At 45.1% G+C, this 57,671-nt stretch carries 37 protein-coding genes (1 of these 37 running past the window's edge); 21 read left to right on the top strand and 16 right to left on the bottom strand.

The features are described 5' to 3' along the window. The 7 genes from AC5EF3_RS12995 to AC5EF3_RS12965 form a co-directional block, all read left to right on the top strand. Positions 1-323, top strand: the final stretch of a protein-coding gene (locus AC5EF3_RS12995; RefSeq protein WP_493548345.1) for an endo-1,4-beta-xylanase. The gene continues 823 nt to the left of window position 1, outside the view; the window shows 323 of its 1,146 coding nt (coding positions 824-1,146); its start codon lies beyond the left edge, outside the window; it ends in the stop codon at positions 321-323. A gap of 21 nt (positions 324-344) precedes the next feature. After that, on the top strand, positions 345-1,307 hold the full coding sequence (locus AC5EF3_RS12990) for a glycoside hydrolase family 43 protein (protein WP_493548344.1): 963 nt from the start codon (positions 345-347) through the stop codon (positions 1,305-1,307). A 365-nt stretch (positions 1,308-1,672) separates the two neighbouring features. Next, the gene (locus tag AC5EF3_RS12985; RefSeq protein WP_493548343.1) at positions 1,673-4,777 is read left to right on the top strand and encodes a TonB-dependent receptor; all 3,105 of its coding nucleotides are present in this window, start codon (positions 1,673-1,675) and stop codon (positions 4,775-4,777) included. 217 nt (positions 4,778-4,994) lie between these two features. Beyond that, entirely contained in the window at positions 4,995-5,741 is a 747-nt protein-coding gene (locus AC5EF3_RS12980) for a SapC family protein (protein WP_493548342.1), read from the top strand. A 13-nt stretch (positions 5,742-5,754) separates the two neighbouring features. Continuing rightward, positions 5,755-6,798: a cupin-like domain-containing protein gene (locus tag AC5EF3_RS12975; protein ID WP_493548341.1), complete on the top strand. Its 1,044-nt coding sequence runs from the start codon at positions 5,755-5,757 to the stop codon at positions 6,796-6,798. 24 nt (positions 6,799-6,822) lie between these two features. After that, entirely contained in the window at positions 6,823-8,304 is a 1,482-nt protein-coding gene (locus AC5EF3_RS12970) for a tryptophan halogenase family protein (RefSeq protein WP_493548340.1), read from the top strand. Positions 8,305-8,349: 45 nt separating this feature from the next. Then, complete coding sequence (locus AC5EF3_RS12965) at positions 8,350-9,222, top strand: ThuA domain-containing protein (protein WP_493548339.1); 873 nt, start codon at positions 8,350-8,352, stop codon at positions 9,220-9,222. Between the two features lie 85 nt (positions 9,223-9,307). On the opposite strand, the gene AC5EF3_RS12960 is transcribed toward AC5EF3_RS12965, so the two are convergent. Beyond that, positions 9,308-12,001, bottom strand: coding sequence for a beta-glucosidase (locus AC5EF3_RS12960; protein WP_493548338.1), 2,694 nt, complete (start codon positions 11,999-12,001; stop codon positions 9,308-9,310). 480 nt (positions 12,002-12,481) lie between these two features. Here AC5EF3_RS12960 and AC5EF3_RS12955 point away from each other — a divergent pair, with 480 nt between their 5' ends. Continuing rightward, positions 12,482-14,497: a sialate O-acetylesterase gene (locus tag AC5EF3_RS12955; RefSeq protein ID WP_493548337.1), complete on the top strand. Its 2,016-nt coding sequence runs from the start codon at positions 12,482-12,484 to the stop codon at positions 14,495-14,497. 49 nt (positions 14,498-14,546) lie between these two features. Continuing rightward, positions 14,547-16,715, top strand: a complete 2,169-nt coding sequence (locus AC5EF3_RS12950) for an alpha-glucuronidase family glycosyl hydrolase (protein WP_493548385.1) — start codon at positions 14,547-14,549, stop codon at positions 16,713-16,715. 79 nt (positions 16,716-16,794) lie between these two features. On the opposite strand, the gene AC5EF3_RS12945 is transcribed toward AC5EF3_RS12950, so the two are convergent. From AC5EF3_RS12945 to manD, 6 genes are all read right to left on the bottom strand, one after another. Beyond that, the gene (locus AC5EF3_RS12945; RefSeq protein ID WP_493548336.1) at positions 16,795-18,495 is read right to left on the bottom strand and encodes a glycoside hydrolase family 43 protein; all 1,701 of its coding nucleotides are present in this window, start codon (positions 18,493-18,495) and stop codon (positions 16,795-16,797) included. A 60-nt stretch (positions 18,496-18,555) separates the two neighbouring features. After that, complete coding sequence (locus tag AC5EF3_RS12940) at positions 18,556-19,836, bottom strand: TRAP transporter large permease (RefSeq protein WP_493548335.1); 1,281 nt, start codon at positions 19,834-19,836, stop codon at positions 18,556-18,558. Continuing rightward, positions 19,827-20,333: a TRAP transporter small permease gene (locus AC5EF3_RS12935; RefSeq protein ID WP_493548334.1), complete on the bottom strand. Its 507-nt coding sequence runs from the start codon at positions 20,331-20,333 to the stop codon at positions 19,827-19,829. Before AC5EF3_RS12935 ends, AC5EF3_RS12940 begins: the two co-directional genes overlap by 10 nt. Then, positions 20,326-21,327 carry a TRAP transporter substrate-binding protein gene (locus AC5EF3_RS12930; protein ID WP_493548333.1) on the bottom strand — a complete coding sequence of 334 codons (1,002 nt, stop codon included), beginning with the start codon at positions 21,325-21,327 and terminating at the stop codon, positions 20,326-20,328. Before AC5EF3_RS12930 ends, AC5EF3_RS12935 begins: the two co-directional genes overlap by 8 nt. 70 nt (positions 21,328-21,397) lie before the next feature. Next, complete coding sequence (locus tag AC5EF3_RS12925) at positions 21,398-22,144, bottom strand: FadR/GntR family transcriptional regulator (protein ID WP_493548332.1); 747 nt, start codon at positions 22,142-22,144, stop codon at positions 21,398-21,400. A 55-nt stretch (positions 22,145-22,199) separates the two neighbouring features. Continuing rightward, positions 22,200-23,447 carry a D-mannonate dehydratase ManD gene (gene manD / locus AC5EF3_RS12920; protein ID WP_493548331.1) on the bottom strand — a complete coding sequence of 416 codons (1,248 nt, stop codon included), beginning with the start codon at positions 23,445-23,447 and terminating at the stop codon, positions 22,200-22,202. Between the two features lie 319 nt (positions 23,448-23,766). On the opposite strand from manD, the gene AC5EF3_RS12915 reads away from it, so the two are divergent. The 8 genes from AC5EF3_RS12915 (at position 23,767) to cobA (ending at position 35,837) form a co-directional block, all read left to right on the top strand. After that, the gene (locus AC5EF3_RS12915) at positions 23,767-24,693 is read left to right on the top strand and encodes a TPR end-of-group domain-containing protein (RefSeq protein WP_493548330.1); all 927 of its coding nucleotides are present in this window, start codon (positions 23,767-23,769) and stop codon (positions 24,691-24,693) included. A 430-nt stretch (positions 24,694-25,123) separates the two neighbouring features. Next, on the top strand, positions 25,124-26,545 hold the full coding sequence (locus tag AC5EF3_RS12910) for a CmpA/NrtA family ABC transporter substrate-binding protein (protein ID WP_493548329.1): 1,422 nt from the start codon (positions 25,124-25,126) through the stop codon (positions 26,543-26,545). 119 nt (positions 26,546-26,664) lie between these two features. Continuing rightward, a complete protein-coding gene (locus tag AC5EF3_RS12905) occupies positions 26,665-27,777 on the top strand; it encodes an ABC transporter permease (RefSeq protein ID WP_015828606.1) in 1,113 nt (370 codons plus the stop codon). A gap of 14 nt (positions 27,778-27,791) precedes the next feature. Continuing rightward, positions 27,792-29,513 carry an ABC transporter ATP-binding protein gene (locus AC5EF3_RS12900; protein ID WP_493548328.1) on the top strand — a complete coding sequence of 574 codons (1,722 nt, stop codon included), beginning with the start codon at positions 27,792-27,794 and terminating at the stop codon, positions 29,511-29,513. Positions 29,514-29,579: 66 nt separating this feature from the next. After that, complete coding sequence (gene nirB / locus AC5EF3_RS12895) at positions 29,580-32,024, top strand: nitrite reductase large subunit NirB (RefSeq protein WP_493548327.1); 2,445 nt, start codon at positions 29,580-29,582, stop codon at positions 32,022-32,024. Positions 32,025-32,027: 3 nt separating this feature from the next. Beyond that, positions 32,028-32,360 carry a nitrite reductase small subunit NirD gene (gene nirD, locus AC5EF3_RS12890; RefSeq protein ID WP_015828603.1) on the top strand — a complete coding sequence of 111 codons (333 nt, stop codon included), beginning with the start codon at positions 32,028-32,030 and terminating at the stop codon, positions 32,358-32,360. A 4-nt stretch (positions 32,361-32,364) separates the two neighbouring features. Then, positions 32,365-35,067 carry a nitrate reductase gene (locus tag AC5EF3_RS12885; RefSeq protein ID WP_493548326.1) on the top strand — a complete coding sequence of 901 codons (2,703 nt, stop codon included), beginning with the start codon at positions 32,365-32,367 and terminating at the stop codon, positions 35,065-35,067. Beyond that, on the top strand, positions 35,064-35,837 hold the full coding sequence (gene cobA / locus AC5EF3_RS12880) for a uroporphyrinogen-III C-methyltransferase (protein ID WP_493548325.1): 774 nt from the start codon (positions 35,064-35,066) through the stop codon (positions 35,835-35,837). The genes AC5EF3_RS12885 and cobA overlap by 4 nt, the downstream gene beginning before the upstream one ends. On the opposite strand, the gene AC5EF3_RS12875 is transcribed toward cobA, so the two are convergent. From AC5EF3_RS12875 to AC5EF3_RS12855, 5 genes are all read right to left on the bottom strand, one after another. Next, complete coding sequence (locus AC5EF3_RS12875) at positions 35,834-37,114, bottom strand: CmpA/NrtA family ABC transporter substrate-binding protein (protein WP_493548324.1); 1,281 nt, start codon at positions 37,112-37,114, stop codon at positions 35,834-35,836. The two genes, cobA and AC5EF3_RS12875, sit on opposite strands and share 4 nt — an antisense overlap. 19 nt (positions 37,115-37,133) lie before the next feature. Continuing rightward, the gene (locus AC5EF3_RS12870) at positions 37,134-37,784 is read right to left on the bottom strand and encodes an ANTAR domain-containing response regulator (protein WP_233356698.1); all 651 of its coding nucleotides are present in this window, start codon (positions 37,782-37,784) and stop codon (positions 37,134-37,136) included. Beyond that, positions 37,768-39,021 (bottom strand): alginate export family protein, encoded by a 1,254-nt coding sequence (locus AC5EF3_RS12865; RefSeq protein ID WP_493548323.1) that lies wholly within the window; start codon positions 39,019-39,021, stop codon positions 37,768-37,770. The genes AC5EF3_RS12870 and AC5EF3_RS12865 overlap by 17 nt, the downstream gene beginning before the upstream one ends. 325 nt (positions 39,022-39,346) lie before the next feature. Continuing rightward, a complete protein-coding gene (locus AC5EF3_RS12860; RefSeq protein WP_015828597.1) occupies positions 39,347-40,093 on the bottom strand; it encodes a FadR/GntR family transcriptional regulator in 747 nt (248 codons plus the stop codon). Between the two features lie 117 nt (positions 40,094-40,210). Continuing rightward, positions 40,211-43,240, bottom strand: a complete 3,030-nt coding sequence (locus AC5EF3_RS12855; RefSeq protein WP_493548322.1) for a TonB-dependent receptor — start codon at positions 43,238-43,240, stop codon at positions 40,211-40,213. A 306-nt stretch (positions 43,241-43,546) separates the two neighbouring features. Between AC5EF3_RS12855 and AC5EF3_RS12850 the strand changes: the two genes are divergently transcribed. Genes AC5EF3_RS12850 through AC5EF3_RS12835 form a run of 4 tightly spaced genes read left to right on the top strand, consistent with a single transcriptional unit; the run spans position 43,547 to position 50,101 of the window. Continuing rightward, complete coding sequence (locus tag AC5EF3_RS12850; RefSeq protein WP_493548321.1) at positions 43,547-45,757, top strand: polysaccharide lyase 6 family protein; 2,211 nt, start codon at positions 43,547-43,549, stop codon at positions 45,755-45,757. Next, on the top strand, positions 45,758-47,959 hold the full coding sequence (locus tag AC5EF3_RS12845; protein WP_493548320.1) for a heparinase II/III domain-containing protein: 2,202 nt from the start codon (positions 45,758-45,760) through the stop codon (positions 47,957-47,959). Positions 47,960-47,998: 39 nt separating this feature from the next. After that, complete coding sequence (locus AC5EF3_RS12840; protein WP_015828593.1) at positions 47,999-49,309, top strand: MFS transporter; 1,311 nt, start codon at positions 47,999-48,001, stop codon at positions 49,307-49,309. 39 nt (positions 49,310-49,348) lie between these two features. Beyond that, positions 49,349-50,101 carry an SDR family NAD(P)-dependent oxidoreductase gene (locus AC5EF3_RS12835; RefSeq protein WP_015828592.1) on the top strand — a complete coding sequence of 251 codons (753 nt, stop codon included), beginning with the start codon at positions 49,349-49,351 and terminating at the stop codon, positions 50,099-50,101. Positions 50,102-50,260: 159 nt separating this feature from the next. Here AC5EF3_RS12835 and AC5EF3_RS12830 read toward each other — a convergent pair whose 3' ends face one another. The 4 genes from AC5EF3_RS12830 to AC5EF3_RS12815 form a co-directional block, all read right to left on the bottom strand. Beyond that, complete coding sequence (locus tag AC5EF3_RS12830) at positions 50,261-53,782, bottom strand: autotransporter domain-containing protein (RefSeq protein WP_493548319.1); 3,522 nt, start codon at positions 53,780-53,782, stop codon at positions 50,261-50,263. Positions 53,783-53,885: 103 nt separating this feature from the next. Next, positions 53,886-55,391, bottom strand: a complete 1,506-nt coding sequence (locus AC5EF3_RS12825; protein ID WP_493548318.1) for a UxaA family hydrolase — start codon at positions 55,389-55,391, stop codon at positions 53,886-53,888. Continuing rightward, positions 55,388-56,806: a glucuronate isomerase gene (gene uxaC, locus AC5EF3_RS12820; protein ID WP_493548317.1), complete on the bottom strand. Its 1,419-nt coding sequence runs from the start codon at positions 56,804-56,806 to the stop codon at positions 55,388-55,390. The genes AC5EF3_RS12825 and uxaC overlap by 4 nt, the downstream gene beginning before the upstream one ends. A gap of 1 nt (position 56,807) precedes the next feature. Beyond that, the gene (locus AC5EF3_RS12815; protein WP_493548316.1) at positions 56,808-57,548 is read right to left on the bottom strand and encodes a FadR/GntR family transcriptional regulator; all 741 of its coding nucleotides are present in this window, start codon (positions 57,546-57,548) and stop codon (positions 56,808-56,810) included. Positions 57,549-57,671 lie beyond the last annotated feature (123 nt).

The following is a 57,671-nucleotide window of genomic DNA, read 5'->3' as shown; positions in this document are numbered from 1 at the left end:
ACGTTACTGTTTTACCTTGGCCGGGGACTGAGGTGGGAGCTGAAGTTTCAATGTCTGTTGAGTTTCAGGACGAATTTAATCCGTATCGCAACGGGTTAACACCGGCAGTTGAGGCGCATTTACACAAGCGTTATGTAGAAATGTTCTCTTTATTTCATAAGCACGCCGACAAAATTGACAGGGTCACTTTGTGGGGAGTTACAGACGCTAATTCATGGCGGAATGACTGGCCTATGGATGGACGGACGGATTACCCTTTGTTGTTTGATCGTGCCAACAAACCCAAACCGTTTGTTCAAGAAATCATCACTATTACAAATTGAATTGAGACTAAAGTAAGTAAAATGAGACACTTAGTACGCCATCTATATACTGCAGATCCATCGGCACATGTTTTTGATGGCCGCATCTATATTTATCCATCGCGAGATGTTGAAGGGGGAATTCCTTTCAACGACAACGGTGATCATTTTGATATGAAAGACTACCATGTTTTTTCTATGGATAGTGTCGATGGAGAGGTGATTGACCATGGTGTTGCGCTTCACGTGGATGATGTACCATGGGCTAAGCGCCAAATGTGGGCTCCTGATGCTGCGCGCAAAGACGGTAAGTATTATTTCTATTTTCCTGCCAAAGACCATGATGATGTATTTCGTATTGGCGTTGCAGTGGGAGAGCGTCCAGAGGGACCATTTATTGCGCAAGCTGAAGCGATTCAGGGGAGTACAAGTATAGATCCCGCTGTTTTCGAAGATGATGATGGCAGCCATTACATGTATTATGGTGGTATTTGGGGAGGGCAACTTCAGCGTTGGAAAACCGGTGAATATACGGAAGACGACTCTGAGCCAGCCGATGATGCGCCAGCACTTTGTCCTAAAATGGCCCGCATGCGTGAAGACATGTTGGAGTTTGATGAAACTCCCAAAGATGTTGTCATCTTAGATAAGAAAGGTGAGCCTTTAAAAGCGGGTGATCACAATCGTCGCTTCTTTGAAGCGGCTTGGGTGCATAAATTTAATGGTAAATATTATTTCTCTTATTCAACTGGGAATACGCATCTTCTTTGCTATGCGGTTGGTGATTCTCCGTATGGACCATTCACATATGGCGGCGTGATTATGACGCCTGTGGTTGGGTGGACGACGCATCACAGTATTTGTGAAGTCGAAGAGAAATGGTATCTCTTTCACCATGATAGCAAATTATCCGGCGGCGTTACGCATTTAAGAAGTATAAAAATTGCAGAGCTTAAGCATCGTTCGGATGGTACAATAGAAACACTGGACGGGATGGCGGAGTAGAATCAAGAAAATAACTGATTTTTAGTAGCTGAAGTTACTTGCAAAAAGAGGTTTTTTCAATATTCTGACAACGGTAGACAATTTTGCGTAGTGTGGCTTTTGAGTTTGTTGCTGTGTTTTGTGGATAATAACATAAATAAATACAGACACTTAAAAAAGTTACATTGAGATAATTTGTAAAGTAAACTGAGGGTTAGTCGAGAATATTGCGTTGACCACTCTTTTTTAAGGGTATAGAGACAACGTTGGACCTAATGGAGTTGGAAGTCCTTAGGTAATCGGGGGTGTGGACTAAAAAATATTCGAGTTTGCATGCTTCGAAAAATAAAAATTAAAGTCGAAGAAAAAATTCCTGGGAGGAAAAAATGAGTAGTAATAAAGTTCTACATAATTTCGGATTTGGTTTGGGCTTGTTGAGTGGTGTTTCCGCTCTGACAATAATGGCTACGATGCCTGCTGCTGCTCAAGAAGCAGCACAAGAGGCGGCTGAGGAAGAAAGCCGCACATTGGATACTATCGTCGTAACAGGTATTCGTGCATCTATGCAAAACGCGATGGACATGAAGCGTGATGCAAGTGGTGTTCTTGATGCGATTTCTGCTGAGGACATTGGTAAATTTCCAGACACCAACCTAGCTGAATCATTGCAACGAATCACAGGTGTTTCTATCGACCGTCAGAATGGTGAAGGTTCTGCAGTAACTGTTCGTGGTTTTGGTCCTGGTTTCAACCTTGTTACATTTAACGGACGTACATTACCGACGGCTGATATCGAAGCGGTTGGTTCTCGCGGCAACTATGGTATTGGTGGAGGTCGTAACTTTGACTTCTCAAACCTTGCGTCTGAAGGTGTTAGCGCACTAGAAGTTTACAAAACAGGTCAAGCTATTTTGCCAACTGGTGGTATTGGTGCAACGATCAACATTGTGACACGTAAGCCGCTAGATACAGATGGCTTTGATGCGACGGTTCAGGCTAAATTTGTCAATGATACAAGCGTTGAAGCTGGTGATTCTATAACACCTGAGCTTTCTGGTGTTATGAATTGGTCAAACGATGCTGGTACATTTGGTGTCGGTGTGTTTGGATCATACTCAAAGCGTGACTCCGGCGCGCCTACAATGCAGATTAATGACTGGATCACACGTGAAGCTGGTGCTGATGGAAGCATTGATAGCTCGTACCTGCGTGGTGATGGATCAACAGTTATTACGAATGGGCCTGAGCCTGGTCAGCTTTACGCTATCGCTCAAGACAGTCGCTATGACTTCTCCGACATCGAGCGTGAACGTATTAATGGTCAGTTAGTTTTACAATACCGTCCTATGGATGCTTTGACACTGACTGCGGACTATACTGTTGTAGCAAACGAGTCTTCTGAACTTCGCTATGAGCAAACAAACTGGTTTGCGACACCAATGGATCAGATCACATTTGCTCACGATGGGCCTGTTGCAACTGCGATTTTCATGCAGGAAAACAACAATGGTTCAAAAGATATCGGTTTTGAACAAACAGACCGTGCGACAAAAGACCAATTGCAATCTCTTGGCTTTGGTGCTGAGTGGGAACTTAACGACTCAATGAGTGTGATCTTTGATGGTCACACATCTAAAGGTAAGTCGGCCGGTAACAACCCATTGGGCCACATCGCAACATTTGTGACATTTGGTGCTCCTGTTATCCAGCAACACTCGGTTGACTACAGTTCAGGATACCCTGTGCAATCATACACAACCAACGATTCTGTACGCGGAAACGGAAACGGTGTTTTGGACTCCGGTGATCTTGGAACACAGGTTCAACGTTCTAACACGGGCCAGATGACGCACGATGTTGATGAATTTGATCTGCGTTTTGTTTGGGAAAACGACAATTCCAGCCTGACAGTTGGTGCGAACCGTCGTAACACTGAAATGAACCGCATACAGCTTACAACACAGCAAGACCTTGGTTCTTGGGGTATTGGTAACCCAGGTGATGTTGAGCAATTTGCGCCAGGCTTAGTTGAGCAATTCTGTATATCTTGTACTTTTGACGACTTGTCAGTTGGTCAAGGTGACATTGCGTTTAAATCATCACCAACGGAACTTTTCCCGCTATTCCAAGCAGCTTATGCTGGAAATGCAGTCACAACAGGATCTAATGATAACACTGTAAGTGAAGACATTACTTCTTTATTCGCTCAGTTCGGCATGGAATCTGAATTTATGACGAAGCCGGTGCGTTTGAACGCTGGTTTCCGCTATGAAGAGACAGATGTTGAAGCAAGCACTGTTCAAACTATACCAACAGGTATTATTTGGGGTTCTGATAACGATTTCCTTGTTACCAACAATGGTGGATCAGAAAACCTAGCCCAAGAAGCAAGTTATGATCACTTGTTGCCAAACTTTGACTTCTCAATTGATCTAACGGATAATTTGGTTGCACGTGCATCTTACTCTAAGACAATCGGTCGTGTGGGTTATTCACAGTTGTTTGCATCGACTACCGCAGATGCGCCCAACCGTCCAACAGCGCTTGGTGGTACTCTGACAGGTAGCTCTCAAAACCCTGGATTATTACCTCTTGAATCTGAGAACTATGATGTTTCTCTTGAGTGGTATTATGGCGATGCAAGTTATGTATCCGTTGGTTACTTCAACAAAGATGTGCAAAACTTCACTGGACAAGGTGTTGTAGAGCGTAACTTATTTGGTTTGCGTGACCCAGCATCGGGAGCAGCCGGTTCAGTTTCTGGTCAAGCTCTAGATCTGATAAATGGTATTGCAGGAGTTGACCAATCTGAAGCGAATCTCTTCACAATGTCAGCTCTGATCATTAAAAATGGTGGTGATCAAGCCGCAGCTTCTGCTGAATTCCAAGCTGCTCTTGGTACAGATGGTGCATTGGCGACAGCTCTTCCTCAGAGCTATGTTGACCAAGTAGCAACTGACTATGACATAACAAGTGCCGCAACTGATCCATTGGCAACATTTGCAGTGCAACAACCAACTCAGGACAATGATGGTAACATTCACGGTTATGAGTTTGCTGTTCAACACTTCTTTGGTGACACTGGATTTGGTCTATCTGCAAACTACACTGTTGTTGATGGTGATGTTGTTCTTGATCCTGGCGCATCTATCAATGAGAACCAATTTGCTCTTGTTGGTCTATCTGACAGTGCAAACTTCGCTGCGATATATGAAAAATATGGTTTGTCAGCGCGTTTAACATATAACTGGCGTGATACTTACCTCACACAAATCAACCAAGGTGGAGACCGTTCAGGTATCTATGCTGAGGATTATGGTCAGTTTGACATGAACGTTAGCTATGAAGTGAATGACCACCTTGGTCTATCATTTGAAGCTATCAACCTAACTGGTGAAGACCAACGTCAATATCACCGTGTCACAAACCAAGTTTATTATGCATACGAATTATCACCACGCTTCGTGGCTGGTGTTCGTTACAAATTCTAAACTTTGAAATAGATCTCTCTCTTCTTTAAAATTAAAAGGAGAGAGAGCCTGTTTGTAGGTAAATGAAGAAAGCCGTTGACCTCGTCACCGGCTTTCCATTCTTTTGCTTCTATATGATTATCTGATACGCATTAGATACTGCCAAACCAATTGCCTTTGTTGTTGAAACATGGCGAGATCAGCGCAACTATTCCATTTTGAATGTGAGTAAACCGATATGTCGAAAATTGTTCTTCTAAATAATATTGATCATCAAGATTTACGTGTTGGTGTTATGCGAGGGGCAGCCTTTGGGGATAGTGTCAACCAAGTATTGGTCGTTCCGACGGAATTTCAAGAATTGCAGCGTGAATATCCCATCTTCCTTCGTCGGGATAATAATGAGATTAAAGCAGTCGCATTGCTTGGACTAGATCCAGGTGAAAACCTTTACCTAGATGGGAATGATTGGAATGCTCGTTACATTCCAGCCATTCAGGCGAGGGGCCCTTTTTCAATAGGACTGCAGAAATCAGAACAAGCTGGTGAAGAGCAGGTTGAAGCAAAGATCAATATAGACATGGATCATCCGTCAGTGGGCAAGGATGAAGGATATCCTTTGTTTTTACCTGAAGGCGGCAATGCGCCGTATCTGGAGCATGTGAGTGCTATTTTGCGCTTGTTGCACGACGGCGTAAATCTCCAGAATGATTTCTACAATACGCTTGACGAAATGGGTTTGATTGAAGACATCGTGATGAAAGTCGATGTTAATCCGACCGTAAGTTATGACATGCCCGGTTTTTTGACTGTTGGGTTGGATAAATTGCGCAATTTGGATGGTACGAATTTGGAGAAGCTTAGCAGGTCTGGATATTTGCACCTAACCTATTTGTTGGCCTCTTCTACTAGTAATATCAATCGCTTAATCGAGATGAAAAACAGAAAGATCCAAGCGGCTGAGCTAAATACAGCAACATCGTAAAAGAGGTGGTGGATTGAGTGTATTAAGTGGCTGCCCCAAAACACAGATTGTGGAGGTTGAGAGCCTTGATGCTCTGCCGTTTCGTGAACTCGCGGCTTTAAACAGTCCAGTTATTGTAAAGAATATCGCGGGGCATTGGCCAATAGTGGAAGCGGGGAAGTGCTCTCACCATGAGGTAATGCGCTATCTTGAAGGCTTTTATTCTGGTCGACCTGTGACGCTTTACACACTCGCTCCTGAACATCAGGGCCAGCCTTTCTACGATGAAAATCTCACGCGTATGAATTATACAGCTGAAAGGGTGCCTTTACAGAAATTCTTTGATCTAGTGCGCGAGACATTTGATATTGAAGGGCTTAAAAATGGGTATTATGTAGGCTCCACAGATCAAAACCAATTTTTCCCAGGGTTAGATGCGGAAAATGGACTAAAGCTAGAAACTTATTCGCTATTTGAAATTGGTCCGGTTTTAAGCTCATTGTGGATGGGTGGACAGACAACTGCTCGCGCTCACTATGACATGTCCAACAATATCGCTTTTTGTGTTGCTGGTAAGCGGAGGTTTATTTTGTTCCCGCCCGATCAAATCCATAATTTATACCCAGGGCCGCTTGCGCCAACGCCGGGCGGTCAGGTGTTGACCATGGTTGATATTCACAAACCAGATTTTGAGAAATACCCCAAATTTGAAGAAGCGATAAAACATGCTCAGATTGCAGAGTTGGAACCGGGCGATATGCTTATGTATCCAGCGCTATGGTGGCATCAGGTCGAAGCATTGGCACAATTCAACATATTGCTAAACTATTGGTGGAATAGCGTTCCAAGCTTTGCTGATTCACCTATGAACACATTATTACATGGACTGATTAGTTTAAGGGACCGTCCACAATCCGAGAAGGATGCTTGGCGAGAGGTCTTTGATTATTATGTTTTCAAGGATGGCGGCAATTCAGCATCGCATTTACCCGAGCATGCGCGTGGCCCGCTTGGCGAGATGGATGGTCACATTGCGCGGCAATTACGGGCGCAGCTACTACAAAAATTAAACCGATAATAATAAATAAATCAGGAGGTTGAGGTGGAAAGACAGACAATCAATAGAGTAGTCATCGCAGGAGGTGGTACTGCCGGTTGGGTAACTGCTGCGTCTTTGTCTCATAATCTGGGGCCTGCTCTTGATATAACATTGGTTGAGTCTGAAGCTATCGGCACAATTGGCGTTGGGGAGGCGACAATTCCGACCCATACGTCTTTTCATGCGATGCTTGGCATTAATGAAGCTGAGTTTATGCGCGCCACGCATGCAACGTTTAAATTGGGTATCCAGTTTGAAGGGTGGAAAGACAAAGGCGAGAGCTATATTCACTCATTTGGGCAGGTTGGTAAGCACACCTGGATGGCACCATTCCATCATCTTTGGCTGCATGCCAGAGATCTGGGTATTGAGGGAGACTTTGAGGATTATTGTCTGGAGTTAAAGGCTGCAAAAGCGGATAAGTTCTATACATCCGACAAGCAGAAACCTTTAAATTACGCCTATCATCTGGATGCAGTTGCTTATGCGAAATATCTTCGCGGCTTTTCCGAGAAGAAAGGCGTTAAGCGTGTCGAAGGGAAAATCCAGAATGTGCTTCAACACGCAGAAAGCGGGAATATCAAGGCTGTAGAGCTTGAAAATGGAGCTTTAATTGAGGGTGACCTTTTCATTGATTGCACTGGATTTAATGGCCTACTGATCGAGAAAACCCTCAAAACAGGATATGATGACTGGCGTCATTGGTTGCCGATGGATAGCGCATATGCTGTGCAAACACAGAAAACGGGCCCAGCAATCCCATATACGCGTGCTATAGCGCACGAGAATGGCTGGAGATGGCGCATTCCTTTGCAACACCGCGTTGGTAATGGATTTGTTTTTACAAGTGAAAAACTATCTAATGATGATGCTCGCGAGCAATTTGAAAATGCGTTGGAAGGTGAAGCCTTAACCGAGCCACGTCTGATCCGATTTATAACTGGCCGTCGTAAGAAGGTTTGGAATAAGAATTGTGTTGCACTTGGGCTGTCATCGGGTTTTTTAGAACCTTTGGAATCCACAAGTATTCATTTATTTCAGCGCGGTGTGACCGAGTTGGTCAAGCATTTCCCTTATCATGGAATTACGCCGGCGCTTGCTGATTTATACAATGATAAAATCTCTAAAGAAGTTGAGCAGATTAGGGATTTCTTGATCCTGCATTATAAGGTCACGCAGCGCGACGATAGTGAATTCTGGCGCGAACGTCAGGCAATGGACATTCCTGATACGCTGGCAGCTAGGCTTTCGCTATTTGAAGAAAATGCTCATGCATACAATGGGTGTGATGAATTATTCTTGTTGGATTCATGGATACAAGTCATGTTTGGGCAGGGGATAGAGCCAAAAGGATACCATGCCATCGGGCAGTTATTTCCAAAAGATAGATTGGAAAATGCGCTTAAATCACAGCGCGAAAAAGTAGCTTCCACCCTAGCTCAACTTCCTTCGCATCAGGAATTTATTGATCAATATTGCAGTTAAATTCCTCACTTTCTGTGTCTTTGGTGTCGAAGTATTGGGGGTATTATGGTGAAAAAATCTCTTGTCATTGTCGCGCTAGTGTCGACTTGCTTGCAAGCGTGTTCATTGAGAGGCTCATTGCAACCAAATTCTAATATTGAGGAAGGGGGACATCAGGCGGAGGTGGTCGATTGGATGAAATCGCCTTCAATTTTGGTGTTTTCTAAAACTTTGGAATGGCGTCATGATGGCGGTATTTCCGGGGCTGATTTGTTCTTTGTCAAGCTTGCTGAAAATAAGGGATATGATCTGCTTACGACGGTAAATAGTGCTGTCTTTAATGAAGCTGATCTTGAGCGTTTTGATGTTGTTGTTTTCAATAATGTGACTGGAGATGTCCTCAGTAAAAATCAGCGTGTGGCATTTCAAAAATGGTTTGAGAAAAAAGGTCGCTGGATCGGATTACACAGTGTTGGCGACAAGAGTATTGCAAAATGGGATTGGTTTCAGACCAATTTCATTGGCACAGGATTTATCGGTCATACAATGCAGCCTCAATTTCAAGAGGCGGAGGTAGTTGTGTTGAAGCCGGATCACCCTGTTGTGCAGGGGCTGCCGCCTTCTTTTAACCTAACAGACGAGTGGTATAGTTTTGACCAAGTGCCGCCAAGTGATGAGTTTATACCGCTTTTAGGGCTTGATGAGGCAACTTATGCACCAACTAATAAAGTTGTTGAGAGATGGCCTGAAGATCTAAGAATGGGAAATAAAGCAATTGATCACCCGATTGCATGGTCATTCTGCCGAGGGGATGCAAAAGGTGTGTATTCTGCGATTGGACATAGTTATGAAAACTATGAAGAGCCGGAATATCAAAAATTTCTGGTGAATGCTTTTGATTGGGTGGCATCACCCAGTGTTGAAGCTGAGTGCAACTAGTTTGTAAAACTGGCGCGGTGCTTTCTTAAGTCGATAAACAACAAGATAGGGTAGCAAGGATTTTGCTTGCTACCCTTTTTGTTATCTAGTTGGAGTAATCAACACTTACAGATGTGTACGGCGCATCAAACCCTGGCTGTCCACCACCAATAGACAATGTAAAGCTACCATCCTCAGGGAAGGTGAGTTTTCCATTCTCGTTAAAATAGCCAATGGCATCAGGTTTCATGCTGAGTGTTACAGTTTGGCTTTCTTTAGGTGCAAGCTCAATTGCATCAAAGGCTGCAAGCTCGACACGTGGTGTAGAGACATTCGCCAACGTGTCGCGTGTGACATAAGCCTGAACAATTTCGCGACTGGCTTTGTCGCCGCTATTTGTCACTTTGACACTAACTTGTAGGTTTTCATTGGCTGCGTAGGCTGTTTCAAGTTTTAGGTCTGAATATTCAAAACTTGTATAGCTAAGACCGTGACCGAATGGATAGAGTTGTTCACCTTCATAATATTTGTAGGTTCTGTTCTGCATTGAATAATCATCAAAGGCTGGCATGCCTTCAAGTGATTTATAGAATGTCACAGGCAGACGACCAGATGGGCTAAATTCACCCCATAACAGATCAGCTATAGCTGTTCCGGATTTTTCACCCGGATAGAAAGCTTGAACAATAGCTGGGAGATTTTCATCTTCCCAGTTTAGTGCCATGGCACTACCAGAGAAGTTTACCAGCACGACAGGTTTGCCTGTTGCGTGAAGTTCTTTGAGGAGTTTTTCCTGAGGTGCAGGCAAGTTGATGTGTGTGCGGTCTCCGCCAAGGAAGCCATCAAGCTCCACACCCATTTCTTCGCCCTCAAGATTGGCATCAATACCACCGAAGAACAAAATAACTTCTGCATCTTCTGCAGCTGCAAGTGCTTCTGCTTTGTAATCGCGAGAAACATCTGTCCAGTTTAGGTAGGCATATTTGTCGAGTTGATCGCGTGGCCAGCCTGAATCAAATTTCAAGCTTTGTGTGAATTCATAAGATTCACCAGCTTTCATTTCGATGTCATCCGTGTCGGTAACTTCTTTTCCATTGATCTCAAGTGTGGACCAGCGAGATGGCTGGAACCGGTAGCTGCCGGTTTCTTCTGGCACAATAACACCGCTCCAAATCGCGCCAAATTCATCGTTTAGACCGTCGGTTGTCGGTGTGCGTAACCAGTAGTGATCAATATTTTCTTCAACAGTTTCAATGCTTGGCTCACCTGATAGGAATTTATCTTCATAATAGGCGGCTTTAACACCAGGGACTAATTCGCCAGCTTCATTTTTGTGGAAGAGAGTGTTTGATGGCACAGCCTTATAGTTTGAATAAATGTCACCTGCGATTGTTGAGCCGACGGAATAGCTTACATTTTCAGCACCAATTTTCGCCTTGATACCTTTTAAAGCTGTCACGGGTGCGGTTGGTTGACCGTAATAGTTTGCAACCAGTGTCCACCAATTGTCTGCATTTGGTCCAATCACTGCGACTTTTGTGTCGGGTTTTAGTGGAAGAATGCCGTCATTTTTGAGTAGAACGAGAGAAGCACGCGCGGCTTCTTCTGATTTTTCCAAATGGCTAGGGCTGGCAACTGTATCAATTGAGATATTGGACCAAGGCACGAGAGATGGGTCGTCATACATGCCAAGTTTGAACAAAGCAGAATATAAACGCACCACTGATTGATCGATTGTTTCTTCAGTGATCAAGCCTTCTTTTACGGCTTGGGGTAGGGCATCCATTTTATTGCCTTCACCATCACCACAATTCAGGTCAGTTCCCATATTCACAGACAGGGCTGCGGCTTGCGCGCGCGTGTCCACATGGTCATGCGCAGCATATGGTGCTGTGCCTTCTGCTTTTTTCTCTTCGTCATAGTAGAAATCGCCAATGGCACCACAATCAGAAACGACATAACCATCAAAGCCTAATTCTTCACGCAGCAAGTCTTTCATGAGGCGCTCGGAACCACAGGCAGGATCGCCCCAGACAGCATTATAGGCACACATGACAGAAGCAACTTCTGTTTCATCAAATGCTGTTTTGAAAGCAGGGAGGTATGTTTCATAAAGATCAGCATCTGTTGCGATATAGTTGTCGCGGTGACGCGATGGTTCAGGGCCAGAGTGAACGGCATAGTGTTTTACTGTGGCGACGGATTTAAAGTATTTGTCATCATCGCCTTGAAGGCCATTAATGAAATTGACCGCCATTCTACCTGTTAGATATGGGTCTTCTCCATATGTTTCTTGTCCGCGGCCCCATCTTGGGTCTCTAAAGATATTGATATTTGGCGACCAGAAAGTCAGTCCGCCATACATAGCGTACACATCTTCATTGGCATAAAAATGATGCTTGGCGCGGCCTTCATCGGAAATCACATTTGCCACTTCCAACATGAGGTCTTCATCCCATGTCGCAGCCATTCCGATAGCCTGAGGGAAGACAGTTGCATGACCCGCACGGGCAACACCGTGGAGAGCTTCATTCCACCAATTATATTCATGTAGACCAAGACGCGGAATTGCAGCGGCTTTGTCGTACATTTGTGCTGCTTTTTCTTCGAGTGTCATGTGTGACACGAGGTCAAGCGCGCGTTCTTTGGGGGAAAGAGACGGATCCATGAAACGAAATTCAGCGGATTTTGCTTCTTCAGTTGTTTGAGCTGTTTCAGTGTCTGTTTGAGAGCTACTGCATGCGGTTGCAAAAGCAAGGGACGCTATCGTTCCCAATAAAATTGATTTCACTGATTTCATTATTGAATCCTCCAAGAGTTTTTATTGGCATCGTTTGAGCGCCTTCATCGAGCTATAAAAGATATAGCAAGATGCCGGTGATCAAGGATGCGTTATTCTTCGTTTTATGCGTTGGTTTATATCCTTGGTTTTATATATAAGTCCATCGTTGTCTCTGTCTAATTTTTGATTTAGGTTCACGTTTAAGTGAGGAGCAGATTTTCGGACTTTAGGCCCTACATCTGGCTCAGGCGTGGTTGACAGAATTCTATAGAGCAGAATAAATTGGCCAGATAGATTTTTAAAATTGGTCTGACATAAATTGTAGTATTAGAGAGTGTCTTCATTCCTGTTTCCAGCGAGATAAGTCTTATCTTCGGGCAGGATGTTGGGGCATTTCCCAATGCAGGCATACGGGTGATGTAGACTAAAAAGATTACGGTTCCGCATGAGACGGAAACTGAAAAATAAATATAAACAAACACTAGGGGAGAGTTAGACGTGCGAATTCAGTTCTTGAATACGGTTGGCATCAAGGCGGCGCTTATATCTGCAATGGTTTGTGGAGTTGTTGCATGTGATTCAACGACATCTGGTTCAACAGCATCCTCGGATGAGGAAGGTAAGAGCGCACCAATTTTGAGCAATGTGTTCTCAGATCACATGGTATTACAACAAGGGTATGAAATTCCGTTTTGGGGGCGGGCTGGCTCGGGTCAAAAAATCAATCTGACTTTTAATGGTGAAACCAAACAAGCAGAAGCAGACCTTGTTGGTAATTGGCGGATAAGTTTTGATGAACCAGACGCAATGGGGCCATATCAGGTTAAAGTTGAAACTGAAGATGGTCAGATTCAAGTGCTGGAAGATGTCTTAATTGGCGATGTGTATCTGTGTTCTGGACAGTCCAACATGGAATTTCCAGTGTCTCGTGCGCTTAATCCCAATCGCGAAATTCCGGCAGCTGACGGCTCTAATATTCGTTTGTTTCAAATGCCAATGCGCTCATTCAATGCGCCGCAAAAAAGTGTCACTGGCGATGTTTCGTGGGAAATGGCGAGTGCAAAAACAGTTGAGAATTTTTCAGCGGTTTGCTGGTTCTCGGCTAAAGAGTTGGAAAAGAAATCAGATACTCCCATTGGCCTAGTGCAGGCAGCATGGGGCGGAACACGTATAGAAGCGTGGATGAATGAGGCCTCATTGGAGGAAACGGGTCTGGTTTCAGATGAGTTGGAGATGCTGCAAAACTATAGGGAGACTCCCAAAGCAGCGATATCCAAATTCGGAGAAAGACTAAATACGTGGTGGGATAGCACGTTTCCTTCAGCATCAAAGCCTTGGGAAAATGCGTCACAAAGTATTGATCAGGCGTGGAAAAAAGCACCTGAAACCATGGGCAATTATCAAGCCTGGGGCATTGAAGAAATAGAGGAATATAAAGGCTTAATCTGGTTTCAAACTGAATTGAGTTTGCCAGAAGATTATGATGGGTCTGCGGTGGATTTATCTGTCGGACTGACTGATGAACGCGATTATGTTTGGGTGAATGGTGAGTTCGTTGGCTCTGGCTATGGCTGGAGTGGAGCCTCGGTTTATGAGGCAAGTGCAGGCTTGCTGAAGTCAGGTAAAAACATAATTACGATTGCGATTGAGAATGGCTGGAAGGCTGGTGGAATTTTAGACCTTAGCGATTCTGGTGTGAACTGGCAGCAGCAAAATATTGGTTTTGAAAATTGGCAATGGCAGCTGATTGAAAACGGACCAAGCTCTATGGATCGTGCGCCATGGGAAACAATGAATGGTTTGTCTGGTATTCACAATGGTATGGTGTCGCCTCTGGATGGTCTGAAATTCAAGGCGGCATTCTGGTATCAGGGTGAAAGCAATGCGAGCAATCCAGAAGATTATGAGCAAATGTTGGCTGGGTTGATTAAAGGCTGGCGGCTCATGTTTACTTCTGATCTGCCGGTTGTGGTTATCCAGCTTGCAAATTATGGAAATTTGCCATTTGAGCCGGTTGAGAGTGGGTCATCAGGTGTGCGTGACGCGCAGAGGCGGGTGGCTTTAGCTGATGAAAACACAGGGCTGGTTGTCACAATTGATATTGGAGACCGCATTGATATTCATCCAGCTAATAAGCAGGTTGTGGCGCAGCGTATCGTTGAGTCTTTAGGGTATTTGCAAACGAAAGATCGTAAGCAATTGGGCGATAATGCCCAGCCTGTAAGGGCATATTATAACGATGATGGAATTATAGTTGAGTTTGTGAATACGCAGGATGGCTTGCGCATTTATGGCGGTGATAATTTATCTGGTGTTGAGTATTGCACGCCGTTGGAAGGATGCCGTTTTGTGCCAGCAAGCCTTGAAGGGCAGGATAGTCTTCGCATTTCAATTGACGACAAAACCCAAGGCGCACGCATTCGTTATGCGTGGGCGGATTCGCCAATTCCAACCCTATTTGAAGGTGACTATGTGCCGGTCACACCATTTGAGTTGGTGGTAGAAGATGAATGAATTTCAATTTGAAAACAAGCATGTGGACGCGTTTGAGGAAAAATCACAAATGAAGATGACTTTTGGAAAACTGGGGAAAGTGTTTGCATCGTCAATTGTCGCACTAGGGCTTGTGGCTGTGATGCCTATGTGTGCACAGGCAGAGGATGGCTATGAATTATGGTTGCGCCATGCTCGCATGGACCCAGAGGCGGCGGCATTTCCAACTGGCTTTATGCTTGATTGTGAAACAAACTCGCCAACGCTCGATATTATATCTGATGAATTGCAATCAGCGTTTATGGCGATGACGGGCAGTGAGTTAGTACGTCACGATAAGCTTGAAGATGGAACACTTTTACTAAGTAGTACGCAGTGTTCTGGTTCTATCGAAAGTGATTTAGAAGCTGTAGAAAGCGATGAGGGATATATCATTCGCAGTGAAAACGGCGAAGAGATAGGCCATACACTGATTGGCGCGAAGACAGATATTGGTCTGCTCTATGGTGTGTTTGACTATCTAAGGCAGGTGGCTGCAGAAGCGGATCTGACAAAACTGGATATCACACAAGCACCCGCCATTGATTTGCGCGTACTTAATCATTGGGATGATCTGAATGGTCATGTCGAGCGCGGTTTTTCAGGTGAGTCCATCTGGGATTGGTTTCGTATGCCCGACTATATGTCGCCCCGATACACAGATTATGCGCGAGCGAATGCATCTATTGGTATCAATGGAACAGTTCTAACAAATGTGAATGCCGACGCGACCGTTTTAACGCCGCGATACCTTGAGAAAGTTGCAGCGCTCGCAGATGTGTTTCGTCCATACGGCATAAAAGTCTATCTAACGGCGCGTTTTTCGGCACCAATGGAGCTGGATGGTCTAGAAATAGCGGATCCGCGCAATAGCGATGTTCAGGAATGGTGGAAAACCAAAGCGGATGAAATTTACGAATATATCCCAGATTTTGGTGGTTTTCTCGTCAAAGCAAATTCAGAAGGCCAGCCCGGGCCGCAAGATTATGATCGTGACCATGCTGAGGGTGCAAATATGCTGGCAGACGCCGTGGCCTCACATGGTGGCGTTGTGATGTGGCGTGCCTTTGTTTATTCCGCTGAAGAGCCAGATGATCGTGTCAAACAAGCATATGACGAGTTTGTTCCGCTTGATGGCAAGTTTAGAGACAATGTGCTGGTTCAGTCTAAAAACGGACCATTGGACTTTCAACCACGCGAACCCATTCACCCATTGTTTGGCGGCATGGAAAAAACGCCTGTGATGCTCGAACTTCAGCTGACTAAGGAATATCTGGGATTTTCAACGCACTTGGCTTATTTGGGGCCGATGTGGGAAGAGGTGCTTGATACGGACACTCATGTGAAGAATGAAGATGCCAGTGTCGCCGATATTGTGGATGGCAAAACTTTTAATCACAAACTGTCAGGTATAGCCGGTGTGGCCAATATTGGGCGTGACCGCAATTGGGCTGGTTCCATATTTGATCAAGCCAATTGGTATGCTTTTGGGCGTTTGGCATGGAACCCGAAACTATCAAGTTCATCTATTGCTGAAGAGTGGATTGATCAGACGTTTGATTTATCAAATGCCGGCGAAGAAACCGTTTTGAGCATGATGATGGGATCGCGGGAAGCGGTTGTCGATTACATGACACCTCTAGGCTTAACTCATCTTATGGGCACAGGACATCATTATGGACCTGGGCCTTGGGTGGATGATTTGGGGCGCGCTGACTGGAACCCGTATTATTACCACCGTGCGACCACCGATGAAATCGGTTTTGATCGCACAAAAACAGGGTCAAATGCACTGGCTCAATATGCAAAACCTTTGCGTAAAAAATGGAGCAATCTGGAAACCGTGCCGGACAATCTTTTACTATGGTTCCACCGAGTTGGTTGGGATTATGAGATGAAGAGCGGTTTGACGCTTTGGCAGGAAATGGTGCGTCATTATGATCGCGGTGTGGATGCTGTGGCGAAGATGCAATCTGATTGGCTAAACCTTGAAGGCGAAATTGACGCTGAACGGTATGAGCAAATTTCTGATTTTCTGGGTATTCAACATAAAGAAGCAAAATGGTGGCGTGATGCTTCTCTCGCTTATTGGATGAGCATTAACGGGCTGGAACTTCCAGAGGGAAGTGCGCAGCCTGAACATAGCCTGGAGTATTATAAGGCGCTTTCATTTCCGTTTGCGCCGGGACAAACACAATAGTTTAGAAATGAAGAGATCTTCTCAAGAAAAAGCCTCCCCCATAAAGGGGAGGCTTATTATGTGCTGTTGATTTGTGGAGTTATTGTACGGAAGAATGACAATAGGGGCCAATGATTGTGCCGACAAATCCGCCTGCCTTTGCGGTGCTTAATAGCGTTGCATCAATGTCTTGAGCCAACACTGTTTGCGCTCCTTCAATTGCATATTCAAACTGCATCAGTCCGGCATCGCTGCTTAATGTCAGGTCTATATTCTCAAGATTGGTTATTGGCGCTGAGGCCAGCAATGTGTCGTTGTCGGAATTGTCTTTTGTTCTAACAACAATATTGGTGCCGTTCTCGTCTTTCTCAATTCCGAAAAATACCAATGATGTATCATTTTGAATGGCAACTAAACCGGCCTGATCACCGTTAGCTTGAGGTGTATAGGAGAGGGATGTTGTGGTTGTCGCGATGTGGTGCTGTTGGCGGCGGCCGATAAATGAAGGTGCGTGAGAAAGATCACCAAAGGCATAATCACAACTTAGATTAAGTGCGCCGTTTTTAATGGAATAAAATGCGCTTTCAGGATTGCGAACTCCAACCCATTGTTGAGATAGAGCGCTTCCGTCAAACTCATCGCGATAGCTGAAATTACCAGTTAGCGGTAAGGCTGGGGCTGCCTGAGCAGGCAGGTTTGGTTTGGCGTGGGCAAAAGGAATTGCTTCTCCAGCGGGCAGTATGTAAGGCCAGCCATCATTCCAGCTGACGGGAAGTAAGAAGGTTTCACGGCCAATATTATAGTGGTCTTCTGCATCATATGGACGTGTGCTTAAAAAAGTTGCCCACCATTCTCCATTTTGCGTTTCAACAAACTTTGCATGCCCTGCAGCGGAAATAGGGTGTGTTCTATCTGGGACTAAATCTCTTTGCGTAAGGATGGGATTGTGGTCTGCAGGAAGGAATGGACCTCTGACGTCTTTGGACCTGAATATGGTCTGGGAGTGATTGACGCTGGTCCCACCCTCAGCAGCGGTGAGGTAATAATATCCGTCGCGTTTTAGAATATGCGGGCCTTCAATCCATACAGGTTCGGTAGTGATATCTACGCCGCCATTAATTAGCAGGGTACGCTCTCCGACCATTTTGAGATTTTGCCAGTCAAATTCTTGAACCCAAATTGCGCGATGCCCTTCATATATGGGTGTTCCGATCGGTGCATCATTATTGACGATATAGGCTTTCTCGCCTTCCCAAAAAATGGATGGGTCAATGCCGTCAAAATCTAGCCAAACCGGATCTGACCATGGGCCAGTAGGATTATCTGCGGTGATAACGAAATTACCTTTGCAATCAACGCATGTAGTGACGATATAAAACACCCCATCATGGTAGGAAATATCAGGTGCAAACACACCTCTAGAAACGGTCAGTCCTGAGAAATCAAGCTGGTCTGGTCGATCAATTGCGTTGCCGATTTGAGACCAATTTACGAGGTCTTTTGAATGAAAAACGGGGATGCCAGGAAAGTGCGAGAAACTGGAATTGACCAGATAATAATCTTCATCGACGCGCAAAACAGAAGGATCTGGATAATAGCCAGCTAGAATTGGATTTTGGTATTGGTTGTCCGCTAATTCGACTGTTTCTGGTGTTTGGCCTGAATAAGAAAAATATTCAAAACTTGCCGTTTTTTTGGGTTGGGTTTCTTCAATAGAAGAGGCTTTATCTGTTGGTTGACATGCCGCCGCAAAAGCGAGTGCGAGTACAGATGTGTAGAGCTTTAGTGCTTTGTTTTTCATGTTTAATCTCCCCATTTAATATCATGGTTTTAAAGCCCCGTATTTTTTATATTTGTTTTGTTACTGAAATACACTTGGCAGGAAAAGCGTCAAGCTTGGTATGTAAGCCGTCAGCAAAAGCGCCGCTATGAGAGCAAGATAGAAAGGCCATATTGTCTTGACGGTTTCTTCAATTTTTATGTCACCAATGGCCGCTCCCACGAAAAGCACTGACCCAACTGGCGGTGTCACGAGACCTATCCCTAAGGTGAGAATAAGCACGATGCCAAAGTGAACTGGATCGACACCCAATTCCATCATCATGGGTAAGAAAATCGGTGTGGTGATAATGATAAGAGGGGCCATATCCATGAAAGTTCCTAGAATGAGAAGAACCAAAATCACCATCAACATGACCAGTGTTGGATTATCTGAAATCGACATGACAAGTTGAGCCAATTGCGTAGGTGCGTGCAAAAGGGCGAGCAACCAACCAAACACTGCTGCTGATCCAATTATCATCATTACGATTGCTGTCGTTTGCACAGCGCCTCGACATGCGAGTGCAAAGGTTGTTGGCGTCAGGGTTCGGTACACAAAGGCGGCAACTATCAATGTGTAGACAATAGCAACAGCAGAGCTTTCAGTTGGCGTGAAGACGCCTCCAAGTATGCCCACTACAATAATAACGGCTGTAAACAGGCCCGGCAAAGCGATAATGCTCGCTTTTAGAAAGGCAGGCCATCCAGGGAAGACGCCTTTAGGGTAGTTGCGTTTGCGAGCAATTATCCAAGCTGTAATAGCTAGCGCTATACCGGCGATAATGCCGGGAAATATCCCAGCCAAAAACAGATCACCAATTGATATGCCTAAACCTGAAGACGCGGCATAGATGATCATATTGTGAGATGGAGGGATGATGACACCCAAAATTGCGGCGCAGCACGTCACATTGACCGCATAGTCTTTGTCATAACCTTTTTCTTGCATTGCAGGCATGAGCGAAGAACCAAGTGCGGAAACGGACGCTATTGAAGATCCAGAGACGGCTCCAAACAGCATAGAAGCGCCCACATCAACTTGACCTAATCCGCCCTGAAGCCTGCCGAGCGCTGCATCTGCAACCTGTAAAAGCTTTTCTGCTATTCCTGAGCGATACATGAGGTCGCCTGCGAATATAAAGAATGGGATGGCCATAAGAGAGAAGACATTGATACCAGCGGCCAATTGCTGAACAGCAATCACTGGCGCGATGTCTAGATATACAAGTGTCAGGACTGATGCGGAAAGCAGCGCAAATGATATGGGCACACCAGCAATTAGAAAAATAGCGAGTGCAAGAAGAAGAAGTGTTAGCGCCATGCTGGTATCACCTTCTCATTGCGACTATTGGCGATGATATGTTCTATCGCAAAAAAGCAGATCAGAGCTCCGGCAAGTGGAAGGGGCAAAAATGCAGATCCACGGGGCAGCCCTAAGGACGGGATTGGATATTGCCAGAGACGAGAGACTAATTTCGTACCATACACAGCGAGTGTTAGGCCCGCGCTTGCAGTGACCACATGCGTGAATATGATGACAGGCAAACGGGCTTTATTCAGTCCATTCTGGAATACGGTGATGTGAATATGAAATTGTTCCCTAACGCCTGCAGCTGCTGCGAACAGGACTGTCCAGACCAGAAGATAAAGCGCGAGTTGTTCGCTCCAAGACGGGCTAGCATTGAAAATATACCGTGCAATGACTTGCCAGAATATAATCGCGGTTATGGCAACAATACCAATGCTGGAAATCCATAAACATAGTCGCGATAGGAGGAATGATAACTTGGAAATTGCGTCTGCTGCGGACTCAAACATCAGAAGACTCCATGTCCTGAATTTCTTCCATGAGCTCACGCAAGTCTGGCGTTAAAAAGCGATCATATACAGGCTGCATGCATTCAATGAATGGATCTTTATCAATTGTTTCAATGATTTCGACGCCGCTTTTTTTGACGACTTCCATTGCGCTGTTGACGCGTGCATCCCAGATTTGACGCATGAAAGGAACAGATTCACGTGCAGATTCCATCACAAGCTCTCGATCATTGTCAGACATCATTTTCCAGCGTCTAGCAGACATCACTAGAATTTCCGGTGTCATGAGATGTTGGGTCAGAGAATAATATCGGGCAGCTTCAAAATGGCGTGTGTTTTCATAGGAGGGCCAGTTATTTTCAGCGCCATCAATCACGCCTTGCACAAGGCTTTGGTACACTTCAGAAAATGACATCGGAGTGGCATTTGCGCCTAATGCTTCCACCATGGCGACATATAGGTTTGAATTTTGAACACGTATCTTCATGCCTTTAAGGTCATCGGGCGTGCGAATGGGTTTGATTGTATTGTAGAAACTGCGCGCACCAGAATCGTAAAAGCACAAACCAATCAAATCATGCTCGGCTAGGCTTGCGAGAATTTTTTGGCCGGGCGCGCCGTCCATGGCCGCTCGCATATGCGGAATGGACCTAAAGACGAAAGGCAGGGATGGAACAATTGTTGATTTGGCAATCGGGTTTAATGGGGCAAGATTAACTCGGTTAAAGTCTATGCCGCCAAACATGGAGATTTCTAGAGTATCTCTTTCAGCGCCTAATTGTGCACCGGAATAAATCTCTGTTTTGATGCGGCCCTCGGTTTTTTCCCTCAAACGGTCCGTCATGAAAGTGAGGGCGGCCACTGTTGGATAGTCTGCGCTTAATGCATCGGCGGCTATCAAAGCTGGTTGATTGGAATTGCATCCTGATAACGGAAAAGACAGGCAGGCACTGCCAGCGATAGACATAACATGCCGGCGAGAAAATTGAGTCATAGACTGCTTCCTTTTTCGCCCAAATTGTAAGCCTTATCAAACTGAAAGAGTGTTATGGAGCAAGCGGTGATCAATTTTTCTTTTGCCCGAGATAGTGATCGCGTCTGGCTTGGGCTTTGTTTTTTGCCTTTTCTACATCATCGGTTTCTGTCACTTCCAGAAGTGCATCAATGACGCGGGTGAGGTGATCAAACATTGCTTTTCTGGCACCAGCAGGATCACGATTTTTGAGGTTGTAGAAAATGTTTCTGTGGTCTTCGACCATGGGCTGAACACCATATTCGCGAGACCGGTTTAGCATTTCGATCACAACGGGACTGGAATCACGAACAGCCCACAAATCTTCGCTCATTTTTACCAAAGCTGAGTTTTGGGTCGCGTTTGCTATCATCATATGAAACTGACGGTCTGCGCTTTCACTATCACTGATATTCCCATTTGCATTTTCTTGAACCATTTCAACAAGAAGCTGTTCAAGTTTAGCAAGGGTGATGTCGTCTATGCGGGTTGCAGCTAATTCAGCGATGTCACTTTCTAGATAAATACGCGCTTCCATCATTTCAAATGGACCAATATCTAGATCGTTTGCTGCATCATTATTGGCGCGATCAGAAATAACATGAACACCCGAACCATTTTTGACTTCGACTAAGCCCATGATTTCAAGCGCAATTATAGCTTCTCTAATCGTAGGTCGAGATACATTGAACTCTTCAGCGAGAATTCGTTCGGCTGAAAGTCGCTGACCAATTTCATATTCACCAGCTTCAATCTTGGATTTGAGTGTATTTGCGACTGTTTGATATAATCGTTTCATGTGAGCGAGCCATAAGTTTTATCGGAAAATTGTATTATGCTTGCATAGACTGAAATTACCAATTCCACATAGTTCCGTCTTTGAGGCGTGCAATTGGTAATTGGCGCGGATCATAGGGATATTTAGCTGCTAATTTTTCGTCTAACGTGACGCCATGCCCAGGGGTTTCACCACATATCATGTGACCGCTTTCAAACTTGTAGTCATGCGGGAAGACTTCATCTGTGGCTTCTGTATGGCGCATATATTCCTGTATTCCAAAGTTTGGAACCCACGTGTCAAAGTGGATGGCAGTTCCCATACAAACAGGAGAGAGGTCTGTTGCACCATGGCTTCCTGTTCTAATCTGATAGAGTGCAGCAAGGTCAGCGATGCGGCGCAAATGTGTGATCCCACCTGCATGAACAATAGTGGTGCGGATAAAATCAATGAGCTGGTTTTGAATCAGTTCACGGCAATCATGGATACTGTTAAAAATCTCACCCACTGCCAAAGGGGTTGTTGTGTGCTGGCGAATAAGACGAAATGCTTCTTGGTTTTCTGCTGGTGTAGCATCTTCCAGCCAGAACAGATCAAATGGTTCTAAGGATTTACCAAGTCTTGCAGCCTCTTGTGGTGTCATGCGGTGGTGTCCGTCATGAAGGAGTGCTGTTTCAGTGCCGACTGCGTCACGAACTTTTTCAAACAATTTGGGTATGAAGTTCAGATATGCTCGCGTGTCCCAGAGCTGTTCTGAGGGGAGGTGGCTGTCGGCGGGTTCATAATACATTTTGTCTTTAGATACGCCATAAGCCACATCAAGACCGGGTACGCCTGATTGCGCTCTGATGGCTTGATAGCCCATTTCTTTGTAACGTAGAACTTCTTCAACTGTGTGGGATGCATCTGTTCCGTTTGCATGGCCATAGACTAGAACGCTGTCGCGACTTTTTCCGCCGAGTAATTGATAAAGTGGCATATTGGCCATTTTAGCTTTGATATCCCAAAGCGCAGTATCAATTGCAGCAATTGCAGACATCGTAACAGGGCCGCGACGCCAATAAGCGCCTTTGTAGAAATATTGCCAGATATCTTCGATTTGGCCGCAGTCTTTGCCAATCAATGCAGGAATAAGATGGTCATTCAAATATGATGCTACGGCAAGCTCGCGCCCATTTAATGTTGCGTCTCCATACCCGACAACACCACCTTCTGTTTCGATGATAAGCGTGACGAAATTTCGATTTGGAGAGCATACATTTACGCGGGCTGAAGTGATTTTGCGATCGCGCATAGATGAACTGGCTTGAGATGTGGCGTTCATTAGAAGTGTCCGGCAGGAGAGAGAAGTGTAAATATCAACCTGTATTACCAATTATGATATTTGGCAAGATAGGGTAATGCTTCGATATACATATATGTACCGGTTTAGGAAGTCGTAGCGCGCCCAATTATTGTGAACCGCTTATGCGTGCCAAACTTGTTTGAAGTTTATGGGGCTCCTGCCGTTGCACTTCATATGAGATTTGTTAGAGAGGTGCAGCGATGGCCATGTAAACAAAATTGGCAACGCGGCGTAAATCACGCGTCCTTAATAATATGAAGGAGCTGAATTTCGACTCTGCGTTTTTCAGCAAATAGTTATGATACACACATTATCAGCGGCTTTTCTCGCTTTATTGCTAGCGATGATGATTTCACCGACAGCGCTGGCGCAGGAACCCAAACAAGAAAATGCATTGCCGCAAGAAAGTGGTGCTTATGTTGGGGATTTGGATAAGGTCGTTCAAGAACCTGATAAGCCGCTATATTCGCCATTTACGGCTAGATATATTCTTGACGAAGTACGCCATTTAAGAATGGATTATGAGCGTTCACGCGCAAATATGCTGGAGCGGCAGGTTACAAGAGAATATGAGATCGCAAAAGATGCTGCTGGCTATGCGCGTAATGCTGTAGAGCTTTTCTTTTTCGTGATTACGGCAGTCACAACATTGCTTGTGTTTTTCGGTTGGAATTCGCTTAGAGATATTCGATCACGTGTGAGCCAGATTGCAGAGGCGCGGGTGGAAAGTCTGATCGCTGGATATGCTGAGCGGATGGATGCCGTGGAAGCAGAGCTAAAGCTTAAATCTAAGCGTTTGATCGAAGCACAGTCGGAAATTGATGAAACCAATGAAATACATTCTCTATGGTTACGTGCGAGTCAGGAGACAGCTGCATCTTCGAAAATTGCTATTTACGACGAAATTTTGAAAATGCGCCCAGAAGATACAGAGGCAATGACGTTTAAAGCAGATTCTGCTTTGCAAATGGCTGAGCCACAATGGGCTTTAAGCCTAGCAAATCGCGCGCTTGTCATTGATCCAGATAATGCGCACGCATTTTATCAACGTGCATGTGCGCACACAGCTATTGGTTCAATAGAGGAAGCAATAGCTGATTTAGAGACCGCTGTTTCGATGGCAGATACATATCGCGCGCAGGCGGCATCAGACCCAGCATTCAATCCTATAAAAGAGCTTGAAGCCTTTCGCACTTTAACTCAGCGCGATGATGGGAAATTTTGATCCGAGCAAAGGTTTTGTTGAGCGTAATTGACTGATCAGCTCATCAAAAATGTCGGTTTAAATCTTTAACTCACTAAGATCAGAAGAGCGCGTGTTTGCTCGATTATTGTGCAACCTCTGCTTTATTGTGGGTGTATTCTTGTCAAATTGCATCAAGATTGGGCAGTGAGAGATGTCGAGCTTGAAAGTTTTATTAACGTATTAGAAACAGGAAATGCGCAGTGACGATGCTGCTCTAAGTATTCGTAGTCCGCCGCGGGACTCGATTCGTATCGTGGGAGTTCTTAATCAGAACTTTCCCATTGTTTTTCGAATTTTCCAATTTTTTTGGTTGAGGTCACAATCTCTTCGATTGCCTCAAACCCCGCTTAGGAGACGTTATATGACTGCGTTGGCGACTTTTTTTAAAACTACTCCGCATATGCCCTCAATGCGTAAAATTGTACTGGGCACAGCTATTATCGCGGCCTCTATGCTAGCTGCTTGTGGTGATAATTCATCGAGTTCTGTGAAACCGTCAGCTGATGTTGATGTGGCTCCAATATCGACACTTGCGCTTGAGAAAACAGATCTGACTTTTGGCTTTATCAAGCTGACGGATATGGCCCCTTTAGCGATTGCTTATGAAAAAGGCTATTTTGAAGATGAAGGTCTTTTCGTAACAGTTGAGCCCCAAGCGAACTGGAAAGTCCTTCTGGATCGCGTGATTGATGGTGAGTTGGATGGCGCGCACATGCTTGCTGGTCAACCAATAGCGGCGACAATCGGTTATGGAACAAAGGCTGATATTATCACGCCATTTTCAATGGATTTGAATGGGAATGGTATTACCGTTTCCAACGAAGTGTGGGCTGAAATGAAGCCTAATATTCCAAAAATGGATGATGGGCGTCCCGTTCACCCAATCAAAGCAGAATACCTCAAGCCAGTTGTTGAAAAATACAATAATGAAGGCAAGCCCTTCAATATGGGGATGGTTTTCCCAGTATCCACACACAATTACGAGCTTCGCTATTGGCTAGCATCTGGTGGTATCCACCCAGGTTTTTATTCGCCGGATGACACATCTGGAAAAATTCAAGCTGAAGCATTCTTATCAGTGACGCCTCCACCGCAAATGCCGGCTACTTTGGAAGCGGGTACAATATATGGATATTGTGTGGGTGAGCCTTGGAACCAGCAAGCTGTATTTAAAGGCATTGGTGTTCCAGTCATCACTGACTATGAAATCTGGAAAGACAACCCAGAAAAAGTATTCGGTATCACAAAGGAATTTGCTGAGGAAAACCCGAATACAACACTTGCTCTGACGAAAGCGCTTATTCGTGCGGCAATGTGGTTGGATGAAAATGACAATGCCAACCGTCCTGAAGCTGTCGAGATTTTGTCGCGTTCAGAATATGTGGGTGCGGATGCTGAAGTTATTGCAAACTCAATGACGGGTACTTTCGAGTACGAAAAAGGCGATAAGCGCGACGTTCCGGATTTCAACGTGTTTTTCCGTTATAATGCGACATACCCATATTACTCAGATGCAGTTTGGTATCTTTCACAAATGCGCCGTTGGGGACAAATCCCTGAAGGCAAGTCTGACGCTTGGTATGATGAAATTGCAAAAAATGTATACCGCCCAGACATATACCTAGAAGCAGCCAGAATGCTGGTTGATGAAGGTAAGGCAAATGAAGCTGATTTCCCTTGGGAAACAGACGGTTACAAAGCTCCAACCCCAAGCGAAGATATCATTGACGGTATTGCTTTTGATGGCCGTGCGCCAAACGCATACCTCGATAGTTTGCCTATTGGTCTGAAAGGTAATCAGCGTGTCGAAGGTTCGACAATTGTAGAGTAGTCGGTTTCAACGCCCGATACTTGGCGGGGGCCTATGTCTCTCTAAGTCTCCGCCAATTTTTATAGAATGAGCTTTTTATTGCTGCAGTTGTTTTGCAGTGAAACATACGGAAATTATACATGTCCATCGTCCAACCTGCAGAAACACAATCAGATGCTTCGTTAGAGGTGACTGTTGATAAAGACGCTGCAAAAGAAGCACGCAAAGAAAAGATTTTTACTGCCATTAACAAGGCTTCCAAATTTTTGGATGCCGTAGGCTTGTCTTGGGTGACACCGCTCTTGATGATAGCGGCGGGTGATAGCCCCAAAGAGCAGGGCAAGGCGTTGTGGATGCGGCTTGGTGTGCCAATTCTAGCGCTTCTGATTTTTATGTTTGCTTGGGCGCAATTGGCACCAACCGTTAAAACATCTCTAGGTGCTATTCCGGGGCCTTCTCAAGTTTGGGAACAAGCTGTCGTTTTGCATAAAGACCATGTTGCAGAAAAAGTGAAATCTGATGCTTTTTATGCGCGTCAGGATGCACGCAATGATGCTTTGATCGCGGCAGGTCGTGAAGGTGAAGTGCGCGACAGAGATTACACAGGTAAGCAGACTTATTACCAGCAAATATGGACGAGTTTGAAGACTGTGTTCTTCGGATTTATCCTCGCTACAGTTATTGCAGCACCGCTTGGTATTATCATGGGTATGTCGCCTGCAATGAGCGCGGCTTTCAACCCTATTATCCAAATATTTAAGCCAGTATCTCCCTTGGCGTGGCTGCCCATCGTGACGATGGTCGTGTCTGCGACTGTGGCGACAGATGGGAATATGTCCAAATCGTTCCTGACATCGGCAATCACTGTGACTTTGTGTTCGTTATGGCCAACTTTGATCAATACAGCTGTGGGTGTTGCCTCTATCGACAAAGATCTCGTGAATGTGGGTAAAGTATTGAAGCTGGATGCTTGGACCAAAGTCACCAAGCTGGTGCTGCCTTCTGCTCTGCCACTGATTTTTACAGGTATGCGCTTGTCTCTTGGGGTTGGCTGGATGGTGTTGATCGCCGCTGAAATGCTGGCTCAAAACCCTGGTCTTGGAAAATTTGTATGGGATGAATTTCAGAACGGGTCATCTCAATCTCTAGCTAAGATCATGGTTGCTGTGCTGACGATCGGAATAATCGGGTTCATTCTCGACCGCTTCATGGCTGCACTTCAAACAATGTTCACTCACTCAACTAACCGCTAATATTGGAGGCTGTCATGGCGATACTTTCGCTAAAAAATGTATCCAAATGGTATGGTGATGGACCAGATCGTGCGGAAATTCTCAAAGATGTAAATCTTGAAGTCGCTGACACTGAATTTGTTGCCATTCTAGGGTTTTCAGGATCGGGCAAAACCACTCTGATCAATTTGATCGCTGGGCTTGAATTTCCTGACGCGGGTGAAGTCTTTAGTAAAGGCGAAAAAGTGGAGGGGCCAGCCCCTGACCGCGGTCTCGTCTTTCAAAGCTATTCGTTGATGCCGTGGATGACAGTTAAAGAAAATGTCGCCTTGGCTGTGGATACTGTCTTTAAAAGCGAGTCCAAAAAACAGCGCGAAGAACGCACTCTGCGTTATGTTGAAATGGTGGGGCTTGGGCACGCCACGGATCGTAAACCATCAGAGCTTTCTGGTGGTATGCGCCAACGTGTATCTGTTGCGCGCGCTTTGGCAATGAGCCCAGATATTTTGCTGCTTGATGAGCCTTTATCTGCTTTGGATGCGCTTACGCGTTCCAAACTTCAGGACGAGATCACAGAGATCTGGGATCAGGAAAAAAAGACTGTTGTTCTCATCACCAATGATGTGGATGAGGCTATATTGCTGGCGGATCGGATCATTCCGCTAAACCCGGGACCAAATGCATCGCTTGGACCTGATTTCGTAGTAGACATTCCGCGTCCGCGTGACCGCACCAAAATGAATGAAAGCGAAGAGTTTAAAAAGCTTCGTAAGGATGTCACCGCCTATCTGATGGGGGTTGGTGCAGCCGCCAAAACAGAAGGTGATGAGCCACCTTTGCCAAATGTTGTGCCGATTACGCAAAAGCCACCTAAGGTCTATGAAGACGCGACCAAAACCTCAGGCCTGCATGAAGATCGCTATCTTGAATTTTCTCAAGTGTGTAAAGTTTATCCAACGCCCAAAGGCCCGCTAACGGTTGTCGATGGTTTTGATACACTCGTGAAAAAAGGTGAGTTTATTTCCATAATCGGACATTCAGGGTGTGGAAAATCAACAGTTCTGACAATGGCTGCAGGTCTAAATGATGTATCCAAAGGCGGTATTATTCTCGACCATAAGGAGGTTGCATCTGCTGGCCCCGACAGAGCCGTTGTCTTCCAATCTCCATCTTTATTCCCATGGCTAACTGCCAAACAGAATGTGGCCATAGGGGTTGATAAAGTTTACCCAGATGCAAGTCAGGCAGAACGTGAGCAGATTGTTGAATACTATCTCTATCGTGTTGGCCTAAAAGACTCGATGAATAAGCTGGCTCAGGATTTATCCAATGGGATGAAGCAGCGCGTGGGTATTGCGCGGGCTTTCGCGCTTAGTCCGAAATTGCTCCTGCTTGATGAGCCATTTGGTATGCTCGACAGTTTGACGCGTTGGGAGCTTCAAGAAGTTCTTATGGATGTCTGGCAAAAAACCAAAGTGACAGCCATGTGTGTGACGCATGATGTTGATGAAGCCATTCTGCTTGGTGATCGTGTGATCATGATGACGAATGGTCCAAATGCCCGCATTGGTTTGGATATGCGCGTGGATATCGAACGTCCGCGTACACGTAAAGCGCTGCTTGAGCACCCAGATTATTACGACTATCGCCAGCGCGTACTCCAGTTTCTTGAAGATTATGAAGGCGGCGCAAATCCGACGCCTCCAGCTGATGAATCTGAGCCGGATGTTAAAAAGGAAAAAGAGGATGCAGCGTAAAATCATGTCCTTATTTTTCAATAAAAAACAAATATTTAACCCGCATATTGAGACAGGAGCGTTTCAATGAAACCTAGACTTGTCGTTATAGGGAATGGTATGGCCCCAGGCCGTGCACTTGAGACCCTTTTTGAAGCTGCACCAGATGCGTATGAAGTCATTATCTTCAACGCAGAACCGCGCGTGAATTATAACCGTATTATGCTTTCTCCAGTTCTTTCTGGTGAGCAGAGTTTTGATGATATCATCATTCACGGGGATGGCTGGTATGAAGAGCATAATATCACGCTTCATCGCGGTGCCCGTGTTACGCAAATTGACCGAGAAGCAAAAACTGTCACGTCAGCTGCAGGTATAACTGAAAGCTATGACAAGTTGATCATCGCGACCGGTTCTAATCCATTTATTATTCCATGTCCGGGGCATAAACTTCACGGCGTTTTGGCGTATCGCGACCTCGATGATGTTGAGAAAATGATTGAGTTTTCCAACAAAGAAAATTCAAGCGCTGTTGTCATCGGGGGCGGGTTGCTCGGGCTAGAAGCGGCGGCAGGCCTAAAAATGCAAGGCATGGACGTGACTGTGTTGCATCTCATGCCAACACTAATGGAACGCCAGCTTGATCCGTCCGCAGGATATCTTCTTGAGAAAGAATTATCTTCTCGCGGTATCAAAATTATGACGAAAGCCAACACAAAAGAGATTGTTGGAACTGATTGTGTCGAGGCGGTGCTGCTTGAAGATGGTACTCGTCTAAAAGCCGATATGGTGGTCATGGCTGTAGGTATTCGTCCAAGTGTTGAACTGGCCAAAGAGGCCGGATTGGACACGGGGCGTGGGATTCAAGTATCCTCAAACATGCAGACATCTGATCCAGATATTTATTCTGTTGGTGAGTGTGTGGAATTTGAAGGCAATGTGTATGGTCTGGTTGCGCCGCTATATGAACAAGCGCGTGTTCTGGGTATGCATTTGGCCGGTGAAGTTGATCATGCATTTGCTCACTCTGAGACGTCGACAAAACTGAAAGTCACGGGTGTAGATCTTTTTTCTGCGGGTGATTTTGCGGAGGGTGAAAACCGCGAAGAAATTGTTTTCCGTGATGCGGCTCGCGGTATTTATAAACGTTTAGTTCTTGAAGAAGATCGCCTTATTGGAGCTGTTCTGTACGGCGAAACAGCAGATGGTGCCTGGTTCTTCCAGAAAATTAAAGAAGGTGCTCCGATAGCATCAGAAGATCGTGAAAATCTTATTTTTGGCCAAAGCTTTTCGGGAGCAGCTCCGCTGGACCCCACGGCGGCCGTTGCAGCCTTGCCGGATGATGCAGAAATCTGTGGTTGTAACGGCGTTTCCAAAGGTAAAATCGTATCTGCTATTGAAAAAGAAGGACTAAAAGATCTAGCTGGTGTGCGTTCTTGTACGAAAGCGTCTGCGTCATGTGGAACGTGTACGGGGCTTGTGGAAAGTTTGCTCGCATACACGCTTGGCGATGAATTTGGCGGCACTAAAGTTACAGTCTGTGGCTGTACAGATTTGGGGCCGGGTGATGTGCGTCGTTTGATCGTTGCCAAAGAGCTGAAATCAATCCCAGCGATTATGCAGGAGCTTGGTTGGAAAACCTCTGGCGGATGCGCCAAATGTCGTCCAGCTCTGAACTATTACCTCATTGCGACATGGCCGGGTGAATATGTTGATGATCAGCAATCACGTTTCATCAATGAGCGTGTTCATGCCAATATTCAAAAAGACGGAACTTACTCCGTAGTTCCTCGTGCTTGGGGTGGTTTGACCACATCCAAAGAATTGCGAGCTATTGCGGATGTCGTTGATAAATTTGAAATTCCAACGGTAAAATACACAGGCGGTCAGCGAATAGATTTGCTTGGTGTTAAAAAGGATGATCTGCCCGCTGTTTGGAAAGATTTGAACAATGCCGGAATGGTTTCAGGGCATGCATATGCAAAAGGTCTGCGTACAGTTAAAACCTGTGTTGGGACTGACTGGTGTCGTTTCGGAACCCAAGATTCGACTGGGCTAGGTGTTAAACTTGAAAAATTGATGTGGGGCTCATGGTCGCCAGCAAAGGTCAAGTTAGCCGTATCCGGTTGCCCAAGGAATTGTGCAGAATCAACATGTAAAGACATTGGTGTTGTCTGTGTGGATTCAGGGTATGAGCTGCATTTTGGTGGTGCCGCTGGGATGCACATCCAAGGCACTCAAATCCTCTGCAAAGTGGAAACTGAAGAAGAAGCAATAGAATATTGCGCGGCATTGCTTCAGGCTTATCGAGAGCAGGGCTGGTATCTTGAGCGCATCTATAAATGGGCTGATCGCGTTGGATATGATACGATCCGTTCCATGATCGTAGACGATGAAAAAGGGCGCAAAGCCTTTTATCAACGCTTCTTGCATTCTCAACAATTTGCACAAGACGACCCTTGGGCACAGCGCGCATCGCAAGGTGTTGATGCTCATGAATTTGCACCTTTGACATTGGAACCAGCGGAGTAAATCATGCCACACGATACTGCAGTAATTGATTGGATCGACCTTTGTGCCATTGAGGATATTCCGCTTCAAGGGTCTCGGCGCGCAATCATTAGAGGACGTGAAATAGGTCTCTTTCGGACAATGGCGTCAGAAGTCTACGCGATTGACAATGCATGTCCTCATAAAAAGGGGCCGCTTACCGAAGGTATTGTTCATGATTGTTCCGTCACTTGTCCTTTGCATAATTGGGTTTTCGATTTGAAATCTGGTGAAGCAACTGGGCCTGATGAAGGGCGCGTCCAGACCCATGCGGTCGAGATCAGAGATGGTCGGGTATTTATTCAGATTGAAGGCTAAATAAGTGTCCCAATCAGAGTCCGAATTGAAATCTACAGCAACGACCTGTCCTTATTGCGGGGTTGGGTGTGGTGTTTTGGTGACGCCATCTGAAGATGGGCAAACTGCTCAAGTTAAGGGTGATCCTGATCATCCTTCTAACTTTGGTAAATTGTGCTCAAAAGGATCTGCATTGGGTGAAACCCTGACGCATGAAGAACGTTTGTTGGATCCTGTTGTTTATGGACAAAAGTCAGACTGGAATTCTGCACTTGATCTAGTCGCGGGTAGATTTTTGCAAACTATCGCCGAGCATGGTCCAGATAGTGTCGCGTTTTATGTGTCTGGACAATGTCTGACTGAAGATTACTACATCGCCAATAAGATGATGAAGGGATTTATTGGTTCTGCCAATATTGATACCAATTCGCGGCTTTGCATGGCCTCATCTGTGGCGGGCCATAAACGGGCATTTGGGGCAGACACAGTTCCGGGTTGTTATGAAGATTTAGATCACACGGATCTGGTTATTCTTGTCGGTTCAAATTTTGCCTGGTGCCATCCGGTTTTGCACCAAAGGCTTCTCGCAGCAAAAGAACAGCGCGGCACCAGAATAGTCACAATAGATCCACGCCAGACCGCAACTAGCGACGCAGCAGATCTGCACTTACCCATCAAACCCGGTGCAGATGTGGCGCTATTTAACGCATTATTTGTACACCTTTCTAACTCCACCGCCTTTGATAAATCTTATGTGGATGCGTTCACAGATGGCCTTGAAGAGGCGCTGAAAGTGGCTTCTGAGCTCGCAATTGAAGAGGTTGCGGTTGAGACAGGGCTATCCATTGAGCAATTAGTGACTTTTTTCGATCTTGTGATGCAGACCGAAAAAACGATGACAATCTATTCCCAAGGGGTGAACCAATCCTCCACTGGAACAGATAAGGTCAATGCGATTATCAACGGACATCTGGCAACCGGACGCATTGGTCGCGCAGGCATGGGGCCATTTTCAATTACGGGACAACCCAATGCTATGGGCGGACGCGAAGTTGGTGGTTTAGCCAATCAACTCGCCTGTCATATGGATTTTGACGCTGAAAGTTTAGATAAGGTCCAGCGTTTCTGGGACGCACCTAATCTGGCGCAGGGGCCGGGTCTTAAAGCTGTCGACATGTTCGATGCGATCGCAGATGGCAAGATCAAAGCGTTGTGGGTTATGGCAACCAATCCGGCAGTTTCGATGCCCAACGCAGATAAAGTGCGTCGTGCGATTGAAAATTGTCCTTTCGTTGTTGTGTCGGATATTGTGGAGACAAGTGACACGGTAAAACTGGCACACGTTAAATTACCTGCGACGGGGTGGGGTGAAAAAAGCGGAACAGTTACAAACTCTGAGCGCAGAATTTCTCGTCAACGTAGCTTTTTGAAACCTGCTGGCAATGCGCGACATGATTGGGATATCATGTGTGATATTGCACGCCGGATGGGCTTTGAAGGTTTTGCGTTTGATAATCCATCCGATATTTTTAAAGAATATGCGCAGATGTCAGCATTTGAAAACAATGGCACGCGTGATTTTGACATCGGGCATTTTGATGAGATTACGACAAATCAATATGATGATTTAACGCCGTTTCAGTGGCCTTTGCCAAAGAATGAAACGCAGGCTAGGGCCAAACGCTTTTTTGAAAGCGGCAATTTTTATACTGCCAACAAACGGGCTAAATTCGTATCGACGCCTGTTAAAGCACCTGCATCAAAACCGAATGCAGAGTTTGAGTTTGTATTGAATACTGGGCGTATTCGCGATCATTGGCATACAATGACGCGGACGGGGAAAACGCAGCGTTTATCCACCCACATTGCAGAGCCATTTGTTGAAATAAATTCAAGGGATGCTTTAAAGCTTGGCCTTGTCGATTCTGATATTGCAATTGTTAAAAGCAAATGGGGCAGTGCGCATTTGCGTGTACTCGTTACAGACCGATTGGCAGATGGTTCGGCGTTCGCACCCATGCATTGGACACGGAGATATGCCTCCAAAGGATGTGTAGACGCTATCACTAGTTCTAATTTTGATAAGGTTTCTGGCCAGCCAGAAATGAAATATACACCTGTTTATATTGAAAAATTTAAACTTGATTGGTGGGCGTATGCAGTGATTTCAGAAGAGCCATCTCCTGAAATTCTGGCGAAGTTTTCATACTGGGCATTAGCGCGTCGTAATGATGGGTGGAGTGTAGAACTTGCGGGAGACAATTCTATTTGGGATTATAAAACCTTAATGGAAGAATTGCTGCAGGTTGACCCACAAGATGAAGAATTGTCCTTTGTGGATACCAAAACTGGCAATATGCGTCGTTGTGTTTTCTCGGATAACCTATTGAAAGGGTTTGCAATTCTCTCAACACAGGGAAGTGTGGAAGCGGACCGCGCTTGGTTAGGACAAAATATAGGCAAAAAGCTCGATGACACCGTTAGATTGCGTCTTCTAGCTGGTCGTCCACCAGCCGGAGAGGTTAGTGGTAAAGTTATCTGTGCATGTATGGGGGTTGGTGCAGGTGAAATTGAGGCGGCTATAAAAACTGGGGCTGAAACGGTCGCAGAAGTTGGAAAAGTTACGTGTGCAGGAACAAATTGTGGGTCTTGCAAACCTGAAATTTCCGTACTGATTTCTGAATATATGCATGCGTCTAAATTGGATCAAATGGAAGCGGCAGAATGAAAAACGACAATGACTGCAATCGCTTAAACGGCAAGTTGACTCTGATCGGATGTGGACCAGGGGCTGCCGATCTATTGACTTTACGTGCTGTATCCAGAATCCAAAATTCGGATTTAGTTTTGTATGATAGGTTGGTTAGCTCGGAAGTGCTCGATCTGATACCGGCAGATGTTGAAAGCTGTTATGTCGGGAAAGAAGCTGGTGATGGGGGGGGGCAGCAGGCTGATCTGAATCGCACAATTCAGGAAAATGTTGCCAAAGGTCGACATGTTTCTCGGCTAAAGTCCGGCGACCCCATGATATTTGGCCGTGCTGCAGAGGAAATTGCCGCGGCGTCAGTCGTTGGTGCTGAAATTGAAATTGTTCCCGGCGTGACCGCTGCTTTGGCAGCAGCTTCAGAAGCAGTGATTACCGTGACTGAGCGCGCAGAATTGCAGAGTTTTGTTGTTACCACAGGGAGAACGGCCGAGGTTGACTCGGTGCCGGATTGGGCAAAAATCGTGAAGCCGGGTGTTTGTGTTGCTTTCTATATGGGGGTTGCGCAAGCTTGGAAGATTCAATCAACGCTTATGGCTGCCGGTGTACCTGCTGATGCCCCCGCTGATTGGATTGAGCGAGCGGGGCAACCGCAAATGAGATCTGTAAAAACAGTTTTGGGTCGCCTTGCACACGATACAAAAGAGCAAGGCGTTAAAAACCCTGCAATTTTGCTTATCCGTTATCCATATAGTCTTTGCAATGCAGCGAGCCTGCAGGCCACTTTAGCTTAATTTATTTGGATTTCTATATCTGGTTTAATAGCTTCAGAAGTACGGCTGACAGATGAATTTGAGAAGCCACTTAAGTAAGAATTAATTTCAGCTGGATTGAAAACACGTCCATCAATAAACTGGTTGGCTCCCATGGCTATGGGTTGTGTTGCTTCCTTTAAGACCCACGCATGCTCTTGTGCTCCTTCGACTTTTTCGTTGATCATAGGAGCTGCGATATTCAGTTCGGCTGCTGCTTTACGGTAAATTTCTGGCTGAAATGCTGAAGAGGCTGCCGCGTCAAATTCCACATCATCTGCGAGTTGTCCCCATCGCACCATTTGCGTTAAAATCCATTTCGCTTGGGATATCCAAGGGAAGTTTGCTGCATAACGATGAAAGACATTGAAATCTGGCATATCTTGACGAAGATTGCCGCCTGTCTGCCTATTTTTGCCTGTCAGAGAGCTGACGATCTCATCCAAGGGTGCATCTACATACTCAGCGGATGCGATCATTTGTGCGGCAGTTAAACGATTATTGGGGCTGTCCACCCAGACGGCGGCTTCTAGAAGTGCCTTGATCAATGCAAGGTGAATATCTTCGTGTTGATTGGCCCAGCTGTGACGCACTGCTAGCACTTTTTCTATATGCCCTGACCATATTTCTGAAGAGGTGATGAGTGTGTGACCCAGCCCTGCAAGGACTGCAGTATTATTCCATGGTTCGCCGACACAATAGCCGTCGATTTGTCCTGCACGTAGGCTATCAACCATTTGAGATGGAGGAATAACAACAAGTTCAACATCTTGATCTGGATCAATGCCAGCGGAAGCTAGCCAGTATTTTAGAATATAGGCATGCATGGAATAGTGGTAGACATGGGCAAAAACAAGCTTTGGCTGACCTGTTGCTTTTCTAACATCTACCACATGCTTCAGCCCATGCGCGCTTAAGGGGCGGCGTAACATTGTATCTGGAGAAATATGTTGCATGCTCTGGAAAAGAGCATTGGAGACGGTGATTGCATTGCCATTTAAGTTAAATGCAAAACTACTCGTGAATATTTCTGGGTAAGGGCTGATGCCAGCTGCTGAAGCAACGACCATGGGTGCAAGCATGTTTGCAGCATCTATGACTTTATTCGCTAGACCATCACGCATAGCTGCCCAAGATTTATAGCGCTTAAGCGTGACGTTCAGATTGTATTTTTCAAATAATCCGCGCTCTTTGGCGACGGTGAGAACAGCGCAGTCTGAGAGGCGAGCAAAACCTATAGCTAAATTATGTTGGTTCATCGTGGTCATCCTTTTGCGACTACCCTTCGAGCAAGCCAAGAATAGAAATCACATTTTCCGCAATATCTTTCATTGGACTACCGCGCTCCTGAGACATGGTTCTCATTGCAGCAAAGGCCTCATCTTCGGTCATGCCGCGTTTATGCATGAGCATGCCTTTTGCTTTTTCGATCACCTTGCGAGCGGCGAGGTCGTCTTTGGTTTTTTTGAGTTCTGTGCGTAAACCGTCCATGACTTTAAAGCGTGCAATAGCGACATCTATGACAGGCTTCACGCGCTTGGGCGTCAAGCCATCCACAACATATGCGCTTACACCTGCATCAATTGCTTGCTGAAAGCCAGACGGGTTTTCTTCTTCAACGAACATAACGATAGGTTTGGGATTATTTTGAGCAACTGTTCTAAGACTTTCGATAGAGTCTCTACCTGGTGAATAACAATCCACAATGATGACATCGGGTTGTATCTCAGCAATGAGGTCCAGTAGGGCGCGCCCGTGAACCTGATTTGCTGTGTGAACAATTGCTGCATCACTAAGCCCTTGCTCCACAAGTGCGGCGCGTTCAGGAAGGTCGTCTATGAGCAAAACACGCAAAGGCGCAGCAGCAAGTGAATCCTGCTGGCCTTTGTTTGCTATGGCTTGATCGATTTGTTTAGAATGCGAAGTCAATTGAGGCCCATATTTTTGAAGTATCGGTGGAGAAATCATTTGCGTTGTAGTCGGAGTATTTCAGTGTGAGTGCGTGAGAACCCAGTTTTGCAGAGGCAACGAAGTTTAGTTCGGATCCGTAATCTGCTGAACCTGTTTCTGCTGAAAAATCATGATACAAGGCTAGGAATTTGAGACCTTTTAAAGGGCCGGCATCGCCAAGTGTATATCCGATTTTTGCGTATAGATCTTCAATACCATTTGTTGGGGTGACAAGGAATTTGTCATTCCAACCTTGGAATTTGTGCAATGTTGCAAAAGGTGTATTGAACGCTCGTTGGTCGTCACCGCTAAGAACTTCATACCCAGCCCCAAAAACAAATCCTTGAATACCGTACGCAGCGTCTAACAGGTAATAGTCAGCGGAATAATCTAGATTTGATGAGCCATAATCTTCTTGCTGGGCATAAGAAAAAGCGTAGCTTAATTTGCCGGCACCGGCGTCTTTCTTACCAGCTAAACGTGCTCCGACAGTTTGAGATGAGGCTGCGCTGGCTTCATCAGCATCTATCAAATAGGCAAAACCTGTCAGGTTGCCCAATGGTGTTGGGTGAGAGGCGTTGATGAGGTAGCTATCGCCAGTCCAGTGACCATTCGTTGGGTGCTCGTCGCCAAATATACGATTGACGCGGGTTACATAAGCAGCATCAAGTTTTAGCTTTCCGATACTTTCATTTGTCACACGAAGTGCATCGAATGTTTGTTCATTCTGACGCCATCCCACATTTCCAACAAATCTGGCATCATCCATAATAATGCGCTGGCGACCTAGAACAATTGTCGTATCAGGTAGGGATTTGTTCGTTAATTGTAGGCGGTTGAGTTCCGTCACATTTGGGTCGGCTACGACAGGGTAGGTGCCTTTGCCATTTGTTGTTGAATTAAAATCATCAACCAAGTCACCGATGTGCTCAAAATCAATGAGGAAAGATGTGTTTTTGTAGCTGCCTGTTTCTAAACCCGCACGAATTCTATAAGTGAGTGCATCGGCGCTGTTATCGACGCCATCTTGGTCGACGCCTTCATATCTCAGACGGAAGTTAAACAGCGCTTTTGATGCGCTTAAGGCTTCTTTAATTGTGGCAGGAGGTGCAGCTTCTGCCTCCTCAGCATATGCTAGGCCTGAAATAGACGAAGTCATGATAGTTCCAGCTAGAAGGCTTGTTGTCAGAAGGTTGAGTTTACCGATATTTTTCATAGTCGTTTCTCGTCATTTATGCTCGGACTTTCAAAGAAAGCCAGCAAAGGAGGAAGAAGTGAGAAAGAAGCCTGTAAATCAACAAATAGGTTGAAAAAGCAGAATTTCTTCTCGTTCGTTCACCCTGCTTCGGGATTAGACTCCGCCTTCTGCGACGAATGACGATTTAAATAGGCATAATAAAAACTTCTGCGTCAAAAGCTGTTATTGAACTGTGGGCAAAATAATCTGTTGGTGTTTATTTTGCCCAAGACTATAGCGAGAACGCCTAAATTTAATGCGTGCCGATAGCCAATTTAGACTGTTTTGAGTGGTCTTGAGCGAATTATCTGTGCAGTGCAGATTTAAGGAATTGCTCGCGCTCAGATGAGATTTTGCGCCTTGCTTCTTCTATTGCTTGCTGTTCGGATGCGTCCAATAGAGCAGATAGTAAGCGCGTGAAGTGGGTGCGCATAGCGTTTCGTGCGCCTTCCGCATCTCTGTTCTTTAGGTTTTTAAAAATTTCCATGTGTTCTTCAGCGCGGTGTCCTGAATCGACGACACAAACTGCTGAATAGACTTTTTTGACAGCTTCAATTTCGGTGCGCATACGCCACAAGTTTTCCATGAAAAACATATTGGCTTCGTTGCGTGTGGCCTTGGTAATAAGTAAGTGAAAGTTTCTATCGGCTTCTTCGCCATCTGATGAGTTGCCGTCAGCCACGCTCATGAGGTTGAGCGTTTCTTCCAATTCTGCTAGCTGGGCATCTGTAATCATTGTCGCTGCTAGTGCGGCACATTCTGATTCAAACAAAAGCCGAGTTTGAGTAAGTTCAAATGCACTGACGGTTGGAAGTGCCCCAGTGGGTGTGTTTGTTTTTTCTAGAACATATACGCCTGAACCGACACGAATATCTACACGGCCTAATGCTTCCAGTGCGATTTCAGCTTCTCGCACGACAACACGGCTGACTCCAAATTGAGTCGCTAATTCTCTTTCACCTGGAAGGCGTGTGCCAGGAGGGTATTGCCCTGAAGCAATAAGCGCTAAAATATTATTCGCAACTTTTTGATAGAGTCTTTGGTCGGCCATTTAGATTCAATTTCTTGAGACTATAAGCTTCGGAATGAGAGCTTGAATTGACATGTTAACCAATTTGTCATGCCAATTCAAGCAGCTTCATTTATTAGAAAATCTAGAAAATGAATTCTAGAATTTTCCTTTGATTCCGAAGAATACACGAGGGCCGTAATAGTTTACCTCACCCAGGTTATCATTGGTGAAGAAGTATTGCTCTTTAGGTGCGTTAAACAGATTGATACCTGACACTGTAAGAGACAGATTTTCTGTTAGATCATATGAAGCGCGAGCTTCCCACACACCAACATCACCAACATAACGCAAGCGTGTTCCATTGCTTGTGTATGGTTGGAAGTATTCACTGCGGTATTTGTAAATGAGTGAACTGTCGAATTTGCCTTTTTGGTAATAAATCTGTCCAGAAGCAACGACATCAGAGAAGCCAGGTACGTTACCTGGTTGAAGGATGCCGACATTTGTCTGAATTAGGTTACCATCGGCGTCTCTATAGCCGAGGTCACCATATAGACTGTCCTCAAATTCAAAGTCTGATTCAGCAAGGTTTAAGCTAACTTTGGCACCAAATCCGCTAAATAGACCTGGAAGATAGGAGAAGTTGTGAGATGCTGTTAGTTCAATACCGTAAAGAGCTGCAGTGTCTTCATTCGTGGCCGTTACGCTAACCGGTAAAGTAACAGTCGCGCCATCAATGATAAAGTCTTCGAGTACGGTTGAGTTTTCAAATCCGCCTGTGAAGTTTTTATAGTAGATACTGGCAGCCAGAATGGAGTCATCATTTGGATACCATTCAGCAGCAATATCATAATTCCAAGACATTAATGGTTGGAAATTTGGGTTACCGGAACCTTCAACTGAAATCAGTTCTTCTATAGTTGTTGGTGCATCTTCTTCGTTGTTTTCGTTGAAATCACGACCGAATGTCATATTGCCGGGGTCAGCACGTGACATACCTCTAAATAATCCGGCACGTAGCAGAATGTCGTCACGAAGCTCTAGTGTTCCGTTAAAGCTCGGCAGGAACTCAGTGTACTCACCTTTACCGAATAGAACGACTGCATCACCATCTGTTTCAAGTGAAAGTGTGCCATCAACTGGGTTTGTGATTACCGCTACAGGCGTACGATTACCAAGAGATTTGACTTTAGTATCAACGACGCGAAGACCAAAATTACCACTGAAAGGCTTGCCTGCTAGAGACGTGTCATAGTTGGCCATAACGTAACCAGCCAGAGTTGTTTCTAAGACGTTGGTGTTGTCTAGACTGTCTGGGTCACTGTCAGGGTAGACAAGTGATGTTTCACCATTTTCAGCAAGGATGTAGTCAACTAGACATTGATTGTCGAAGACAGCCCAAGTGTTTGTTGTACTTACAACATTTCCGTCACTATCGATTTGAGTTACCAAAGCGTCAGAGGCGCTGGATAAGAAACCGCTTTCCGCAAAACCAGTCTCACAAGGTACGCTGGATGAATCAAAGTCACTGGCATTGTATTCGTCACGCGTGGCGGCATAACTTACATACTCTAGATCAGATAAGCGGAAACCAGTTTCAACTGATGTGATTGGTCCCATGCCTAAGTCATACTCTGCGTCAAAGCGAATAGCTTCAACAGTATTTCTGCGCTCTGCATCGCGGTCTACGCGAAGGCGAACACCATCTGTGTAGTTTGAAATGTCTGTGACATCAAAATCTTGCACTGTGTAGTTTACAAAGCCATCGCCATCACGTGCCCAGCTTAGGTTCTCACGACCGCCACTACCTGGACCACCCTGACTTGAGACACGAATAGACGCTTGAAGTTCGTCTCTTGTCGTCTCAGAGAAAGAATAATCAGCAGATATTGTGAGTTTGTCAGTCACATCAAACGAACCACTAAGGCCGTATCCTAGATACTCTTCTGTGCGTTCGTATATTTCTCCATTGGACTCGATGTCAGACTGAGTTGTTATGGATTGTACAACACCATTGTCTTGGAATATTAGGCTGTCTAATGTGTCGCCGGCAACGCTACGTTTCATGTTTGAGAAATTCAGGTCGTGACGATCTTCGTTCTGAACACGTTCGGACCATTGTAGGTCTGCATTGATATCAAGACGATCATTTGGCTGCCATTGAAGGGCAGTGAAGAGTGAATCTCTTGTGTCGTGAGTGTCGTTCTGGCGGTATCCACGTGATGAACCAGCCCATGCATAGTCTAGACCGTCATCAACTGCCAAACCTGTTTCAGGGTCGATTGTTGTGTTGTAGCCATCATTATTGCTGGAGTTTGGTCCTTGGTCTTCACAGTCACCAGAGCTGCTAGCTGCATATCCGCGTGAGTCAGGGTCGGTTGCGTCAGCGATACAGGCAAAGAGAGATGTGCCTGATGGGCTAGATGAGCGCATTTCTTGTTCAGGTTGGGAAATATCACTGCGTTGACCACCAATAGAAAAACCAAGCTGGCCCAAGCCGCCTAGTTCAAATTGATCCACATAGCTTAGAGTGCCACGGTAACCAAGGTCGCCTGCCATTGTGTTGTCAATGTTTTGCTGGTCTGGATTGTAGTTTCCAGTCAAGTTAAATTGAACGCGGCGCTGATTGTAATCAAGAGGCTTTAGAGTTTCCAAAGCGATTAAACCAGCGACACCGCCTTCGATAAGGCTAGCATCTTGCGTTTTGTAGATGGCCAGCTTGTTCATAAGTTCAGAAGGGAATTGGGAGAAGTTTACAGAACGGTCCCCAGTCCCATTGGTCGCTACACGGCCATTAAATGTTGTTGCGCTCAGAAATGGACCTAAACCACGAATTGAGATTTCTGTTGCGCCGCCGTTTTCACGGTGAGATGCAGCACCTGTGATGGATTCGAGTGCTTCACCGATAGAAAGAGCTGGTAGGTCGCCAATATCCTTAGCTGATAGACCATCCACAATGCTTGAGTTTGTTCTTTTGAGATCGATTGTGTTTTGAATTGTTGCGCGTGAGCCGGTGACAACAATTGTGTCTAGTTTGTTGATGGCTTCTGCATCTTCTGCTGCCGATTCTTGAGCGAAGGCTGCTGGCACTGAAAAAGATAGTGCTGCTGATCCTAGAAGTGCGATTTTGATGAAGCTAGTTCTATTTTTTTTCGATGCATTCGAAATTACTGGATGGTTCGTCATGACGTAGACCTCTCCCTAAGATCATATTTTCCGTGAGCTGATTATTGTTATTACTCGCGCCCCAACATCGTGATGCTGACCTGTTTGTCAACCAATTGGAATACCTATTTAGGTTTATTGGTATAAAATAGAAGAATATATCAATTTAATGTAGTATAAATATCACATTATTGCTGATTTGGCTGTTTTTTAAGATGGGTGTGGAAAAAATATATATAATTGGTATGACGTTTTGGTTGACAAATTTGTGTGTAAATATAAGTTCATGTCATAAATACAAAAAAATACTCAGCGGGAGAAAGCACAATGAAAACTGGAGCGTTGCTTGTTTCAATAAGCGCCTTGGCGTTGGTCGCATGTTCTGCGCCTAAGCAGGAGAGTGCGGCTCTTGGTTCTGAAGTGGGTGCTTCAAATCAAGATCTTGCGCCGGTTCGGCGTATTCTTGTGCAGGACCAAGCTGAATATAAAGAAGCAGTGAAGAATGCTCAGCCGGGTGATATGATCGTTCTGGCGAATGGTGAGTGGAATGATTTTGATGCTGTGTTTAAAGGTGTTGGAACAGCTGAGGCTCCCATATGGTTGAGCGCAGAAACAGAAGGCAATGTCTTTCTAACAGGGCAATCTAGTTTGCGTTTAGGTGGTGAGCACCTGATCGTATCTGGATTGGTCTTCCGCAATGGTTACACACCCCGCAATGAAGTTATAAGTTTCCGAGTGGATAGCAAACTATTGGCGAATAATTCGCGTGTTTCACATACCGTTATCGATGATTTTAATAATCCAGATCGCTCACAGCGTGACATTTGGGTGGTGATGTATGGTAAAAATAACGAATTTGATCACAATCATTTGGCGGGTAAGCTTAATTCAGGCCCGACGATGGCAATTCGTTTGAACACTGAAGAAAGCCAAGAAAATAGCCATTTTGTTCACCACAATTATTTTGGACCACGCCCTGTTTTAGGCTCGAACGGTGGAGAAACTTTCCGCATTGGGACAAGCCACTATTCGCTAACAAATTCTAATTCACGTGTTGAGCACAATTATTTTGACCGCTGTAGTGGTGAAGTTGAAATTATTTCTAATAAATCGGGTGGAAATACATTTCGCAATAATACATTCTTTGAATCTCGCGGTACGTTGACACTTCGTCATGGTAACGGAAATCTGATCGAGAATAATTTATTTGATGGAAATGGTACACCTTACACCGGTGGTGTTCGTGTCATCAATGCGCAGCAAACTATCAAGAATAACTATTTCAAAGACCTAACGGGAAAACGTTTTTCTGGAGGGTTGGTTGTTATGAATGGTGTGCCAAATTCTCCGATTAACAGATATCACCAAGTGAATGGCGCAATGATTGAAGGCAATGTTTTTGAAAACATTGCTGCTATGGAACTCGGTGAGGGGAGCGACAATGAGCGCTCTGCCGTTCCGATTAATTCATCTTTTAAAAACAATACGATAATCAGTGATGATGGTGTTTCTCCGATCACGCTGCATGATGATATGAGTGGGATAGAATTTTCTGGAAACAAATCTAATCAAGCGCCTCCTGAGGCGATATCTTCTGGGTTTGAGGTTGAGCCAAATCTTAAGCAAAAAATAGATGCCTCAGAATATGGTGTTCCACGCGAAGCGACAGGCGTGTCGTGGTATCCCAAAGTAGGAACTGGTTCGCCATTTGATACCGGCAAAGATATTGCCGTTTCGCCGGATGAAAATGCAATCTCAAATGCAATCAAGACTGCAGAGGCAGGAGACCGGTTGGTACTTGCACCAGGTTCTTACAATGAAGCAAAAATCATTGAGCTTGATTTCCCAATTACTATTGTTGCTGAAGAAAATGGTAGCGTCGACCTTTCGTTTGAGCGCAAGAACATGTTCGTTCTTTCCGGCAAAGCAGGGTTGAAACTTAGTGGTGTGAACGTGTCTGGAGCAAGAGCACCAGATAATGTTGGCAATAGTTTCATCACCACGACATCAGTAGGTGGTGGAAGCAACCACACGCTTATCATTCAAAATTCCACATTCAGTGATTTTGTCGTCAATCGTAGCTTTGCTATTGTGAACGCATCAAAAGGTACGCTTTATCAAGATATAAAAATCATCAATTCAGATTTCTCAGACGTTTCAGGTTCTGTCGTGAAATTGGATGCAGAAACTGATGATTTTGGGATGTATAATGTTGAGTCTTTAGAGATTGAAAATTCTCATTTTTCCAATATCGCCGGGCCAGCTGTAATTGTGTACAGGGGTGGCCGTGATGAAAGTACTTTTGGGCCTCTTGTTAGTTTTAAAGGCTCTACTTTCACAAATGTAGGCACAGCTGGTGGGCCATCAGCCTTGTTACATGGTGCTCAGGTTCTGACGTTCGAAGGCAATAAAATCGAACAATCACAACCGTTTAAGTTTGTTGTTACAACTGGTAAACCAAAACCATTTTTGGAGGGTAATTCCCTCAATGGTGATGAGACTGCATCAGTTCTTAACATAGAGGACTTGCGTAAGTAGATGTCAGTTTTAACGTACAAAAAAATCAACAAATCAGTTGTTGCTCTTGGCATGGCAGCTTGCGTGCAAGGGTGTGTGTCTTTCGATAACAACACTAAATCAACGACACCTTTGGCCGTCACCGCAGAAGCAGTCGCACCAGTGTCAGGCACAGTTGAACAGTCAGCATTTAAACTACAAATGCAAAAGCTTGGCGACACCATTATCGCGCGTGCTGAAGCTGGTATTCCTGTTCCAGTTCCGGTTGATGCGGGTGGTGGACCTGTACATGAGCAGCACAAAGAAAACTATAAAACGATCTATGAAGCAGGCATGCTGTATGATTACACAGGCGACACTAAATACCGCGATATTGCACGCGATGTGTTGCTCGATTACGCTGATCTGTATCCCACTTTAGGATTGCACCCAGAGCATAAGCCTTCGACAGCTGGGCGTTTGTTCTGGCAGGGACTGAATGAAGCAGTTTGGCTCGTTTACTCCATTCAGGGGTATGAAGTCATTCGTGATGACGTTAGTCCAGAGGATCGTGAGAAAATCGAGCGGGGTGTATTGAACCCAATGGCCGATTTCTTGTCCGAGGGATCACCGCAAACTTTTGACCGCATCCACAATCATGGCACGTGGGCAGCCGCAGCTGTTGGTATGACTGGGTATGTGCTCGATCAGCCTGAGCGTGTGGAGAAGTCGCTTTACGGATTGAATCAAGATGGAGAAGCCGGCTTTCTCAAGCAGATGGATATCCTGTTTTCTCCAGATGGATATTACGCAGAAGGCCCATATTATCAGCGCTATGCTATGATGCCATTTTTGTTGTTCTCGCAAGCAATTCAGAAGAATGAGCCAGAGCGTGAAATATTCAACTATCGCGATGGCATCATCCTTAAAGCAATTTCGACGACTTTGCAGTTGAGTTATGCTGGCAAATTTTTCCCGCTCAATGATGCTATTCGCTCAAAGGGCTTGAATACGATCGAGTTGAAATATGGCGTTGCTATAGCATACGACCTTACAAAAGATCCTGCTTTCTTGGATATTGTGAAATATCAAGGTGATGTTGTGCCAACTCCAGAAGGAAAGAAAGTTCTGGACGATATTGAGGCGGGGCTCACCAAGCCATTCAATTTCAAATCTCAAATGTTTAGAGATGGTTCTAATGGTGAAGATGGCGCTCTGATTGTGCTTCGTTCAGGTGAAAAAACAAATGATTCAGCTGTCGTTCTAAAAGCAACGACGCAGGGGCTAGGTCATGGCCACTTCGATAAATTAGGTCTCCTATATAATGACAATGGTCAAGAAGTCGTCGCTGATTATGGTGCGTCTCGTTTCTTGAATATCGTTTCCAAATTTGGGGGACGCTATCTTCCTGAAAATGATTCTTGGGCAAAGCAAACAATCGCTCACAATACGCTGGCTGTTGACGAAGTCAGTCACTATGGCGGTGACTGGAGATTGTCGCAGAAATATAGCCCAGATGTATTGAAATATGGCGTTGTTAACGGTGTTCAAATTGCAGCGGCTGAAGTTGATACAGCTTATGATGGTGTGAACCTTCAGCGTGTAGTTGCGATGGTGCCCCGTGACGATGGGCAACAGCCTTATGTTATTGATATCATGCGTGGAATTAGTGATACGGATCACCAATATGATCTGCCCATGCACTATAAGGGTGATTTGATTAAGTCTCAGTTTCCTATTGAGTACGAAACATCCAGTTTAACGCCATTAGGAACTGATTTTGGTTATCAACACTTATGGAAAAGTGGAGAGACTGAGCAATTAGAAGGCCGTCAGGAAGTTTCGCTCTTCTTAGGGACTGCTTTTCAAACAGTTACGTTCGCGTCTGATACTCCATACAAAGCGATCTTTACTAAATTGGGAGCAAATGACCCTGATCACAATCTGAGGTCTGAAGAGGCAATGATCCTTCGTGCCAATTCAGATACGGTGAATTTCGTCACAGTTTATGAGCGAGATGGCTCGTATGACGCAGACAATGAAACAGCCGTTTTTAATGGGTCTACCATTTCTTCCATCGACATTGATCAAGTTGAGGATGTGGCTGTGTACAAATTGGTCACTCAAAATGACAAAACTATTCAGTTTTTGGTTGCGGATGACACGTCAAAAGACGCAGCGCATCAATTAGAGTTGGACGATCAGATCATAGAATGGAGCGGCCCAGTCCATGTGCTGCGATAACCCCATCATATTTAAAGGCTTTTTAGAGGAGGCTGCATCATGAAAATCTCCGGTTTAAGGTGGTGGGTCGTCGGGCTCGTCGCGATTGCAACAATTATCAATTATATCGACCGTGGTACGCTTGGTTATCTATGGCCAGACATGGCTAAAGAAATTTGGCCTGACAAAACTGTCGATGAAACTAAGCAATATTACGCGACAATCTCAGTTGTGTTTGTGTTCTCATACGCGCTTGGTCAGACGATTTTTGGAAAATTGTTCGATTGGATCGGGACACGTCTGGGCTTTGTGATTTCCATTGGAGTGTGGTCGCTAGCGACAGCCGCCCATGCCTTCGCGAATAGTGTTCTATCGTTTAGTATTTTTCGTGGTATTCTTGGTGCTGCGGAAGCAGGAAACTGGCCCGGTGCTACCAAAGCAAATGCTGAATGGTTTCCCGTGAATGAGCGCGCTCTCGCGCAAGGAATTTTTAATTCAGGCGCGGCAATTGGTGGAATTATATCACCACTCATTATTGCCTTTCTATCCGTTCATTTTAGCTGGCATGTTATCTTTATTTTGGTAGGTGCTGTCGGTTTTGTTTGGCTGATTCCGTGGTGGATTTTAATGAAAGCCGGACCTGATGAGCACCCTTGGATAACTCCAGAAGAACGCGAATTTATTCTCACAGGTCAACGTGTAAAACCTGATGAGGTGACAGGTGAGGTTGCTGAGGAGTATAATCCGGGCACAGCTGAAATGCTCTCTCGAAGACAGAGTTGGGGTGCTATTCTCTCTGCGGCTTTCCTTGACCCTATCTGGTGGTTGTTCGTTTTCTGGATACCTATCTATCTGAACGAAAAATTTGGATTTAACGTCAAGGAAATCGGACTATACGCTTGGGTGCCTTATGTAGGTGCCATGTTTGGAGCATGGTTTGGTGGGCTTTTAGCACAGAACCGCTTGAATTCCGGTTGGTCAGTCAACGCGACTCGCAAGCTCACAATCACACTTGGTGGCTTGATCATGCTTCCGGCTTTATTGGCAATGTCTGTTGCTGTGACGCCGGTGTTAGCTGTGATGTTGATGGCAACCATTCTGTTCGGTTTTCAAACTGCTGTTGGTAATATTCAGACACTTCCAAGCGATTTGTTTGGCGGCAAATCAGTTGGCTCTCTGTCTGGTTATGCGGGGACCGCGGCAAAGCTGGGAGCAGCAGCTCTCACCTATTTGGTCCCTTGGCTTACACAGGGCGGAAATTATGCGCCTGCATTCCTTATTGGAGCAACGTTAGCAATTTTAAGCATGGCTAGTGTTTGGCTGCTGTGTGGAAAAATTGAACCGCTTAAGCCTCGCTCAAAAACCCAATAATTCATTTTTTAAAAATCCCTAAAGTAAAAGGACTTCCCCATGAGACTTCAAAACAAAGTAGCTATTGTAACTGGTGGTGCGCGTGACATTGGTCGCAGTATCTCGCTTAAATTGGCTAAAGAAGGCGCAAAGGTTGCGATCAATTATTTCGATAGTGAAGAAGAGGGAAAAGCAACATTAGAAGCAGTACAAGCTGCTGGTGGTGAAGCAATCCTCGTTCAAGGTGACATGACCAAAGCCGAAGATGTTGCTAATTTTGTCGCCAAAACGCAAGAAGCTTTTGGAAATGAAATCAACGTGCTTGTAAACGTGGTCGGTGGTCTAGTTGCACGTAAACCACTTGCTGAAATGGACGAGGATTTTGTAAATCTCGTTATGCGCTTGAACTTCAATTCTACGTTCTTGATGACAAAAGCAGTTTCACCTCACATGCCTAAAGGTGGCTCAATTGTGAATTTTGCATCACAAGCTGCTCGCGATGGTGGCGGTGGCGGCGCTTGGGCGTACGCAGCTTCCAAAGGCGCGGTCATGACTTTCACACGCTCAATGGCCAAAGAATTTGGTCCACGTGGCATTCGAGTGAATGCGCTTGATCCTGGTCTGATTTCAACAACATTCCACGATACATTCTCTAAGAATGAAGTTCGTGAAAAAGTTGCGGGTATGACAGCGCTTGGTCGCGAAGGACACCCTGATGAGGTCGCGGATGTCGTGGCTTACCTTGCGTCTGATGAGTCATCTTTCGTCAATGGCGTAAACCTAGATGTGAATGGTGGTTTGGCTTTCTCGTAAAGTCGTCCCGGGCTACCGTCCTTACTAAAAGCCTGCCTCGTTTGGGGCAGGCTATTTTTTGTTTTGTCAACACAAACTCAAACGAGCAAATGTAAGAACAGCCTCCTTCAGTCAACGCAACAATTGAGAGTTTATGGTCTTTTACATTGATTGGGCGGTCTAGAATTTAAATCTGAGAGATGCAGCTCCGCTATAGATAGAGGCACCTTCGGAAAGTTCGGCGTTTGCTGAAAGCCTGAAAGACGCGAAATCACCAATTCCCACAAGAGAAACTCCAGTTGAAAATGCTTGTTCGAATATTTCATCGGAATAAACATTGAAAGCTGAATCATACCCAACGAAATTTGCTACAGCATCGTAGTTTGTAGAAGACAATGTGTCCCTTAATCCAAGATCTACGGCAGCATGCCAGCCATTTAATGAGGAATTGCTTTGTTGGTTTTCACTTAAGTCGAAAGAATTCCTGCCTGAATTTGAGGGCCAAAATACCCCAAGGGAGACACCTGCTGATCCGGTTAGTTTGTCCGACTCTGATTCTGAGAATGCAAAGTTAAATCCGTTGCTCGCCGTTTCCTCATATGCATCCTGATTTAAGCTAATATAGCTTGCGCCGATATGAGGCGTTACACGAAGCCATCCCAGTTTTTGTGGGCTGGATATCTGGGTTGAATAAGCTTGTGTGAGTCCGCTCCAATCACCTTCAATGTCTGAATTGAAGCCTTCAAAGCTGACCTCTCGTTCGCTTTTAAAGTTAGTCTGACCAATTTGAGCAGACATTTGCAGATCAGCAAATCCAATGCGTTCTGCGATATAAAAACCAAGTGCAAAATTGGTCGAAGATGTTTCATTAAATGCAGAAGTTGTTGTTTCGTATTTCTCGTCATTAATAGAGAAAGTAAGACCCATTGAATCTATAAATCCGATGCGTCGATCAACACCAGCCGTAAAGCCAAAACCTCGTCCACTATAAGCATTTACGTTTTCACTAGCATCTACAGTGGTCTGAGACACAAGTTCTTGCAGCCAAAACCCATTAGAGGAGTTTGAGGAGTCTCGCAAAAGCGCCATTCTCTCGCTCACCATTGAGTTTAGTGTATTGGTGTGTGCATCAAGATGACGTAGGGCTACATCGGAATGTTGAGGCAGGATGGATTCATATGCTTCAAGGAAGTTTGTCTCGTCAGTAATTTTCACAAATTCCGAGCCAGCATTTTGCTGATTGCTAATCATCTCGATGAACGGCGCAAATGTGCGATCTTGCTGAGCGTCCAAACCTAAATCTTCTGAAGTCTTCTGAGAAAATTGAAGAGAAATCGACTGGTTCCCATCGGCCTCTTGGTCGAGAATGTATTCGGCATTGTAAAGCCATGAAAGGCCTGAGGTATCAAGTGAAATACTATCTATATCTACATCTATAGAGGGGGCGGATAGAATAGTTCTAGAAAAATCTCCACCCACAAAATTCGTGAATTGAGAGCTCAGAGTTACTGAATCTCCAACAATGGCTGTGTTGGTGGCTGTAATGTATGGGGTGTCTATATGCTCTGAGTTTGAAATTATTACACCCAGCGTGCTTGCGCCCGTAATATTGAGGGAGTCGAGCGTAATTGGAGAATCTTGAGAGATATAAATGGTGGATGTATCAATAATCAGGTCGATATTATCACTGTCTAAAAGTGACCCGGAAAAGTAGGAATTGTTTTGAAAAACAGCAGATCCAGAATTGTTGTAGAAGTTCAGGTTTCCAAAATATTGTCCTTGTGTGGCTTGGAAATTGAAGCCTTCGCTTTCAAAGTGCACATCGCCTGTGTAAGTGGCATCTGATAGATAAAAATTGGCTGTTCCACTTCCAAAATATGTGTCTCCGGCGACAGTTCCATCTTGAATGTCTAGCGTATCATTGCCGGCTCCAAAAAGAATGTCTCCATATATGGACGGCGAGGTAGAATTTGTATTTCCTTGAACAATTGTCACGCCTTGTGAGGCTGTATGCTGGCTTACGTCTATTGCGATTGTGCGGCCTGTAAATTCCGAAATCTTGTTGTCATTATCGTCATATTCGTCATCGTCGGAATCATCGTCTACATAGTATGAAGAAATGTACCCATTATTGAAAATGGAGGTTAGAGTCCCCGAGTGATCAAGTATAGCAGTTGAATATCCAGTATCATCGGTGATTTTTGCAGTAATATACCCTGTGTTTTCGATAGTTTCGAGATTGGCTCCATTGCCAATTTGAATTGCAATGGAATGGCTTCCGCTGGAGCCGGTACTATTGGATATGATGCTTCCATCATTTGTAATTGACGATATTATTGCACCTTGTCCTAAATTCACTGTAGTTGCATTTGCTTCAAATGCAGTGGTGCTCATGGTTCCTGAGTTCAGTATTCCATTTGTAATGATTGTGTTGAGGTTGCCATCCGCGCTTCCAGATATTTCAAGTGCGGTCGCGGAAAAGCCAACATTCTGACCATCTGCGTATATGGTTCCCAGATTTACTAGCCCTTGATCAAAATTGAAGGTTGCAAGCACTTCATTAGTGTCTTCGTCTTCGTCGTCATCAAGGGTGTCTCGTACTGTCTCAACAACAGAACCCAGCACAAGATCTGAACTTGAGCCAATGATTAAGTCAGGTGTAATTTGAAGAGCAGGGGATGAGCCATATGTTGAAATATAACCAGTGCCGCGATTTTCATTGTAATCATCAATGGTATCTTTTGTTTCGTCATCATCAGCGGCTATCCCATCATCCACATAATCGTGGTATCCATTTATAAGAAGACCATTCGCAATGCTTCCGCCGATGCTGACGCTGGAAGCGCTATTGAACAGGTCATCATTATCTAAACGATCTTCCAATGCAGCAGTATCGTCATCGATATCGTCAGGACCAATATAATTGGATGAAGTTGTGCTGGTGAATCCTGTCGAAGTGATTGTGTTTTCTAGAGTGAGGTTCCCAGTAATATCTCCTGCTATGGAAATAGCTGATGCATTTTCACCATTGGCTGTGACACCTCCGCTCACACGAACATTTCCGTTTACATCATTTTGTATGTCTAATGCCGTTGAATTTGCACCATATACTGATATCGACCCATCTTGTATGTAATTGCCATTCAAGCCTGACTGCAATGTGACCGCTGTAGAGTTGTTGCCTTCCACGTAAATACTTGAACCCGACTGCAATATGATATCACCAGTGTTGATGCCGCCACTTTCCAGAAATATTCCGTGTCTATTTGTTCCTTCAGCAATTAGTCCGTCGAGGTCATCATCATCATCAGTGTCGGTTCTTGCGTAATCTTCTATAAGATTGATTGCACCTGAAAGGTTGATGGTTGAAGAAAGGTTTGGGTTTATTTTGACGCCGACATTATTGTCTGAGTTTTCTAAAGTGATGTCTCCGTCAATTGTAACGTTATTTGAAGAGTTTACGGTAACCGCGACTTGGTCATCTACACCGTCCCACTCGATCGATCCATCATCTGTAATCGTTAGATCACTTGCTGACCCATTGTTTAAGGTTGCTGTTTCAACGGGTGTGCTTGTCGAGGCGCTAATTTCTTGTCCCAAAGCTAAAGGGGAGCAAGTTGAGTAGAGGATAGTCAAGAAAACGAGGGGGGAGGTTCTCTTTATATTTTTTCGTACAAAAATAGCGGGAGCGGTCATGATCATTACTATACCTTGGCTGTTACACCCGTATTAAACGATCATGACCTGAAAACCTGTCGATGGTATTTGTGATAGTTTGTAACTATATGATTTTAAATAATTTAAATTATATGGTTGCACCGATTTGCCAAGGTACAAATTCCATGTCACCGAAACCAAATTCTTCAGATTTAGATTGGTGCCCAGATGCTGTATCTAGGATAAGTTGGAATATTCTGGCTCCAACATCTTCAACACTTTCGGTCCCCATTGCGACTTGGCCGGCATCAACATCAATGTCTTCATCCATATAGGTAGCAAGGTTTGAGTTTGAAGCGATTTTTAGGCTAGGAACAGGTTTTGCCCCGAAGACAGAACCACGACCTGTTGTGAAGCAAATCATATTTGCGCCAGAGGCTATCTCACCTGTAACAGAACAAGGGTCATATCCTGGAGAATCCATGAAGACTAACCCTTTTTGTTTAATGATTTCAGCATATTGGTATACGCCGCATAGAGGAGAAGAGCCGGATTTAGCGACAGCACCAAGTGATTTTTCGAGGATTGTTGTTAAGCCGCCGGCTAAGTTTCCCGGAGAGGGGTTATTGTTTAATTCCTGCTTGTTGCGGGCGACATAATCCTCCCACCATGCAATACGTTCTAGTAGATCTTGCGAGACAGTTTCTGTCTCTGCGCGGTTCAGCAGGAGTTCTTCAGCACCATAAATCTCAGGTGTTTCTGCCAGTATGGCTGTTCCGCCTTGGCGAACAAGCATATCCACTGCGACCCCCAATGAGGGGTTGGCTGTGACACCCGATAATGCATCGGAACCTCCACATTGAAGCCCAAGTGAAAGATGGGACGCGCTGACTTCAGATCGTCTGGCTTTGTTTGCCTCTTCCATCATGTTTTCAACAATTTCTAACCCTTGAGAAATAGCATGGCGTGTGCCGCCAACTTGTTGAATTTGTAGTGTTTTGAGACGATCACTTTCAGTTAGGCTTTGTTTTTCTAGTAGCACACTTAGCTGATTAGCTTCACAGCCTAGCCCTATAATGAGGACAGCTGAAAAATTCGCATGTTGTGCAAATCCAGCAATGGTTCGACGTAGGTTATCTGTGCCTTCCCCAGAAGAGGATGTTCCACAGCCTGTCGTGTGAGTTAGGGCCACAACACCATCCACATTAGGGTAGTTTGCTAGCTGTGTTTTGGCTTGTTCAGCAATTTGTCTCGCAACAGTCGCCGCGCAGTTTACCGTTGTTAGAATGCCAATGTAATTGCGTGTTCCAACACTTCCATCTGCTCGGACATAGCCTTGGAAAGTGGCTTTCGTTTCAGGAGGGGAGGACTGCCATTTACTGGAAGCGGAGTTTGCATTTTCTTTTCGTTCTGCGGTTATGTTGTGGATGTGAACGTGCTCACCGCGCTGAATATTTGTCGATGCGGTGCCGATATGTTGTCCAAATTTTAAAACAGAGTCACCAGTTTTTATGTCTTTAGTGGCGACTTTGTGTCCACTTTTTATCGCGTTTATTGCGAGTATGTCGTCAAGAATTGTGTCGCCAGTGTCAATGTCGGCACGCGCTATGCCGACATTGTCTCTTTCGTGAAGAATGATGATTGGAGTCTTCATAATTTATAGGCTTTTTTCGGCAGATTGTATGTGAGGTCCTTAGCGATTTCGGCTGCTTCAGTTTCGTCCAATCTGTGATCGGCGACGAGTTTTGCCAACCAGCCACAATCCATGCGGCGGGCAACATCATGACGTGCTGGAATTGAGAGGAAGGCGCGCGTGTCATCATTGAAACCAACAGTGTTGTAGAAACCAGCAGTTTCTGTTGTTTTCTCACGGAAGCGGCGCATACCTTCAGGGCTGTCGTGGAACCACCATGGAGGTCCAAGTTTTAAAGCAGGATAATGACCAGCCATTGTAGCGAGTTCTCTGCTGTAATTATCTTCGTCTAGAGTGAAGAGAATAACAGTTAGAGACGGCTCATTTCCAACAGCATCTAGCAATGGTTTTAAAGCGCGTGTGTATTCTGTCTGCACAGGAATATCCGCACCTTTATCCCGCCCAAATTGTTCGAATACCGATTGGTTATGGTTACGGCAGCTTCCTGCATGTATCTGCATTGTCATGCCGTCATCCAAGCTCATGCGGGCCATTTCAGTTAGCATTTGACCACGAAATAATTCAGCATCTTGGGCTGAGCAATTGCCTTTGATGACACGGTTGAAAAGAGCTTCAGCATCTTGAGGGGACAGATTTGCGGTCGTTGCCGTTTCAAATCCGTGATCGCTTGCTGTTGCTCCACCGACATTTCTAAAATATTCGCGGCGGCTGCGGTGAGCATTTAGATATCCAGCCCAGTCGGTTGTGTCTTCATTTGTGAGTTTTCCAAATGCTTCAACATTATCAAGAAAGCCTTCAAATTCAGGGTCGATCACACTGTCTGGACGATAGGTAGTAATGACGCGACCATCCCAACCAGATTCTGAGATTTTCTTATGGTGACGTAAATCGTCCAATGCACCTTCTGTTGTAGAAAGTAGCTCTATATTGAATTTCTTATAGAGTGCTCTTGGGCGAAATTCTGGTGAGTTTAGTTTCTCAGCCATAACATCATAATAAAGATCGGATGTTTCTGCATCCAGCATGACGTCCAATTTGAAGACTTCGGCAAACACCCAGTCCAACCATGTTCTAGAAGGTGTACCGCGAAATAAATGATAGTTCTCGGCGAGTAATCTCCAAATGGTGCGGCCGTCTGTTTCCGTGGGGGAGCCATCTATTGTTGGAACGCCAAGTTTTGATAGCGCAATGCCCTGAGAGTAAAGCATTCTGAAGACATAGTGATCAGGCGTAATCAGCAATTGGGCTGGGTTAGGAAAGGCTTCATCATCAGCAAACCAGCTCGGGTCTGTGTGCCCGTGAGGGGAGATAATTGGCAAATCAGCGACTGACTTATAAAGATTACGCGCAATATCGCGTTCTTTTGAGTCGGCTGGAAACAATCTGTCGGGATTTAGTTTCAATGGCTTTGTCATTTTAATTCGTCTCTGATTTAGGAGGTTCAATTTTTTGTGTGTTTAGATTGGGCGTAGGAGCCGAGCTGTCTATGTCGGTTGAGTCTAAGAACGCGCTTTTGACCCAGACAAGATGACTTTGCATTGCTGCATAGGCACCGCGTGGATCTTTGCGTTCTAGGGCTTTGAGTATTTCTTCATGATGCCAGATGACTGGCTTAATACCGTTTTTTCTGGCTTTATCTCTGGTGCTAAGGAGAAGGGGACTTTCTGAGCGTAGACTCCACAGGTGTGCAACTGTTGATTCTAAAGCTGAGTTTCCAGATGCGCGTGCGATCGTGAGGTGAAATTCACGGTCTGCTAATTCATCATCGGTTTGGGTTTGGTTTTCTATCGACATATCATCAAGAATTTGTCTGAGGCGTTCCAACTCAATTTCGGAAATACGACTAGCGGCTAGATAAGCGGCTTCACTTTCAACAAAAATACGCACATCCAAAAGTTCAAAAGGGCCGACATTTTGTGAGTCTGGTCCTAAATCGCTTATGGCTTGCTTTGCGATGACAGTCGCACCTGCGCCAGTTTTAATTGAAATAAGTCCTAGAATTTCCAGATAAAGAAGTGCTTCTCTTACAATTGTTCTGGATACATTGAAGCGCTCGACAAGGACTCGTTCAGACGGCAGACGCTCATTGAGCTGAAAGACACCGGTAGCAATCTCATATTGTAACTCTTGAGCTATTTGTTGGTAGAGCCGGGCCATATGCTTGTGTGAACTCCATTTTCCTTATGAATAACTGGGATGATTCCCCGCATATTAAGTGTCAAAACAACTCTGCCAGTCGTGGAGTGGGATGTTTCTACCTGTTGGACCAATTTGTCAATG

It is taken from the genome of Hirschia sp. (genome assembly GCF_058892565.1).
This window is presented reverse-complemented; position numbering and strand designations above follow the sequence as displayed.

What these genes read in the sequence shown, in the direction of transcription:
- AC5EF3_RS12990 (WP_493548344.1), top strand. Translation starts at nt 345, where the DNA reads ATGAGACACTTAGTACGCCATCTATATACTGCAGATCCATCGGCACAT.
- AC5EF3_RS12985 (WP_493548343.1), top strand. Translation starts at nt 1,673, where the DNA reads ATGAGTAGTAATAAAGTTCTACATAATTTCGGATTTGGTTTGGGCTTG.
- AC5EF3_RS12980 (WP_493548342.1), top strand. Translation starts at nt 4,995, where the DNA reads ATGTCGAAAATTGTTCTTCTAAATAATATTGATCATCAAGATTTACGT.
- AC5EF3_RS12965 (WP_493548339.1), top strand. Translation starts at nt 8,350, where the DNA reads ATGGTGAAAAAATCTCTTGTCATTGTCGCGCTAGTGTCGACTTGCTTG.
- AC5EF3_RS12960 (WP_493548338.1), bottom strand. Translation starts at nt 12,001, where the DNA reads ATGAAATCAGTGAAATCAATTTTATTGGGAACGATAGCGTCCCTTGCT.
- AC5EF3_RS12950 (WP_493548385.1), top strand. Translation starts at nt 14,547, where the DNA reads ATGAAGATGACTTTTGGAAAACTGGGGAAAGTGTTTGCATCGTCAATT.
- AC5EF3_RS12945 (WP_493548336.1), bottom strand. Translation starts at nt 18,495, where the DNA reads ATGAAAAACAAAGCACTAAAGCTCTACACATCTGTACTCGCACTCGCT.
- AC5EF3_RS12940 (WP_493548335.1), bottom strand. Translation starts at nt 19,836, where the DNA reads ATGGCGCTAACACTTCTTCTTCTTGCACTCGCTATTTTTCTAATTGCT.
- AC5EF3_RS12935 (WP_493548334.1), bottom strand. Translation starts at nt 20,333, where the DNA reads ATGTTTGAGTCCGCAGCAGACGCAATTTCCAAGTTATCATTCCTCCTA.
- AC5EF3_RS12930 (WP_493548333.1), bottom strand. Translation starts at nt 21,327, where the DNA reads ATGACTCAATTTTCTCGCCGGCATGTTATGTCTATCGCTGGCAGTGCC.
- AC5EF3_RS12925 (WP_493548332.1), bottom strand. Translation starts at nt 22,144, where the DNA reads ATGAAACGATTATATCAAACAGTCGCAAATACACTCAAATCCAAGATT.
- manD (WP_493548331.1), bottom strand. Translation starts at nt 23,447, where the DNA reads ATGAACGCCACATCTCAAGCCAGTTCATCTATGCGCGATCGCAAAATC.
- AC5EF3_RS12915 (WP_493548330.1), top strand. Translation starts at nt 23,767, where the DNA reads ATGATACACACATTATCAGCGGCTTTTCTCGCTTTATTGCTAGCGATG.
- AC5EF3_RS12910 (WP_493548329.1), top strand. Translation starts at nt 25,124, where the DNA reads ATGCGTAAAATTGTACTGGGCACAGCTATTATCGCGGCCTCTATGCTA.
- AC5EF3_RS12905 (WP_015828606.1), top strand. Translation starts at nt 26,665, where the DNA reads ATGTCCATCGTCCAACCTGCAGAAACACAATCAGATGCTTCGTTAGAG.
- AC5EF3_RS12900 (WP_493548328.1), top strand. Translation starts at nt 27,792, where the DNA reads ATGGCGATACTTTCGCTAAAAAATGTATCCAAATGGTATGGTGATGGA.
- nirB (WP_493548327.1), top strand. Translation starts at nt 29,580, where the DNA reads ATGAAACCTAGACTTGTCGTTATAGGGAATGGTATGGCCCCAGGCCGT.
- nirD (WP_015828603.1), top strand. Translation starts at nt 32,028, where the DNA reads ATGCCACACGATACTGCAGTAATTGATTGGATCGACCTTTGTGCCATT.
- cobA (WP_493548325.1), top strand. Translation starts at nt 35,064, where the DNA reads ATGAAAAACGACAATGACTGCAATCGCTTAAACGGCAAGTTGACTCTG.
- AC5EF3_RS12875 (WP_493548324.1), bottom strand. Translation starts at nt 37,114, where the DNA reads ATGAACCAACATAATTTAGCTATAGGTTTTGCTCGCCTCTCAGACTGC.
- AC5EF3_RS12865 (WP_493548323.1), bottom strand. Translation starts at nt 39,021, where the DNA reads ATGAAAAATATCGGTAAACTCAACCTTCTGACAACAAGCCTTCTAGCT.
- AC5EF3_RS12860 (WP_015828597.1), bottom strand. Translation starts at nt 40,093, where the DNA reads ATGGCCGACCAAAGACTCTATCAAAAAGTTGCGAATAATATTTTAGCG.
- AC5EF3_RS12855 (WP_493548322.1), bottom strand. Translation starts at nt 43,240, where the DNA reads ATGACGAACCATCCAGTAATTTCGAATGCATCGAAAAAAAATAGAACT.
- AC5EF3_RS12850 (WP_493548321.1), top strand. Translation starts at nt 43,547, where the DNA reads ATGAAAACTGGAGCGTTGCTTGTTTCAATAAGCGCCTTGGCGTTGGTC.
- AC5EF3_RS12845 (WP_493548320.1), top strand. Translation starts at nt 45,758, where the DNA reads ATGTCAGTTTTAACGTACAAAAAAATCAACAAATCAGTTGTTGCTCTT.
- AC5EF3_RS12840 (WP_015828593.1), top strand. Translation starts at nt 47,999, where the DNA reads ATGAAAATCTCCGGTTTAAGGTGGTGGGTCGTCGGGCTCGTCGCGATT.
- AC5EF3_RS12835 (WP_015828592.1), top strand. Translation starts at nt 49,349, where the DNA reads ATGAGACTTCAAAACAAAGTAGCTATTGTAACTGGTGGTGCGCGTGAC.
- AC5EF3_RS12830 (WP_493548319.1), bottom strand. Translation starts at nt 53,782, where the DNA reads ATGATCATGACCGCTCCCGCTATTTTTGTACGAAAAAATATAAAGAGA.
- AC5EF3_RS12825 (WP_493548318.1), bottom strand. Translation starts at nt 55,391, where the DNA reads ATGAAGACTCCAATCATCATTCTTCACGAAAGAGACAATGTCGGCATA.
- uxaC (WP_493548317.1), bottom strand. Translation starts at nt 56,806, where the DNA reads ATGACAAAGCCATTGAAACTAAATCCCGACAGATTGTTTCCAGCCGAC.
- AC5EF3_RS12815 (WP_493548316.1), bottom strand. Translation starts at nt 57,548, where the DNA reads ATGGCCCGGCTCTACCAACAAATAGCTCAAGAGTTACAATATGAGATT.